Source organism: Sorangium sp. So ce128, assembly GCF_051525245.1.
In the GTDB taxonomy this organism is placed as follows: Bacteria; Myxococcota_A; Polyangia; order Polyangiales; family Polyangiaceae; genus Sorangium; species Sorangium cellulosum_B.
In genome coordinates, this window is record NZ_CP150313.1 from 8,560,543 (window position 1) to 8,618,213 (window position 57,671).

General features: G+C 71.8%; 40 protein-coding genes (1 of these 40 running past the window's edge). 23 read left to right on the forward strand and 17 right to left on the reverse strand.

Annotated features, from left to right (window positions below; translation table 11 throughout):
• A protein-coding gene (locus WME82_RS32495; protein ID WP_438038463.1) for a cupin domain-containing protein crosses the window boundary here: on the forward strand, window positions 1–178 show its 3' portion. 20 nt of this gene lie to the left of the window's left edge; only the last 178 of its 198 coding nucleotides appear in the window; the start codon falls outside the window, past its left edge; it ends in the stop codon at window positions 176–178.
• On the opposite strand, the gene WME82_RS32500 is transcribed toward WME82_RS32495, so the two are convergent.
• Window positions 160–1,083 carry an undecaprenyl-diphosphate phosphatase gene (locus WME82_RS32500; RefSeq protein WP_438038464.1) on the reverse strand — a complete coding sequence of 308 codons (924 nt, stop codon included), beginning with the start codon at window positions 1,081–1,083 and terminating at the stop codon, window positions 160–162. The genes WME82_RS32495 and WME82_RS32500 overlap by 19 nt on opposite strands.
• A 1,071-nt stretch (window positions 1,084–2,154) precedes the next feature.
• Here WME82_RS32500 and WME82_RS32505 point away from each other — a divergent pair.
• Entirely contained in the window at window positions 2,155–2,823 is a 669-nt protein-coding gene (locus WME82_RS32505) for a response regulator (RefSeq protein WP_438038465.1), read from the forward strand.
• Between the two features lie 66 nt (window positions 2,824–2,889).
• Here WME82_RS32505 and WME82_RS32510 read toward each other — a convergent pair whose 3' ends face one another.
• From WME82_RS32510 to WME82_RS32535, 6 genes are all read right to left on the reverse strand, one after another.
• The gene (locus tag WME82_RS32510) at window positions 2,890–3,384 is read right to left on the reverse strand and encodes a VOC family protein (RefSeq protein WP_438038466.1); all 495 of its coding nucleotides are present in this window, start codon (window positions 3,382–3,384) and stop codon (window positions 2,890–2,892) included.
• An 81-nt stretch (window positions 3,385–3,465) separates the two neighbouring features.
• A complete protein-coding gene (locus WME82_RS32515; protein WP_438038467.1) occupies window positions 3,466–4,371 on the reverse strand; it encodes a helix-turn-helix domain-containing protein in 906 nt (301 codons plus the stop codon).
• 132 nt (window positions 4,372–4,503) lie between these two features.
• Window positions 4,504–5,625, reverse strand: coding sequence for an ADP-ribosylglycohydrolase family protein (locus WME82_RS32520; RefSeq protein ID WP_438038468.1), 1,122 nt, complete (start codon window positions 5,623–5,625; stop codon window positions 4,504–4,506).
• A gap of 195 nt (window positions 5,626–5,820) precedes the next feature.
• Window positions 5,821–7,482, reverse strand: a complete 1,662-nt coding sequence (locus WME82_RS32525) for an MYXO-CTERM sorting domain-containing protein (RefSeq protein ID WP_438038469.1) — start codon at window positions 7,480–7,482, stop codon at window positions 5,821–5,823.
• Between the two features lie 258 nt (window positions 7,483–7,740).
• Window positions 7,741–8,436, reverse strand: coding sequence for a hypothetical protein (locus tag WME82_RS32530; protein ID WP_438038470.1), 696 nt, complete (start codon window positions 8,434–8,436; stop codon window positions 7,741–7,743).
• A gap of 198 nt (window positions 8,437–8,634) precedes the next feature.
• Window positions 8,635–10,131: an amidase gene (locus WME82_RS32535; RefSeq protein ID WP_438038471.1), complete on the reverse strand. Its 1,497-nt coding sequence runs from the start codon at window positions 10,129–10,131 to the stop codon at window positions 8,635–8,637.
• 1,511 nt (window positions 10,132–11,642) lie between these two features.
• Between WME82_RS32535 and WME82_RS32540 the strand changes: the two genes are divergently transcribed.
• A complete protein-coding gene (locus tag WME82_RS32540; protein ID WP_438038472.1) occupies window positions 11,643–15,587 on the forward strand; it encodes a serine/threonine-protein kinase in 3,945 nt (1,314 codons plus the stop codon).
• Here the strand turns inward: WME82_RS32540 and WME82_RS32545 are convergent.
• Window positions 15,534–16,661, reverse strand: coding sequence for a sterol desaturase family protein (locus WME82_RS32545; protein WP_438038473.1), 1,128 nt, complete (start codon window positions 16,659–16,661; stop codon window positions 15,534–15,536). The two genes, WME82_RS32540 and WME82_RS32545, sit on opposite strands and share 54 nt — an antisense overlap.
• Before the next feature lie 364 nt (window positions 16,662–17,025).
• Here WME82_RS32545 and WME82_RS32550 point away from each other — a divergent pair, with 364 nt between their 5' ends.
• From WME82_RS32550 to WME82_RS32580, 7 genes are all read left to right on the forward strand, one after another.
• Window positions 17,026–18,699, forward strand: a complete 1,674-nt coding sequence (locus WME82_RS32550; protein ID WP_438038474.1) for a glycoside hydrolase 5 family protein — start codon at window positions 17,026–17,028, stop codon at window positions 18,697–18,699.
• A gap of 77 nt (window positions 18,700–18,776) precedes the next feature.
• On the forward strand, window positions 18,777–19,868 hold the full coding sequence (xylF, locus tag WME82_RS32555) for a D-xylose ABC transporter substrate-binding protein (RefSeq protein WP_438038475.1): 1,092 nt from the start codon (window positions 18,777–18,779) through the stop codon (window positions 19,866–19,868).
• 306 nt (window positions 19,869–20,174) lie between these two features.
• Window positions 20,175–21,290 carry an aminoglycoside phosphotransferase family protein gene (locus tag WME82_RS32560; protein ID WP_438038476.1) on the forward strand — a complete coding sequence of 372 codons (1,116 nt, stop codon included), beginning with the start codon at window positions 20,175–20,177 and terminating at the stop codon, window positions 21,288–21,290.
• Complete coding sequence (locus tag WME82_RS32565; RefSeq protein WP_438038477.1) at window positions 21,287–21,817, forward strand: adenylyl-sulfate kinase; 531 nt, start codon at window positions 21,287–21,289, stop codon at window positions 21,815–21,817. The genes WME82_RS32560 and WME82_RS32565 overlap by 4 nt, the downstream gene beginning before the upstream one ends.
• Window positions 21,818–21,825: 8 nt before the next feature.
• Window positions 21,826–23,433, forward strand: coding sequence for a protoglobin domain-containing protein (locus tag WME82_RS32570; protein WP_438038478.1), 1,608 nt, complete (start codon window positions 21,826–21,828; stop codon window positions 23,431–23,433).
• A gap of 71 nt (window positions 23,434–23,504) precedes the next feature.
• Window positions 23,505–23,945 (forward strand): response regulator, encoded by a 441-nt coding sequence (locus WME82_RS32575; RefSeq protein WP_437851369.1) that lies wholly within the window; start codon window positions 23,505–23,507, stop codon window positions 23,943–23,945.
• A 182-nt stretch (window positions 23,946–24,127) separates the two neighbouring features.
• A complete protein-coding gene (locus WME82_RS32580; protein WP_438038479.1) occupies window positions 24,128–25,522 on the forward strand; it encodes a sigma-54-dependent transcriptional regulator in 1,395 nt (464 codons plus the stop codon).
• Between the two features lie 24 nt (window positions 25,523–25,546).
• Here the strand turns inward: WME82_RS32580 and WME82_RS32585 are convergent, their stop codons facing one another.
• The 3 genes from WME82_RS32585 to WME82_RS32595 form a co-directional block, all read right to left on the reverse strand.
• Complete coding sequence (locus WME82_RS32585) at window positions 25,547–26,665, reverse strand: branched-chain amino acid aminotransferase (protein WP_437740386.1); 1,119 nt, start codon at window positions 26,663–26,665, stop codon at window positions 25,547–25,549.
• Window positions 26,666–26,854: 189 nt separating this feature from the next.
• Entirely contained in the window at window positions 26,855–27,508 is a 654-nt protein-coding gene (locus WME82_RS32590; RefSeq protein ID WP_437903369.1) for an MBL fold metallo-hydrolase, read from the reverse strand.
• A 168-nt stretch (window positions 27,509–27,676) separates the two neighbouring features.
• A complete protein-coding gene (locus WME82_RS32595; protein WP_438038480.1) occupies window positions 27,677–28,717 on the reverse strand; it encodes a hypothetical protein in 1,041 nt (346 codons plus the stop codon).
• 1,096 nt (window positions 28,718–29,813) lie between these two features.
• Between WME82_RS32595 and WME82_RS32600 the strand changes: the two genes are divergently transcribed.
• Complete coding sequence (locus WME82_RS32600; RefSeq protein WP_438038481.1) at window positions 29,814–30,902, forward strand: serine/threonine-protein kinase; 1,089 nt, start codon at window positions 29,814–29,816, stop codon at window positions 30,900–30,902.
• A gap of 40 nt (window positions 30,903–30,942) precedes the next feature.
• On the opposite strand, the gene WME82_RS32605 is transcribed toward WME82_RS32600, so the two are convergent.
• Window positions 30,943–32,820, reverse strand: a complete 1,878-nt coding sequence (locus tag WME82_RS32605) for an amidohydrolase family protein (RefSeq protein WP_438038482.1) — start codon at window positions 32,818–32,820, stop codon at window positions 30,943–30,945.
• A 1,114-nt stretch (window positions 32,821–33,934) separates the two neighbouring features.
• On the opposite strand from WME82_RS32605, the gene WME82_RS32610 reads away from it, so the two are divergent.
• The 5 genes from WME82_RS32610 to WME82_RS32630 all read left to right on the forward strand — a co-directional run bounded on the left by WME82_RS32610 (window position 33,935) and on the right by WME82_RS32630 (window position 40,670).
• Window positions 33,935–36,082: a TOMM precursor leader peptide-binding protein gene (locus WME82_RS32610; protein ID WP_438038483.1), complete on the forward strand. Its 2,148-nt coding sequence runs from the start codon at window positions 33,935–33,937 to the stop codon at window positions 36,080–36,082.
• 11 nt (window positions 36,083–36,093) lie between these two features.
• On the forward strand, window positions 36,094–36,867 hold the full coding sequence (locus tag WME82_RS32615) for a SagB/ThcOx family dehydrogenase (protein ID WP_438038484.1): 774 nt from the start codon (window positions 36,094–36,096) through the stop codon (window positions 36,865–36,867).
• 31 nt (window positions 36,868–36,898) lie between these two features.
• Complete coding sequence (locus WME82_RS32620; RefSeq protein WP_438038485.1) at window positions 36,899–37,936, forward strand: TOMM precursor leader peptide-binding protein; 1,038 nt, start codon at window positions 36,899–36,901, stop codon at window positions 37,934–37,936.
• A gap of 189 nt (window positions 37,937–38,125) precedes the next feature.
• Window positions 38,126–39,655, forward strand: a complete 1,530-nt coding sequence (locus tag WME82_RS32625) for a protein kinase domain-containing protein (protein ID WP_438038486.1) — start codon at window positions 38,126–38,128, stop codon at window positions 39,653–39,655.
• Entirely contained in the window at window positions 39,633–40,670 is a 1,038-nt protein-coding gene (locus tag WME82_RS32630) for a hypothetical protein (RefSeq protein ID WP_438038487.1), read from the forward strand. Before WME82_RS32625 ends, WME82_RS32630 begins: the two co-directional genes overlap by 23 nt.
• A 109-nt stretch (window positions 40,671–40,779) precedes the next feature.
• Here WME82_RS32630 and WME82_RS32635 read toward each other — a convergent pair whose 3' ends face one another.
• Window positions 40,780–42,246 carry an OmpA family protein gene (locus WME82_RS32635; protein ID WP_438038488.1) on the reverse strand — a complete coding sequence of 489 codons (1,467 nt, stop codon included), beginning with the start codon at window positions 42,244–42,246 and terminating at the stop codon, window positions 40,780–40,782.
• 20 nt (window positions 42,247–42,266) lie between these two features.
• On the reverse strand, window positions 42,267–43,529 hold the full coding sequence (locus tag WME82_RS32640; protein WP_438038489.1) for an EB domain-containing protein: 1,263 nt from the start codon (window positions 43,527–43,529) through the stop codon (window positions 42,267–42,269).
• A gap of 513 nt (window positions 43,530–44,042) precedes the next feature.
• On the opposite strand from WME82_RS32640, the gene WME82_RS32645 reads away from it, so the two are divergent.
• Window positions 44,043–46,544, forward strand: coding sequence for a M1 family aminopeptidase (locus tag WME82_RS32645; protein ID WP_438038490.1), 2,502 nt, complete (start codon window positions 44,043–44,045; stop codon window positions 46,542–46,544).
• Between the two features lie 100 nt (window positions 46,545–46,644).
• Window positions 46,645–47,259 (forward strand): hypothetical protein, encoded by a 615-nt coding sequence (locus tag WME82_RS32650; RefSeq protein WP_437740398.1) that lies wholly within the window; start codon window positions 46,645–46,647, stop codon window positions 47,257–47,259.
• 159 nt (window positions 47,260–47,418) lie between these two features.
• Here WME82_RS32650 and WME82_RS32655 read toward each other — a convergent pair whose 3' ends face one another.
• Both WME82_RS32655 and WME82_RS32660 read right to left on the reverse strand, forming a co-directional pair.
• Window positions 47,419–47,544 carry a hypothetical protein gene (locus tag WME82_RS32655; protein ID WP_438038491.1) on the reverse strand — a complete coding sequence of 42 codons (126 nt, stop codon included), beginning with the start codon at window positions 47,542–47,544 and terminating at the stop codon, window positions 47,419–47,421.
• 57 nt (window positions 47,545–47,601) lie between these two features.
• Window positions 47,602–48,264, reverse strand: coding sequence for a hypothetical protein (locus WME82_RS32660; protein WP_438038492.1), 663 nt, complete (start codon window positions 48,262–48,264; stop codon window positions 47,602–47,604).
• 126 nt (window positions 48,265–48,390) lie between these two features.
• Here WME82_RS32660 and WME82_RS32665 point away from each other — a divergent pair, with 126 nt between their 5' ends.
• The 3 genes from WME82_RS32665 (at window position 48,391) to WME82_RS32675 (ending at window position 51,701) form a co-directional block, all read left to right on the forward strand.
• Window positions 48,391–49,569 carry a hypothetical protein gene (locus WME82_RS32665; RefSeq protein ID WP_438038493.1) on the forward strand — a complete coding sequence of 393 codons (1,179 nt, stop codon included), beginning with the start codon at window positions 48,391–48,393 and terminating at the stop codon, window positions 49,567–49,569.
• Window positions 49,570–49,705: 136 nt separating this feature from the next.
• Window positions 49,706–50,848: a hypothetical protein gene (locus WME82_RS32670; protein ID WP_438038494.1), complete on the forward strand. Its 1,143-nt coding sequence runs from the start codon at window positions 49,706–49,708 to the stop codon at window positions 50,846–50,848.
• Window positions 50,849–51,212: 364 nt separating this feature from the next.
• On the forward strand, window positions 51,213–51,701 hold the full coding sequence (locus tag WME82_RS32675) for a hypothetical protein (protein WP_437851398.1): 489 nt from the start codon (window positions 51,213–51,215) through the stop codon (window positions 51,699–51,701).
• Between the two features lie 276 nt (window positions 51,702–51,977).
• Here the strand turns inward: WME82_RS32675 and gndA are convergent, their stop codons facing one another.
• Window positions 51,978–53,510: an NADP-dependent phosphogluconate dehydrogenase gene (gndA, locus tag WME82_RS32680; protein WP_438038495.1), complete on the reverse strand. Its 1,533-nt coding sequence runs from the start codon at window positions 53,508–53,510 to the stop codon at window positions 51,978–51,980.
• 218 nt (window positions 53,511–53,728) lie between these two features.
• On the opposite strand from gndA, the gene WME82_RS32685 reads away from it, so the two are divergent.
• Complete coding sequence (locus WME82_RS32685; RefSeq protein WP_438038496.1) at window positions 53,729–55,780, forward strand: hypothetical protein; 2,052 nt, start codon at window positions 53,729–53,731, stop codon at window positions 55,778–55,780.
• A 371-nt stretch (window positions 55,781–56,151) separates the two neighbouring features.
• Window positions 56,152–57,639 (forward strand): serine/threonine protein kinase, encoded by a 1,488-nt coding sequence (locus tag WME82_RS32690; protein WP_438038497.1) that lies wholly within the window; start codon window positions 56,152–56,154, stop codon window positions 57,637–57,639.
• The last annotated feature ends 32 nt before the right edge of the window (window positions 57,640–57,671 follow it).

The window sequence follows — 57,671 nt, forward strand, 5'->3', positions numbered from 1 at the left end:
CGACGAGGACGAGCTCCTGATGGTCCTCGAAGGCGAGCTCGAGCTCACGCTCGCGGGCAAGACGATCGTGCCCCGCATCGGCGAGGAGATCGAGATCCGCGCCGGCGTGGTGCACACCGTCTGCAACCGGGGCGAGACGACGGCCCGCTGGCTGTACGCTTACGGGCGGCTCGGGTGATCGCCGGTACGGGCGAGGCCGTCCGCTGCGGCCGCGACGTCCCCCCGCGGCGCGGGTGAGGCCGCGGCGGCGCCGGCCTCGGCGGGGGCGGAGCGGCTGGCGACCCAGAGCCAGAGGACGAGGGCGCCGAGCGCGACGCGGTACCAGCCGAACGGCGCGAGGCCATAACGCTTCAGGTAACGCAGGAAGACCGCGATCACGAGCAGGGCGACGGCGAACGAGACGGCGAGCCCGACCACGAGCGCCACGATCCCGCCGGGGGCGTCGAGCAAGGCGCGGCCGTTCTTGACGAGATCGAAGACCGTCGCGGCGCCGAGCGTGGGGATGGCGAGGAGGAACGAGAACTCGGCGGCCGCGGCGGTGCTGAGGCCGGAGAGCTGCCCGCCGACGATGGTGGTCATCGAGCGCGACGCGCCGGGCCAGAGCGAGAAGCACTGCGCGAAGCCGATCGCGAGCGCGCGCTGGAGCGTGACGTCCTCGACGCGCGGGGCGCCCTGATCCGGCCGGCGGCGGCGGACCGACTCGACGCCGATCATCAGGAAGCCGCCGACGATGAGCGCCGCCGCGACGGGCCCCGGGCCGAACAGGTGCGCCTTGATGGCCTTGTGGAAGAGCAGGCCGACCACGGCTGCGGGGAGAAACGCGAACGCGAGGGCGAGCGCGAGGCGGAGGCTGTCCGGATCCCGCCGGATCATGCCGCGCACGGTGGTCGAGAGGCGCTCGCGGAAATAGACGACGACGGCGAGCACCGCGCCGAGCTGGATCACGATATCGAGCGTCTTCGCCGCCTCGCTCTGGTGACCGAGCCACGCGCCGAGCAGGATGAGATGACCGGTGGACGAGACGGGAAGGAACTCGGTCAGGCCCTCGAGGACCCCGAGCAGGACGGCATCGAACCAGAACATTGCGCCGAGTCTACCCTCACGCGGGCGAGAGGTGCTCGAGAGCGCGCACGGGATCGGGCTGCGTGGCGGGATCGCGGCGCGGCCGCGGCGGCGCGACGGAGAGCGCCGGCCGTCGGCGCGAGATCCCGTGGAGGCTGGGCCTCCGAGCGCCGCGCCGCCAGTCGCGTGGGCGATCGGCGCCGGCGGCAGGGCGCGCCAGCGGGGAACGCTCGACCGCGACGCGCGTCGTCCTCGCGGGGACGATCTCGCGGCGATGGCCGCGCAAGGCGCGAAGAGCCGCGCGTCCCGGAGCCGCGCGCCGGGGTGCTCGCGGCCGCGCATGGACGACGCGGAAGGAAGCGTCGTAGTCGGCGCTCACCTGGGCCAACGAGCGGAGAGGGCGCCAGCAGCACAGCGGTAATCGCCGCAGCCCCCGTCCGCCTCGATCACGAGCCGTTTCACGGACCGTCGCTTGGCGGACTCAACAGGAGTGATCGAGGCACCTGCCCGTCGCTACCGCAGTTCGCCCCACGGCTCGATGCGGGCGATCGCACGGGCTGACGCAAGCTGCAGAGCACGAAAACGCCAGCTCCCCGCGAACAGGGCACCTGGGGCAGGGGGAAGTCCCGACAGAAGCAGGGAAGTCCCGAACAGCCCGTAAGTGCCAGCCGCGCGAAGCCGTGCGAAGAAGAGAAGAAGGGCACCGCGAGTACCGCAGCTCACACGCTGGCCATGTGAAGATTCGAACAAGTCGCAGTTGTTTCCGCCGTGCATCGCGACCGTGAACCAAAGCGCGCGCCCGCAGCTGCGCTGAACTGGGCCGTTCGCGTTGCATCTTCCACGTCCCGAGTGCCTCCACGACACCGTCCAAGCAGGTCGAACGGAACTCGAGATCTTCGTGCTGGTCTGTCGAGAGAGCATGTTGCGCGGTTGACTCGAACAAACATCGTCGTGTACACCTCGATAGAAGAGGCCGTCGGCGCCGGGGGGTGCCGCCGTGCAGGCCATCGACACCACGCAAGCGCGCTCGCGCACTTCCGCGGCACAGCGGCAGGCGATGCGGGCCCGCGATCGTCGCAGGGAGGCAGCACTGTGTCATCGATCGTAAGAGCCCATCGCACCTCTTCGCAGGGTCAGCACAGGGACGCCACGATCTCGTCTTCCCGGCGAAAGTATTGCGTCCTCGTCGTCGACGACGACGAAAGGGCGCTGAGGTCCATTTCCGCGGTCCTCTCCGGGGACGTTGACGTCGTGGAATGTACGTCGGCGGAGCAGGCGCTCGTATTACTCGAGACCAGGGAGTTTCACCTGGTCTGCTCCGACGTGGTGATGCCTGGGATGAAAGGAGACGAGCTGCTCCGGAGGGTGGCGAACATGCCCGTGTACACGAGCTGTCTCCTCATCACCGGCGCCGAGGAGTACACGCGCTCGAAGGAGGCCGTGTATCACCACGTCCTGCTCAAGCCGTTCAATCCGGCCCGGCTCACGGCGCTCGTCCTTCAGCTGGCGCGCCTCACCGAGATGAAGCGCTCGGTCCACTCGATGGCGGACTCGCTCACGCCGACGGACGCCGGGAGCGAGCTCGTGTCGTGCGGCTGGCCCCACGCCGGCATGGCGCCGGAGTCGTCGCCCGCGCCGAGATCCACGAGGCTGGAGGCCTGCGTGACGTGCGGCGCCACGCCGCACGATCTGCCGCACGAGCCGGAGCCGGCGAGGGCCGCCGCGTCCACGCTCCGGGCCCGGAAGCGATGGGCCCGGTGAGCCTGCTGTCGTGCCGCCGCGCCGGCCGCGGGGCGGCGCGGCGGCGCGCGGCCGTCGCGGCGCGGGTCAGGCGCCGCTCGGGCCCTGCTCTTCCCACCACCTCGCCATGCGCACCTGCATCTCCTCGACCGAGACGTCCTCGATGACGGCCGACAGGATCCACTGGTGCCCGAACGGGTCCTCGATCCTGCCCTCTCGCCGGCCGTAGAACTGGTCCGCGATCGGGTAGATGATCTTGGCCCCCGCCTCGACGGCGCGCGCGGCGACCGCGTCGGGGTCCTCGACGTTCAGCGTGAGGACGATCGGCGAGCCGCCGAGCGCCTTCGGGCCGCGCGCGTTCCACTGGGGGGCCTCGTCGGCGATGCTGATGACGGAGTCGCCGATCACGAGCTCGGCGCAGACGATGGCGCCGCCGAGCTTCGGGTCGGCGAGGCGCAGCTTCTCGGTCGCGCCGAACGCCTTCTTGTAGAACGCGATGGCGTCGGGCGCGCCGGCAACGACGACGTGCGGCACGACGGCGTGGTACGGGGGCGGGGCGATGGGGTGTGGTCGCTGGGTCATGGGCGAAGGATGCCCACGCGGCCGGAGCGGGTATTGTAAAAACATGCCGGCCTGCCGAGCCGGCTCGTCCAGCGCCGGTGGTCAGCCGTCGAGCGGGACATGGTTCCGCTCGCGGCGCCTGGTCACGTACTCGGTGGGCGTGAGGCCGGCGAACGCGCGGAAGTCGTGGATGAAGTGCGCCTGGTCGTAATAGCCACACGCGGCCGCGACGCCCGCCCAGGAGACGCGCTCGCCGCGCTCGATCGCGGAGACCGCCTGCTGGAAGCGCTGCACACGGCAATAACGCTTCGGGGTGAGGCCGACCCGCTCGGTGAAGCTCCGGATGAACCGCTTCGAGCTCATCCCGAGCTGCCCTGTCACGTCAGCCACGGTCCACGCGCGGGACGGGTCCGCGAACGCGGCGAGCGCGAAATCGACCGAGGGATCGCGCTCGAGCGGCGCACGCGGGCGGAGGAGCCGCGACGCGAGCGCGGACTCGAGCGCGCGGAGCCTTTCCTCGGGGGTCTTCGCCTCGAGCACGCGCTCGCGGACGAGGGCGGCCTCGCGCCCCCACAGCGCGTCGAGCGAGACATGGGCGCCGCCGAGCGCCGCCGCGTCCGGGCCGAAGAACGGGGCCGCGCCGCCCGGGGAGAGCTCCGCGCCCACGATCGCGCGCTGCTCCGCCGTGTCGATGGCGAAGTGCTCGGCGTGGGCGCCGCAGACGGCGATGCCGGAGAGGCGGTGGCAGCGGGCGGCGCCGCCCTCGGCAGCGCCGTGCTCGGCAGCGCCGTGCTCGGCAGCGCCGTGCTCGGCAGCGCCGTCGTACCAGCGCAGCTCGTCCTCGGCGAGGTTGATGAGGAGGCTCATGGCGCCGCTGGGGAGCACGCGCTCGAGCAGGTCGGGGAGCTCAGGGGCGGCGTAGTACCAGAGCAGGCGGACGAAGCGGCCGAGTGGGGGAGGCGGGGTGTAGGTGACGAAGAGCATGGGGCGGCCCGGGAGAGGCAGCATGCCATGGCCGAGGACGCGCGGCGCGCAAAGGCCGCTCCGATCGAGCCGTACCGCGGTCGAGCAGACGCCCCGCTCCATCGAGCCAGCGCGCGAACGGCTTCGGGAGCGGTCCAGTGGAGGGGCGCTCGGAGCTCAGTAAGGCGGCAGCATCCTCCGGAATCCGTGGCCCAGCGCCAGCGCCAGGAAGACCAGGTTGCGCAACGGCAATACCGGCCAGAAGAGGCCGAGAGGCCCTTCCGCGCGGGCGTTTCGCTCCTCCCCCGCCGCGGCGCCCTCCCCTTGTTCGCCCCGGAACACCCGCGCGAGCCGCGCGCCGAGCCGCCGCATCCACGCGATCGACCGCGGGAAATCGGCGATCCCGTCGAGCCACGCTCCCGGGATCCCGCGCGCCCCCAGCGTCGCGCCCGCGAGGCCGCCGACGATCGCGCCCGTGCTGTCGGCGTCGCCGCCGAGCAGGATCACGTCCTCCACCGCGCGGCGGAAATCGCCCGGGTGCGCGAGCCAGCAGAACAGGGCCGCTGGAACGGTGTCCACGATGAAGCCGCTCACGCCCTGATGGAGGCCTATCGCCGCGGCGAAGTCCTCCGCCGAGGCGCGCCGGCCGAGCAGCTCCGCCGCGCGGTCGAGCCTGCGGCGGAGCTCCTCGTCCGCGACGCGCTCGCGGAGCAGCGCGAGCAGCTCGGCCGGACTCACCTGCTCGGGCGTGCGCACCGCGGCATACGCGGCCGCGAGCGCGATGATCCGCGCGCCCTCCTCGGCGCGTGGATCGGTGTGCGTGAGGCGCGTGGACGCGCGCACCATGGCCTCGATGCGCGACGGCGTGAGCGCGAGGGCCGCGCCCAGGATCGGCGCGCGCATCGCGGCGCCGTTGCCCGCGGAGAAGACGCCGCTCCGCTCCGGAGAGAACCCGAGCCACAGCTTGAGGATCGCCCGCAAGGTGGCGTAACCGACGCCCGCCGGCAGCGATGCGAGCCAGCCGCGGAGCTGCCACGCGAGCGCGCGCGCGAACCGCGCCGCGTCCCCCGGCGCGGCCAGGAGCGCCTGGGCCGTCATGCACGCGTGCTCGGCGTCGTCGCTGATCATCCCGCGGCCGAGCACGAAGCGGTGCTCGATCGGCGACGCGCCGAAGAGGCGAGCGGCGCGGCGGCGCGACAGGCCCTCTCTGGGCAGGCCGAGCGCGTCGCCGACCGCCGTCCCAAGGAGGACGCCGGCGAGGCGGTCCTCGCGATCGATGGGTATCGTCTCGATGGCCATGTGAACACGCGCTTCACGTTCCGTGCCCGGAGAGCGCGGCGGAGATCCGCGCTTTCACCCGCCCTGGCCAGGGCGGCGGCATGTCAGGATGGCAGTCCCTCGACAGGCTGATCGACACCGTGTCGCGAGAGCCGCGGTAACCCGCTCCGGAACAGGCCCTTCTCGGCGTCTTCGGCGCTCCGCGCGCGTGGCTGGCTACGCCCGCCGGCGCCGCCGCGCGAGCGCGAGGCCCGCGAGCGCAGCGAACGCAGCGGCGCCTCCGCCCGGGCCCGCCGAACCGCCAGCGCTGCACCCGGCCGCCGCCCGCGCACCGTCGGGCGCGTCGCCGGCGAGATCGCTCGCCTCTTCGAGGTCGGACAGCTCCGGCAAAGCGTCGGACTCGTGGCTCCTCAGCAGCGCCGGCTCGTCCTCCAGCGCGTTGTCGGCGATCGGCCGGACGACGACCTCCTCGTAGTAGCCCTCCAGGCCCTTCGAGCCGGCTCGCAGCGCCGCGACCGGCGGCGGTGCGGCGCCGGCCGCCTCGACCCGGAACAGCGTGTTGCCGAGCGTCACATACCAGCCCCCGTCGAACCAGCGCGCGTGGCCGAGCGCGCTGCTGATCTCCTCGGGCGCGGCGCCCGGGCGGCCGATGTAACGCTTGCCCTCGTTGAGGAACACCACCTCGCCAGAATCGCTGATGCCGTCGTGGCCGACACGGAGCTTCTGCTGATCGAGCTGGCTCGAGGTCGCGAAGGAGCTGAGCTGGTGCAGCTCGCCGTCCGGGGTCCGCAGCCACACCTGGTTCACGTCCCCGTCGCTCCTCAGGAACCCGGCGTGCCCCGCGTGCAGGAGCAACCCCGCGGGATCGCCCGCGATCGAGTCGCCGAGAGCGACCTCTGCGCCATCCGCCGTGTACAGGAAGCTCGAGCTCGTGCTCCCGTCCGACCACCGGCCAGCGACGTTCGTCCCATCGGTGATGGGCCGCTCCAGGTTGCCCGGGTGGTCTCCGAGGGTGCCCACGAGCAGGTGGCGGATGAACGGCTCTTCGTGCGTCGCGTAATAGATGTCACCGGTGGCCGCGATGTCGGACTGGAACGGCGAGTCGCTGCCGGTCCGGCTCCAGATGCCCCGGCTGTGCCCCGTCGACAGCGTGTGCGCGTAGGCCCTGCCCCCGTCCTCCGTGACCCACACCAGCGAGTCGCCGTTCACCGCGTCCAGCCGGCCCGTCGTGATCCTGGTCCACACGCCGTCGACCGACGTGAAGATGCGGCCGTACCCTGACTGGATGGCGGCGCCCGACGGCGTGAGCGCGCCGTAGGTGGGAGTGCTCCCGGGCGGATCCTGCGGCAGCGTCGCGAGCCAGCTCACCTGCTGCGAGGCGCGGTCGAGGACGCCGAGCGACTGGAACTGATTCAGGAACAGGACACGGGCAGCGTCGAAGTCGAGGATCGCCCCCGGGGCGCGATGCACGGCGACGAGCTTCGGGCTCCGCTCGATAAGGAGGGGCCCGAAGGTCGCCGTGGCCTCGGAGCCGGCGCCCGCATTGCCCGAGAGCGTGACGGTGAGCTCTTCCCCCGATTCGAACGCCGGGAAGGGGCGAGTGAGGAGCATCAGCGTCCCCGGAGGTGAGCTCGGGGTGCGGTCGATGCAAGCGCTCGCCGTCTGCGTCCGGCCTCGGACCTCCACGCAAAGGCGCTGGCACGCCTGGGTCGATGTCGCGAAACACCTCACGTCGAGCGGCACGTTCCCCGAGATGACGCTGTGCGGGCGCGGGCTCGAGAGGTAAAGAAGCGGCGTCTCCTGGGCCAGCGCGGCCGCGGCCGTGAGCGACAGGAGCGATGCGGCGGCGATGCTGATCAGCGTACGAGAATCGCGCATGGGACCTCCAGTTGATGGACACTTGGATGCTGCCCCGTGGCGCCGTGTTCACGGCATCCCTCGCCAGGGGCAGCGCGCGCGGCTCCTTGGAGCAACGCGAGCGCGAACGGAAGCGGCTTCGCCCCCGCTCGCACGCTGTCATCGGATCACCCCGGTCACTCAAGCGCTCGAGCCTGCCAGCTCCAATGTGCTCCGAGCACCGACGGCGAGCTCAGCGAAGGGGTCATCGCCGAGCCCGCCCCCCAGGACGCCTGCGCCTCAGGGGCAGCGCGGAGCTGTGTACTCGCCGCTGGGATCGGTTTCCCAGAGCGAGCCCACGCTGAGACGGAAGCGCACTTCGGCCTCGTCGATGGAGAGGATCTCGAGCGTGCCCGGTCCAAACGACCCACCGCCCCACGGGCAGTCGTCCGGCTGCGGAGAGTACGGCTCGCCCGTCTCGCTCATGTGGCTATAGCTGACGAGCGCGGGATCCTCGAGATCGTAGACGCCGACCTGCTGGTAGGCGCTGGGCAGCACGATGCTCAGCGCCCAGTGCCCGCCGCAGGTGAGATGCGTGGTCGGGGAGCCGCACGAGACACCGAGATCCGATGCACGAAGGAAGAGGTCATTGGGATCGAGCGCGGGGCCGCCGCCCGACCCGCTGCTGCCGCCGACGTCACCCTGGCTCTCCCAGTATTGATCCCAGAGCACCTCCATCTGAGCGCGCGTCAAGGCGACAGCCGGCAACGCATCACCTGGCTCAGCGTCGCCCCCGGAGCTGCCGCTGCCCGCAGTGTCGATCGAGCCGCTCTCGCCCGGCGGATCGGCGGGGTCGTTCGAGCCGCTCTCGCCCGGCGGATCGGCGGGGTCGTTCGCCCCGCCGTCGTTCATCGCGCCCTCGATGAAGCTCACGTCACAGGCGGCCAGCAGGAGGGGCGCCAGGACCAACAGCATGGAAGCGTTCTTCGTCGTCATGGCGTCCACCATTGCACGACCAGCGCCAACCTGACGGCAGACCAAAATCACGGCCAAACGACGGTGCAACACGCAACCTGTGCCGCGGGTGTGCCAGCGTGCGCCTTGGCGCCCTTGGCCGGCTGCGGCCCGCGAGGGCCGCGCCGCCCACGCTCGTCCCTCGCACCCCCGACAGCGCCGGAGGTGCGAGGCGCGAGCTCACCACGAGGTCAGCTGAGCTTCGATCCTGTGTTGAGTCGCCTGCTCGTAATCGTAGGCGAACCCCAGCAGCTCAGCCTCGCTCCAGCGAGGGCCGACGAAGATCAGGCTGAAGGGAGCCCCGTCGCTGTATTGACCAGCGGGCACGACCACCCCGGGCAAGCCCGCGATGTTGATCGCGGACTCCGTCGTCGCGGGATAGGTGTCCGAGCCAGAGAGCTCCGGCAGCGTGTCATAGGTCTGCGGAAACGCGAGGCCGTCCAGATCGTGCGCCGCCATCACGGAATCGAAGACGTTCACGTACTGGTCCCGCAGGGCCCAGAAGCCAGACAGATCGGGCGCGTCCTCGGGGAAGAGCAGCGAGGCGGCCAGCACGGGGAGCTTGTCGACGTACCAGGACAGCGGCCCGCCGACGGGATCGAACGGAGATATCCCCGTGTAGGCCGCCAGTCCGTCGATCGAGCCGACGATAGTCCCGCCGACCTTGACCCCCTTGAGGTAGCGCTGGAAGTCGTAGGCCACAGACTCCGTCCCTCGCATGTCATAGGGCTCATCGGGCAAGGCCAGATCGGCGAAGCCGCTCCCGGCGAAGGGATCTTCGACGACGATCGCGCCTTGCTCCTCCAGCTCCTCGATCGTTTGCTCGTACAGCGCTTGCGTCTCGGGAGACAGGCCGCCGTTGCGCCACCCTGAGCCGTACAGGCCGATTCGCTTTCCGCAGAGGGCGGTCTTGCTCAGCTGGCTCGTGTAGCCCCCCACGGGCAGGTGTCCATTGGACAGGCTCGTCTTGGGGTCCTCCGGGGAGTAGCCCGCGAGGATATCCATCATCATGGCGGCGTCGCGGACAGTCCGCGCGATGGGGCCCACCACGTCTCTCGTGCTGGCGGCCAGGGGCACGACGCCGGCCGTGGGGACGAGGGCGAACGTCGGCTTGATGCCGACGAGGCTCTGCGCGGCCGCAGGGTTCTGGATGGATCCCCCCGTCTCCTCCGCGAGGCCAAGCACGGCGAAGTTGCCGGCCACCGCAGTGGCTGTGCCGCTGCTGCTCGCCCCGGGCACCAGGGTCGGGTCCACGGCGTTGTAGGTGGGCCCCGCCCAGCTGCTGTTCGCCCGGGTGCCGTCGTCGCTGAAGGCCGGGATGTTCGTCTTCCCGAGGATGATGGCCCCGGCGGCTATCAACCGATCGACGACGACGGAGTTCTTGACGGGGAGCAGATCGACACCGCCGGCGACCTGCGAGCTGAGCGGAGCCCAGCCCGCCGTCGACGGCAAGCCGACGTGATCCATCGACTCCTTGATGACAACGGGGATCCCGGCCAGGGGGCCGAGGGCCACGCCGTTCCTCCGCTTCCTGTCGATCTCGCGCGCCTGCGCGACGGCGTCCGGGTTCAACGAGGTGAACGCGTTGTAGGACGACTCGTACTGCGCGATCCTCGAGAGATAGGCGTTCGTCAGCGCCTCCGCCGTGTAACGGCGCATCAGGTACGCCCACTGCACCTTCGAGATCGTGAGCTCAGATACGTCGATAGCGGGAACGCCAACGGAGGCGGTCGCACCATAGGTGGTGCTGGGAGCCCCTGCGGCAATACCAACGAAAATGGCTGCTACCAAGGCAGCGCCAGACAGAATGTTCTTGTTCACGATGGACTGCTCCCTCTCACTTCAGAACATCGACCCTATGCCGAATGAACCTCCGCCGTCGGGTGCCGATTCGGAGCCTCGAGCTCGAATCACACGAGTACAGCGGACCAGAGCTCGACGAGGCATGGAATCGTCGCGCTCCGCTCGTTCAAGGCCATGTGATGGCGCCCATCGCTCCGGACGAATCGCCATAGCGTGACAATGACAACACCAACCACTTCCGCGAACCCATTGGCTCGCGCCATCTCGACGGTTCGTCGAGAGCAATTTCAGCTAGGATGTACAGCGGCCTTGAGCAGGAGATTCTTCGTGGCTTTTTACCAGCCAAGCAGGTGACACAGAGACAGAAGAAGCGCGCCTCGAATGCGGTTGCTCTGCTACAAAGATGAAGAATATGCGAGAGCTAGGCGCATCATACTTCATGTAAGATATAGCAAGTCGGGGTTCGGTGGCAAGTTGATGTTCGGATTTTTTGAATAGCTTGGGATTCTCGCTGCCTCCCTTGTGCTCCACGTCTAGCCCTAGCCGCGCTGGCCCCCTCTGGCCCCCTCTGGCCCCCTCTGGCCGCTGCAGCGCGGCTTGCTGGCACGCACCGTGCACCGTGCAGCCGACGGGGCGGCGCCTCGCCGGCTGCGACGGAGCAGCCTTGTGACCGGTTGTCATCGGCATGGCGCAAACCGCTCGGGGCGCGAGCTGGTACCGCCGGGGGCGGGGCGGCGTCGGTCCTGTCCATCTGACACGGGGCGTTGCCCGTTGCCCAGCGGCCCAGCGATGCGCGGCGGGCACGCTCGTCGAGGTGGCCGCTGCCCGGGGCGGGCCCCCGTCGTTCAAGGCGCTTCGGCCAACCGACGGTCAGCGGAGGCCTGCCCCCGGGGTGGGAGAGCATTCTTTGGAACCATGTGTTCCGCTCTCCTTGAAAAAAGTGACACCCAATCAACAACTCAAGCACCCATCGAAGGGGCCTCCTTATACATACTCCGCAGCCTGCGGACGCTCGTCCACGTCGGCCCGGCTTCGCCCCCGGCGGGGCGATGCCGCAAAGCCAAGCGCGGCGCGGCGCGGCGCGCCGGCGCACGCTGGCACACGTCGTCCCCCCCATGTCAGAGAAGTCGTCACTTGATCTGAGCCGCTTACGGAGGATCAGAACACCGGTCTCGGGGAACAGAGACAGGCCTTGAGGGGAGAGAGGACTCAGGATCCTTCACAAGAAATCGTCCAGTGGCGCCTCGCCCCTGCTGGACGGACTGCGGTGCGGCTGGCCACGGACACGGGGGCGACGATCCGCACCTGCCCCAATGTCGGCCTCGGCGGCCAGCCCCGGCGCTCGCCGTGGACTTTCACGGCCGAGGACGCCGATACTCGAGGGGATGCAACCAGGGGAAGTGCTCGGAGGCCGCTTCGAGATCGTGGGCCGGGCGTGCGCCGGCGGCATGGGGGCGGTCTTCCAGGCGGTCGATCGGCGCTCGGGCGAGGTCGTGGCCGTGAAAGTGTGCCTCGACGAACAGAAATCCGGCGACGAATCGCGCCTCTCTCGCGAGTCCAGGGTGCTCGCAGAGCTCTCCTGCCCAGGTATCGTGCGCTACGTCGCGCACGGGCTCGGCGCCTCGGGCGCGCCGTGGCTCGCCATGGAGTGGCTCGATGGGGAGGATCTCGAGCAGCGGCTCCAGCGCCGGGTGCTCACCGTGGACGAGACGATCGCGCTCACGGTCGGCGCCGCCGCCGCGCTCGCGGCGGTCCACGCGCGCGGCATCGTTCACCGCGATCTCAAGCCGAGCAACCTGTTCCTGGTGGACGGCGACGCCGCGCGCGTGAAGCTGCTCGACTTCGGCATCGCCGGGATCCCCGACGCCACGCGGCTCACGCGGACGGGCGCCTTCGTCGGAACCCCGGCGTACATGGCGCCAGAGCAGGCCCGGAGCGGGCAGGACGTCGACACGCGCGCCGACGTCTTCGCGCTCGGCTGCGTGCTGTTCGAGTGCCTCACCGGCCAGCCGGCCTTCTGCGGGGCTCACCTGATGGCCGTCCTCGCGAAGATCCTCCTCGACGAGGTGCCGCGGATAAGCTCCCTCTGCCCCGGCGTCCCCCCCGCCCTCGACGCGCTCTGCGCCCGGATGCTCGCCAAGAACCCGGACGACCGCCCCCGCGACGGCGCGGAGATCGCCGCGGCGCTCGAGGCCATGGGCGTCTCGCCGCTGGCGCGCGCGCCGTCGGAGCCGCCTCGTTCGAACCGGCGCCGCCAGTCCTCGCTGACCCACAAGGAGCGGCGGGTGCTCTCGGTGGCGCTGATGGGGCCCGGGCCGCGGCTCGCCGCTTCCCCGGGGCGGGCCGACTCCGAGACGGTGGTCGCTGTCGTGTCGCCGGAGCTGCGCCGGGAGATCGAGGCGCTCGGCGCGTGCCTGGAGCTCCTGGCGGACGGGTCGCTCCTGGTGATCCTCCTGGGGGCAGGCGTGGCGACGGATCAGGCCGCGCAGGCGGCCCGCTGCGCGCTCCTGCTCCGCGCCGCCGGCGGGGACCGGCCGGTGGTCCTCACGACCGGCCGCGTGGAGGTCACGGGCGGCCGGCCCGTCGGCGACGTGATCGACCGCGCCGTCCGGATGCTGGCGCAGCCCACGGCGGCGCTTCCGGGCGCGCCGGCGGCAGGGCGCGGGACGCCCATCGCCATCGACGAGGTGACCGCCGCGCTGCTCGACGCCCGCTTCGAGGTCGTCGAGACCGAGGCGGGCCTGTGGCTCCGGGGAGAGGAGCCGCTCGCCCGCGGCGCGCGCATGCTCCTCGGCAAGCCCACGGCCTGCGTGGGGCGCGACTGGGAGGTGGCCACCCTCGAGGCCCTCCTCGCCGGGTGCATCGAGGAGTCGCGGGCGCGCGCCGTGCTCGTCACCGCGCCCGCGGGGCTCGGCAAGTCGCGCCTCGCCTACGAGATCATCCGCCGCGTCCGGCAGCGCGACGAGCCCGTCGCGGTCTGGATCGGCCGCGGCGACCCGCTCCGCAAGGGCGCCCCGTTCGGGATGCTGCGGCAGGCCCTCCAGGGCGCGTTCGGGATCCGCGACCGAGAGCCGATCGAGGCGCGCCGGGAGAAGCTGCTCGCGCGGGTGACCGAGCGCGTCCGCGCGGCCGACGCGCAGCGCGTGGCGGAGTTCCTCGGCGAGCTCCTGGGCACGCCGTTCCCCGACGAGGACAGCGCGCCCCTCCGCGCCGCCCGCAAGGACGCCCCGCTGATGGGCGATCAGATGCGCAGGGCCTGGCTCGATTTCGCCTCGGCCGCGTGCGCCGCGCAGCCGCTCCTCCTCGTGCTGGAGGACCTGCACTGGGGCGACCTGCCCACCGTCCAGTTCATCAACGACGCCCTGCGCCGGCTCGCGGACCAGCCCCTCCTCGTGCTCGCCCTGGCGCGACCCGAGGTGTACACGCTGTTCCCAGGGCTCTGGGCCCACAGGGATCTCCAGGAGCTCCGGCTCAAGGAGCTGAGCTCCCGGGCGGGCGCGCGGCTCGTGCGGCACGTGCTCGGCGATGGGGTGAGCGCCGAGACCGTGGCGCAGCTCGTGGCGCAGGCCGACGGCAACGCGTTTTACCTGGAGGAGCTCATCCGGGCGACGTCCGAGGGGAACCAGGGCGCGCTTCCGGAGACCGTGCTGGCGATGGTGCAGTCCCGGCTGGAGCGCCTCGACAGCGCGGCGCGGCAGGTGCTGCGCGCGGCGAGCATCTTCGGGCGGGTGTTCTGGCGGGGCGCGGTGGAGGCGCTGCTCGGCGGCCCCGGCGGCGTCTCCGGGCTCGCGGATCACCTCGATCGCCTCGAGCGGCTGGAATGGATCGGCGCGCGCGACGAGGCGAGGTTCGAGGGAGAGCGGGAGCTCGTCTTCCGCCACGCGCTCGTGCGCGAGGCGGCTTACGGGATGCTCACCGACCAGGATCGCGCGCTCGGCCACCGGCTCGCCGGCGAGTGGCTCCAGCGCGCGGCCGAGCCCTCGGCCGCGGTGATCGCGGAGCACTTCGATCGGGGCGGCGAGCCGCTGCGCGCCGCCGCGTTCTATCATCAGGCCGCGGCGCAGGCGCTCGCCGCGAACGACCTCGTCGTGGTGCTCTCGTGGACCGGGCGCGCCATCGAGCTCGGCATCAGCGGCGAGGCGCGCGGCGAGGTCCTCCTGCACCGGGCCGAGGCGCACCACTGGCGCGGCGAGCTCGTCGAGGCCGCGCGCTGGGCGACGATGGCGGTGGAGGAGCTGCCCCGGCGCAGCGCGCCCTGGTACGCCGCCGTGCGCGAGGCCGCGGTCGTGCTGGCCCGGCTGGGGCAGCACGATCGCCTCGCCAGCCTCAGCGGCGATCTCGCGGACGCCTGGACCGGAGAGGGCGCGACGGGCCCGCTCCTGGCGGCGTCCGCTGGGACGGCGCTCTACCTGACGATCAGCGGCCTCTACGCGCACGCCACGCCGCTCCAGGCGCTCATCGACGCCGCGGCCGAGCGCTTCTGCGACGACCCGGCCGTGAGCGGGGTCGTCCTCCGCGAGCGCGCCTGGCGCGAGCTGTACGCGGGCCGACACGGCTCGGGCCGGGCGCTGTTCGCGCGCTCGGTCGCCTCCCACGAGCGCGCGGGGAACCTGCGCCTGGCGTGCTTCTGCCGGCTCGATCTCGGCTTCCAGGAGCACCAGCTCGGCGCGTACGCCGAGGCGGAGACCATCCTCCGCGGCGCGCTCGCGGACGCCGAGCGCATGGGCCTCGACGGCTGCATGGCGGTCGCGTGGAGCACCCTCGGCGCGCCCCTCTGCCGCCTGGGCGCGCTCGACGAGGCGCGCGAGGCCCTGAGGAAGGCCATCGCGTTCCTGGAGGCGCAGGGGGATCGCCGGCTCGCGGGCGCGTCGCGCACCTACCTCGCCGGGTGCCTGATGCGCGCGGGCGATCTCGCCGGCGCCGAGGCCGAGGCCCGGCGCGCCGTGGCGCAGCTGGAGCGGATAGGTCCGCTCGTCGTGCTGGCGCGGGCGACGCTGGCGGCCGTCCTGCTCGCGCGCGGCGAGACCTCCGAGGCGCTCGCCGAGGCGCGCGCGGCGATCGCGTTGCTCGATCGGCTGGGCATGGTCGAGGAGGGCTCGGCGTTCGCCCGCCTGGTCCACGCCGAGGCGCTGTTCGCGGCGGGCGATCTCCCGGCGGCCCGGACCGCCATCGCGCACGCCCGGACGAGGCTCCTCGACGTCGCCGCCCAGCTCGACGATGCCGCGCTGCGCGAGCAGTTCCTCCAGCGCGTCGAGGAGAACGCACGCACGCTCGAGCTAGCGCGCGCGTGGGTCGACGAGGGGAGCTCCGCAGGACGACGACCGCTCTAGCGCCGCCGCGCCCGGCGCCGGCAGGCTCGGCCCGTCGAGCAGCGCTCCGACCGCCGCGAGCGCCGCGAGGAGGACGGCCGCCCCCGCCCACAGGGGGCCCGCGGCCATGCCCGGCGACGCGTGGAGGTACGCGATCGCGCCGAGCAGCGCCGCGAGGAAGAGCGCCGCGGCGAGCGCGCGCGCCCGGCGGGGGCGCGCCACGTCGTGAAGGGCGTAATCCGGGTCGGTGCGCAGCGGGCCGCCGTCGGGCGAAGCCGCGGTGGACCGCCACTCCGGCGGCCGGAACCAGACAAGCAGCTTGCCGGAGAGGCGCGGCTCCGCCGCCGCCATGCGCGCGAGCCTCCGCCACGGGTCGACGTTGGCGCGCAGCGCGCTGAAGCTGGCCAGCGGCTGGACCACGCCGTACCGCGGGGGCGCCCCCTCGGCGCAGAAGGTGCCGAACAGCCGATCCCAGACGATGAGCACGCCGCCGTGGTTCCTGTCGAGATACGCGGAGTCGACGCCGTGGTGCACGCGGTGATGAGATGGCGTGTTCAGCACCCACTCCAGCGGACCGAGGCGGCCGACGAGCTGCGTGTGAATCCAGAACTGATAGAGGATGTTCAGCGTATACGTCGTGACGACCATCCCCGTGGGGAAGCCGAGCACGGCGAGCGGCCAGAAGAACGGCCAGTACAAGGCCCGCTGGAGCCAGCTCTGGCGCAGCGCGACCGAGAGGTTGTAGTCCTCGCTCTGGTGGTGGACCGCGTGCGCGGCCCACATGAAGTTCACCCGATGGCTCGCGCGGTGCGCCCAGTAGTAGCAGAAGTCGACCGCGACGAAGCAGGCCGCCCAGCTCCACAAGGCGCCCTCCGGCAGCCGCGCGAGCGCGGCGCGCTCGAACAGGAAGAGATAGACGAGGACTCCGCCGCTCACGACGGAGACGATGACCTGCTGCCCGACCCCGCACGAGAGGTTGGCGAGCGCGTCGGAGAAGCGGTAGTCGCGGCGCCCGCGGCGGCGACAGAGCCAGAGCTCGACGCCGATGAGCGCGAAGAAGGCCGGCACCGCGAACAGGATCAAGCTCGGCGACATCCCCCGTCCTCCATGGAGCCGCCGCGCGGCGGATCGGCTCACGCCCGCCCAGTCTAGCCTGGAACCCCACCGGCGCGCCCGGAGACGCACCACGCGAAAGGCGCCACACCAGACGACCTCTTCCCTGTTGACGCTGAACCGTTTAAGTGGTCTGCCACGAGCCACGCCGGCGCGCGAGCGACCACCCGGAGCGGAGATTTGTATCGTCGCGGAATCAGGGGGAGCTCACCGGTGCCGCCGGCGATGCCACCCCGCGACGGTGGCGCAGCAGCTCGGCAGATCCCTGCGAACCGGACGAGCGCTCCGGGCGGCAGGGCTCAGCGATCCGTGAGGAACGACACTCGAACCACATAAGGAACCGACCATGAAGAAGACCTTCTTGCTCGCTTTGGGTTTGCTCTCCCTCGCCGCGTGCTCCTCCTCCGACCCGGCGGACCCCGCGCCCTCCGGCGGCACGGGCGGGTCCGGCAACACCGGCGGCGGCGGAAGCGGCGGAAGCGGCGCCACCGGCGGGAGCGACGCCACCGGCGGCGGCGGAAGCGGCGCCACCGGCGGGAGCGACGCCACCGGCGGCGGCGGGGACGGAACCGGCGGCGGCCAGGAGCTCGACTGCGCCCAGCAACCGGAAAAGTGCTACGTCCGCGCCGAAGGTAGTAAGCTCACGCTCGACGGGAAACCGTACAGGTATATGGGCACGAACTTCTGGTCGGCTCCCTACATCAGCCGCGAGCGCCTGCGCACCGAGCTCGACATCCTCGAGGCCCACGGCGCCCTGAACCTCAGGATCATGGCGCTCAGCGAGGGCGACATCCCCGCGGCGCAGCAGAACGATCAGCAGTACGGCCCACAACGGATCTTTCCGGCATCGTCCGACAAACCGTGCGCCGATGCGCAGCTCGAGGCGTTCGCCGACAACCTGGTGACGGTGCTCGACGAGATGCACAGCCGCGGGATGAAGGCGGTGATGACCCTGAACGACTTCTGGCACTGGTCCGGCGGTATGCCCCAGTACATGAAGTGGGCTCACGAGCAGCCGACCCTCTCCTGCGGAGAGGACTTCAGCGCGTACCAGGTCGGCCTGACCCACCCCACGACGGGCGCTGCCCTGCTCGCGGCGGACCACCACGTGCCGTTCGCCGGCTCGATCCGGTTCCAGGAGGGCACAGGCCAGGACTGCCAGGCCGTGGCCATCGGCGAGTGGGCCATCCCTCACTCGGGCACGCTCGATCCGAACACGAACCCGTGGCCCGACCAGATGGATCTCTCGTCGCTGTTCTTCTGCAACAAGAAGGCCCAGGAGTTCTACTTCAGCCGGGCCAAGGTCCTGATCGAGAAGCTCAAGGACCATCCGGGGATCATGGCGTGGCAGCTCGGGAACGAGCCGCGATCGTTCAAGGGCTGGGGCCCGCTCTTCAAGCTCTGGGTCGAGAGGAACGCGAAGTTCATCAAGGACATCGACCCGAACCACCTCGTCTCCATCGGCTCGGAGGGCGACCTGTCCTATAACTGGGGCGACTACGCCAACAGCGATTACAGGGCGTTCCACGACGTGCCCGGCATCGATTACCTCACCTTCCACGTGTGGCCCGAGAACTGGGAGTGGTACGACCCGTCGCTGCCGATGGACAGCGCCGCCGACAAGGGGCTCCTGGCCGCCATCACCAAGAGCAACGGGTACATCGACGCGCAGCTCGCGCACGCCAGGGCGCTGGACAAGCCGATCGTCGTGGAGGAGTTCGGGCTCGCCCGGGACGACAAGTCCGAGCCGGTCTCGTCGCCCGTCGCCAAGCGGAACGAGTATTACGCTTCCATGTTCGACGCCGTCGTCGAGAACCCGGAGCTCGCCGGCGTCAACTTCTGGGCCTGGGCCGGGATCGGGAGGCCGTCGGACGACGGCAACGACTACTGGCTCCTCGGGAACGACTACATCGGCGATCCGCCCCATGAGCTCCAGGGGTGGTACTCGGTGTACGATGACGATACGGAAACCTTGAATCTTATCATGAGCTACGCCGACCAGCTCAACTCGACGCAGTAGCGCCGGCGGCCATAACAGAGCCCCTATCCCATTCATCTCACGCGGAGGTCACCTTGATTCGTCGCTCCACCTTTCTCATGGCGTTGTTCTCTCTCGCGTTCTCGGCCGGCTGCTCGAAGCCAGAGTCTGAAGGCGGCGCGAGCGCGAACAAGCCCGAGGCAACAGCCGCCAAGGGTGCGGAAACCAAGGGTCCGGAGAAGAAGAAAGACAAGATCACGATCGGCTTCTCCATGGATACCCTCAAGGAGGAGCGGTGGCAGCGCGACCGCGACCTGTTCAAGGCGAAGGCCGAGGCGCTCGGCGCCCAGGTGCTCGTGCAGTCCGCGAACAGCGACGACGCCCTCCAGAACTCGCAGGCGGAGAACCTGCTCACGCAGGGCGTCGACGTGCTCGTGGTCGTGCCCCACAACGCCAAGACGACCGCCACCATCGTCGAGTCGGCGCACAAGCAGAAGGTGCCCGTCATCGCGTACGATCGGCTGATCCTCGACTCCGACCTGGACCTCTACGTGTCCTTCGACAACGTCAAGGTGGGTGAGCTCCAGGCCGAGGCCCTCGTGAAGAAGTTCCCGAAGGGGAACTACATCCTCATCGGCGGCTCCCCGACCGACAACAACGCGAAGCTCTTCCGCGAAGGGCAGATGAACATCCTGAAGCCGCTCATCGACAAGGGCGACGTCAAGACGGTGGCGGACCAGTGGGCCAAGGACTGGCAGCCGGTCGAGGGGCTCAAGATCACCGAGAACGCCCTCACCAAGAACAACAACAACGTCACCGCGGTCGTGGCGTCGAACGACGGGCTCGCGGGCGCGGCCGTCCAGGCCCTCGGCGAGCAGAAGCTCGCCGGCAAGGTCGGCGTCTCGGGACAGGACGCCGAGCTCGCCGCCTGCCAGCGGATCGCGGCCGGCACCCAGAGCATGACCGTCTACAAGCCGCTCAAGCTGCTCGCCGAGAAGGCCGCCGAGCTCGCCGTCAAGCTGGCGAAGAAGGAGCCCGTCGGCGAGAAGACGCAGACGGTCAACAACGGCAAGAAGGACGTCCCGAGCGTGCTCATCACGCCGGTCGCCGTCGACAAGGACAACCTCGCCGCGACGGTGATCGCGGACGGCTTCCACAAGGTCGAGGACGTCTACAAGGACCTCCCCAAGGACCAGTGGCCGGCCAAGTAGGCCCCTAGCTGGACATCCAGGGCCCGGCGAGCGACCCCACCAGGAACACGTCGCTCGCCGAGAGACTACGCCGCTCCACACATCGACGATCGACACGGGACGGCGCACGCCTCGCGCGGTGACGCAGGTCCTGCGAGCACGCCCGGCGCTGCCAGCGCCCACCGCCGCCGGCCCCGGCCGACGAGGTGCGCCGGCCATGGCCCCCGCGCGGTAGGGCCCGGCGCATCGGCGGGGCGGCCTGCTTCTTGCCGCTCTCGCGGATCCGACGACCCCGTCGGGATCTCACCCCGCCCCCTCGAGGAGACCATGCGCGCGCAGGCAGCCCTGTCCGAGACCGATCTCTCGCGCCCGATACGCCAGCTCGTCGAGGCCGTCGTGCCGGGCGCGCAGGTCGTCGAGATCGCCACGCTGGGGCCGGATGCCGGCTCGAACCACGATCGGACCGAGAAGTCCGCCGGCTACGGCGTCCCCCGCCGGATCACGGTGATGAGGCCGGATGGCTCGAAGCAGCGGCTGGTCCTGCACACGTCGACGGCGGACCCGTTCGGACACGACCGGCGATCGGATCGGGCGGCGGAGGCGCTGCTCGCCTTCGACACCGCAGGATCGATCCCGGCGCACGTCGAGGTCGTCGACGTCGGCGCGCTGACCCACGACCATCGCCTCGTGTCGCTGCGCGACGCCGGCGAGTTCTATCTCCTCACCACGTACGCGGAAGGGCAGGTCTACGCGACGGATCTGCGCCGGATCGCCAGCGAGCGCCGCGCGGGCCCCGAGGATCTGGCGCGCTGCGAGGCGCTCGCCAGGTACCTGATCGCGCTCCACGCGGCGCCCGGCGCCCAGCCGGGCAACTACCGCCGCGCGGTGCGCGATCTCGTGGGCCACGGCGAAGGCATCTTCGGCATCATCGACGGCTATCCGGACGACGTGCCCGGCGCGCCGCCCGAGCGGCTCCAGGCCATCGAGCGGCGCTGCGTGGCGTGGCGATGGAAGCTCCGCGGCATGGACCGCCGGCTCGCGCGCACGCACGGGGACTTCCACCCGTTCAACATCGTGTTCGACGAGGCGTCGCGGCTCGCGCTGCTCGACACGAGCCGCGGATCCCAGGGCGATCCCGCGGACGACGTCACCTGCCTCGCCATCAATTACGTCTTCTTCGCGCTGGACGCGCCTGGTGCGTGGGAGGGCGGCTTCCGCGCGCTGTGGCGGCGGCTCTGGGAGGTCTACCTCGGCTGGAGCGGCGCCGCGGGGCTGCTCGACGTGGCGGCGCCGTTCCTCGCGTGGCGCGCGCTCGTGCTGGCCAACCCCGGGTGGTACCCCGCTGTCACGGCGCGGGCGAGGGACGCGCTGCTCTCCTTCGTGGAGCGCGCCCTCGACGCCCCGCGCTTCGATCCGGACGACGCCGAGGGGCTCTTCGCGTGAGCGGCGGGGTCGTCTGGATCACGGGGCTCCCGTCGTCGGGCAAATCCACGCTGGCCGCGCGGGCGCACCGGGCGCTGCTCGGCGAGGGGCGGGCGAGCTGCCTCCTCGACGGGGACGAGGTGCGCGACGCGCTGGTCCCGCGGCCCGGCTACGACCCGCGCGCTCGCGACGATTTCTACGAGACGCTCGCGCGCCTCGCGGCGCTGCTCGCGCGCCAGGGGCCGATCGTGATCGTGGCGGCGACGGCGCACCGCCGCGCCTACCGGGAGCGCGCCCGCGCGCTCGCGCCGCGGCTCATCGAGGTCTACGTGGACGTCGCGCCGGCGATCTGCAGGGAGCGCGACCCGAAGGGCCTCTACCACGCGGCCGGCGCCGGGGAGATCGGCGCGCTCCCGGGCGCGGGCGCCGACTACGAGGCGCCGCTCGCGCCGGAGCTCGTCGCGCGCGGCGGAGAGGACGAGGCGGCGCTCGCGGCGCTGCTCGAGCGCGCGAGATCCTGGTCCGCCTCGGCGGGGGCGGGGCCGTGATAGACACGGTGACCGTGCCCGCGCAGGAGACGCTCTTCGACGAGATCAAGCGGTACGTCCGCTTTAGCGAGCAGGACGAGCGCTGGCTCGCCGTGCTCCGCGCACACGCGGAGCCGCACTTCCCCCGCATCGCCGACGAGTTCTACGATCGCATCCGCGAGCACGAGGGCGCGCACGACGTCTTCACCGGCGAGGAGCAGGTGGAGCGGCTCAAGCGATCGCTCGTCCGCTGGATGACGCGCATCTGCACGGGGCCCTACGACGGCGCGTACTTCGACGAGAGCGCGAAGATCGGGCGGATCCACGTCCGGGTGGGCCTCCCCCAGCGGTACATGTTCACGGCGATGACGCTCATCCGGCTCGCGTTCCACGAGATCGCCCAGGGCGCGCTCGGCGCGGAGGTGATCCCGGTCAGGGCGGCGGTGAGCAAGGTGCTCGATCTCGAGCTCGCCATCATGCTCGAGACGTACCGCGACGACTTCCTCGCGCGCGCGCAGCGCACCGAGCGCCTGGACCGCGAGGAGGTCGGCCGCACGCTCGCGCGCACGGAGCACCGGTACAAGAGCGCGGTCGAGCTGGCCCGCGTCCTCGTCGTGGGCCTCGACGCGCAGGCGATCGTGCGGCTCTTCAACCGGGAAGCGGAGCGGATCACGGGGCTCGCGCGCGAGGACGTGCTCGGGGTGCCGTTCGTCGAGGCGCTCCTCCCCGAGGAGATCCGCGCGGATCACGGCGCGCTCGTGGAGGACGTCGCCGCGGGCCGCCGCCCCAGCGTCGATCTGCTGGAGAGCATCGTGCGCACGCGCGCCGGCAAGATCCGCGATCTGCGCTGGCAGCTCGCGTACGCCCCTTCCGCGGCCGACGACGAGGTGGTGCTGTTCGCGATCGGGCAGGACACGACCGACGAGAACGCGCTCGCCGCGCGCGTGCGCCAGAGCGAGAAGCTCGCCGCGGTGGGGACCCTCGCGGCGGGCCTCGCGCACGAGATCAGGAACCCGCTGAACGGCGCGCAGCTCCACGTGACCTTCCTCGAGCGGGGGCTCGCGCGCGCTGGCCTGAAGGACCCGGACACGCTGGAGGCGATCCAGGTCGTCCGCGACGAGATCCGCCGCCTCTCGGCGCTCGTCAGCGAGTTCCTGGACTTCGCCCGGCCGCAGCCGCTGTACCTCCGGCCGACGCCCGTCGTCCCGCTCTGCGAGCGGGCGGCGCGCGTCGCGGCGTCGTCGGACGGCGCCGGCGCGCAGGCCGCGGTGAAGGTCGACTTGCCCTCGACCGACATCGTGCTCGACCTCGATCCCGCGAAGATCGAGCAGGTCCTGCTGAACCTGCTCCGCAACGCGATCGAGGCGGTGGACGCGGCCGGAGGCGGCACGGTCACCCTCCGCGCGCGGCGGCAGCCGCGCCACGCCGTCGTCGAGGTAGAGGACGACGGCCCCGGGATCGCGAGCCCGGACGCGCCGATCTTCGATCCGTTCTTCTCGACGAAGCCGAACGGCACCGGGCTCGGGCTGGCGATCGCTCACCGCATCGTCACCGATCACGAGGGGACCATCGAGTTCCAGAGCCGCCCGGGGAAGACGCTCTTCCGCGTGACGCTCCCGCTGCGCCGCTCCGGCTGACCTCCGCCGCTCTCCTGGCCGCGCGCGACTGCGGCTCCAGGGCTGGCACGCAACTTGGTAGAGATCCGGGCGTGGAACCGCGCAGCACCGAACAACCGCTGATCCTGCTCGTGGACGACGACGTGCAGAGCGCTCGCCTCCTCGAGCGCCTGCTCGAAGAGGACGGCTTCCGGGTGGAGCTGGCCACGAACGGCGCGCTCGCCATCGCGCGGCTGGCCCGCCGTCCGATCCCGGACATCCTGGTGACCGATTTCCGGATGCCCCACGCCGATGGAATCGCGGTCGCGCGCTACGCGAGATCGCTCCGGCCGGATCTCCCGCTGTTCTTCTTCACCGGGTATCCCGACCTCGTGGCGCGCCTCGGGCGAGGGCTGGAGCCCGCGGCGGTTGTGCACACGAAGCCGATCGACTACATCGCCCTGAGCGATGAGCTCCGCGCCACCGCGGACGCGGCGCTCTCCGACGCCTCGCGCGCCACGCGGCCGAGCTCCCCCTTCCCTCCCCCGGCCTGAACAGGGGGCGCGCCAGGCCCGGCGAACGGCTTGCGCCCGCGTGCAACGGCTGCGGCGCCCGTCGGCTGCCCCGGCGCGGCCCTCCGACCGGCATCCTCGAGCCGCGCGCGGCCGCGCCGCCGCGCGGCCGCCGAACGGGTGTCGCAGCGCCTCGCGGACACGGTATGTTCGGAAGGAACGATATGAACGCTGAGAAGAGGCAGAGCTCGAGGGTGCTCGTCGTGGACGACGAGGCGAGCGCGCGCTCGGGGCTGGAGAAGCTGTTGCGCCAGGAGGGTTATACCGTCGACGCGGCGGCGGACGGCGTCGAGGCGGTCGAGGTCGCGGCGGAGCGGCCGCCGGACGTCGTCATCACGGATCTGAAGATGCCGAGGATGGATGGGGTGGCGCTGCTCGGGAAGCTGCGCGAGCAGGATCCGGCGCTGCCGGTGATCGTCGTCACCGCGTTCGGGGACGTGACCTCGGCGGTGCTGGCGATGCGGGCGGGGGCCGAGGATTACCTGACGAAGCCGGTCGACTTCGACGCGCTCCTCCTCACGCTGGAGCGCGCCCTCGAGCGGAGCGCGCTCCGGGTCGAGGCGGAGAACCTCCGCCGGCAGCTGCGAGAGCGCCAGGGCGAGGGCGTGGAGGGGCTCATCGGGACGAGCCCGGCGATGCAGAAGGTCTACCGGATGGCCCGGCAGGTGGCCGGCGCGCGGGCGACGGTGCTCATCACCGGCGAGAGCGGCACGGGCAAGGGCGAGCTCGCGCGCGCGATCCACGCGAAGGGCTCGCGCGCCAAAGGGCCCTTCGTGACCCTGCACTGCGCGGCGCTCGCGGAGTCCCTGCTCGAGAGCGAGCTGTTCGGCCACGAGCGCGGCGCGTTCACCGGCGCCGACAAGCGGCGCATCGGGCGGTTCGAGCAGGCGCACGGCGGGACGCTCTTCCTCGACGAGGTCGGCGAGATCGCCCCCTCGACGCAGGTGAAGCTGCTCCGCGTCCTCCAGGAGAGGACGTTCGAGCGCGTCGGCGGGAACGACGCCGTGACCATCGACGTGCGGCTCGTCGCGGCCACGAACCGCGATCTCGCGGCGGCGGTGCAGGAGGGCCACTTCCGGGAGGACCTCTATTACCGGCTCAACGTCGTCCACATCGACATGCCGCCGCTGCGCATCCGCGACACCGACGTGCTGCTCCTGGCGAATCACTTCCTGCGCCGGTTCGCGGCGGAGAACCACCGCAAGATCGAGGGGTTCACCGACGAGGCCCGGGCGAAGCTCATCGCGCACCGGTGGCCGGGGAACGTGCGGGAGCTCGAGAACGCGATCGAGCGGGCGGTCGTCCTGTGCGACGACGCGCGCATCGACGCGGAGCACCTCCCCATCGACGCGGCGCCGGTCGCCAAGGGGGCCCTGCGGATCCCGGGCGCCACCATGGCGGAGATAGAGCGCTATGCCATCCTGTCGACGCTCGAGGCGACGAACGGCTCGACGACGCGCGCGGCCGAGCTCCTGGACATCAGCATACGCACCATCCAGTACCGCCTGCACGAATATGGGCTGACGGCGAAGTCCAAGCGCCCACAGGCGGCGCAGTAGAGCGGGACGCGCCCGGTCAGCTGGTCAGACCACGTCGTGCATCCAGCCGTGGCGATCGGGCGCGAGGCCGTGCTGGATGTCGAGCAGCGCCTCGCGGAAGCGTGCCGCCACGGGGCCCGTCTCGTTGTCGTGGATGGAGAAGGTCCCCTCGCGGGACTTCACGGCGCCGATGGGCGTGATGACCGCGGCCGTCCCGCACGCGAACGCCTCGGTCATGCGGCCCTCGCGCACCGCCGCGCGCCACTCGTCGAAGGTGACCCTGCGCTCCTCCGCGGCATAGCCGAAATCCCGGGCCAGCTGGATGATGCTGTCGCGGGTGATGCCCGGCAGGAGGGTGCCTGTCAGCTCGGGGGTCACGATCACGGGGCGCCCCCGCTCCTCGTAGACGAAGAAGATGTTCATTCCCCCCATCTCCTCGACGACGCTGCGCTGGACGGCATCGAGCCAGACCACCTGCGCGCAGCCCTCGGCCGCGGCGTTCATCTGCGCGAGCAGGCTCGCGGCGTAGTTGCCCGCAAACTTGGCTGCGCCCGTGCCGCCCGGCGCCGCCCGGACGAAATCCTCCGAGATCCAGACCGTCACCGGCTTGACGCCCTGAGGGAAATACGCGGCCGCAGGCGACGCGATCACCAGGAAATCGTAGTCGCGGGACGCCCTCACCCCGAGCGCCACCTCGGTGGCGAACATCAACGGTCGGATATACAGGCTCTCGCCCACGGGCGAGGGGACCCATGCGCGATCCTGGCGGATCAGGGCGTCGACCGCGCCGACGAACAGATCAACCGGCATCTCCGGCATCGCCAATCGGCGGGCAGAGCTATTGAAGCGGCGCGCGTTCGCCTCCGGCCGGAACGTCTTGATGCGCCCGTCCGGCTGCCGATAGGCCTTGAAGCCCTCGAAGATCGCCTGACCGTAATGCAGCACCATCGCCGCAGGATCGAGCGTGATCGGCGCGTACGGCCGGATCTGCCCCCGGAGCCAGCCCCTGTCCGCCGCGTACGGGATCACGACCATGTGCTCCGTGAACACGCGCCCGAAGCCAGGGTTCTGCATGCGCTGCGCGCGCTCCGCGTCGCCGAGGGGATGCGGCGTGGCTAGGATCTCGAGATCGACCTTCGTGGCAGGCGCGCTTTCGGTGCTCATCGTGCTCGACTTCTGCGGCGGACAGCGGTCGACCCGGCTCGAGTGGGCCGACGCGCGTCATCGTCGCGCGGCATTTTTCGAAAGAATCCTGGCGGGATGCAAGCACTTTCTCGCGAGAAAGCACCGCGGCGACGTGGATTTGCGGGCGCGCAAGCGAGCGCGCGAGCGCGCGAGCAGGCGGGCGGCGCGTCACGACCGCAAAAAGGGATTTCTGTCGCGCTCCTCGCCGATCGTCGTGGAGGGGCCGTGTCCGGTGACGACCCGGGTCGACGGATCGAGCGTGAGCAGCTTGCCCCGGATGGATGAGACGATCGCCTGCGAGTCGCCACCCCACAGATCGGTCCGGCCGATGCTGCGCCGGAACAGGGTGTCGCCCGTGAACGCGACGGCGCCCGTCTCCGCGAGCACCAGGAACGAGACGCTGCCCGGCGTGTGCCCCGGCGTGTGGAGCACGTGCAGATCGAGCCCGCCCGCCTTCACGACCGCGCCGTCGTTCAGGTCGCCGTCGACCTCGCACCGCTCCGGCAGCGCAATGCCCAGCATCGCCGCCTGGACGGGGAGCATGTCGTAGAGGAAGCGGTCGGCCTCGTGAATGCGGGCCGCGGCGCCGGACCAGCGCTGGAGTGGCGCCGTGGCGCCCACGTGATCGATATGGGTGTGCGTGTGCACGATGGCCGCGACCTTCGCCCCGGCCTGCTCGACGCGCGCGCGGATCTTGTCGAAATCGCCCCCGGGGTCGATGACCACGGCGCCCTTGCTCACAGGGTCGACGAGGATCGAGCAGTTGCACCCCAGCGGACCGACGGAGAACGTCTCGAGCAGCACAGGGCGAGCTTGTAGCACGCGGAGCCCCGACCTCCACGCGCGACATCGTCGCCGAGGCGGCGCCGCGAGCTCCGATCGACCACCGCCCGGAGCGCGCGGCGCTGCGGCGCTGGAGGACGCGCGGAGACCTCGGATCCTCGCGGACCTCGGGTGCTCGATCCCGCGCGCGCTGGCCGCCCGAGACCGCTACTTCGGGGCGCTCACGATGGTGCCGTTCGTTCCGAGTCCGTTGGTCCAGTAGACGCGGGTCGCGTCGAGGGCGATGCCGTAGGGCGACGGCTCGCCGGCCGCCACGGCCCCGATGATGCCGTTCGGCAGCATCCTCATGACGTTCGGTGAGGTGGGGTCCGTCCAGTAAACGCCCGTCGCGTCGGCGGCGATGCCCCTCGGGTTCTCCCGGCCGCTCGCGATCACCGTCGGCTCTCCGCCGGTCTTGGCCACCCGCATCACGTTGCCGGTCCTGCTGGTCGTCCAGTAGACGTGCGTCGCGTCGACGGCGATCTCGCGCACCTGGCCTTGATCGGCCGCCAGCGTGGTGAACGGGCCTTCGCCCGTGGAGTCCTTGGGCGCGGACATCACCATGCCGCGCTCGTCGCGCACGGTCCAGTAGACGTGCGTCTCGTCGACCGCGAGGGCGTGGGTCGTCCCGCCCCCGTCCGAGATGATGGTGAACGGCCCGTTGCCGTCCGAGTCCTTCCGCGCGCGGACCACGGAGCCGCCGTCCTCGCGGTTCGTCCAGTAGACGAACTCCTCGTCGATCGCCACGCCGAACGGATCGGGCTGCCCTGCGGCGATCGCCACCGGCGCCTCCTGGCCGCCGACCCGCGCCCTCATCACCTGACCGTCGCTCTCGCCCGCCACGCCCTGGTTGGCCCAGAAGACGTGGGTGGCGTCGGCCTTGATATCGGCCGGCTGGACCTGCGCGGTGGCGATGTTGATCGCGACAGCTTCGCCTTGCGTCCACTGCCTGACCACGCCCTGCTCCCCGTTGGTCCAGAACACGACGCCGTTGGCAACAGCGAGGTACAGCGGATCCTGCTGGCCCGAGATGTGGATCGAGGTGCGGACGCACGTGCCGTCCCGGCAGGTGCCATCGCAGTCGACGGGGCAAGTGCCGCAATGGAGGGCGTCGTTCGTCACGTTGACCTCACAGCTGTTCTCGGCATCCGCGTCGCAATCGACGTAAACGTCCCCGCAGACCGGCGGCTCGTCGATGATGGGCCCCACGCCCCCGCTCCCCCCGCTCCCCGCGGTCGCTCCGCCCACGCCCGGCTCGCCCCCGGTGCCCTGGCCGCCGACGCCCGCCGCGCCCCCCGTGCCCGGCGCGCCGCCCTCGCCTCCTCCGGCGGAAGCCGTGGTCCCGGGACCGGACCCGCCGGTAGCAAAGAGATTCGACGCCTCAGACGTGGAGCAAGCTGCTACGGCGAGTCCGGAAACGAGCCCGAGGAGAACGGTGCGACGCATTGTGCTGTGCATGGAAACCTCCACCCATACAGGCTACACGAGCCTGTCGAAGAAACGCATCTGTGAACTTGATGTGTTTTCAAACCTAATTCGTCCGCGCACGACCGGGCACGCCTCGTGCGGATCCGGAGGAGGATGACGCCGATGCGGCGAGCGAGGGCGCTCGTGGCAGGACAGCAGGCTCGGCCCCGGCGCGCGCGGGCGTGCGGACGCGCTGGTTCGGCCGCCCCGCGCAGGCGCACGCGGCTGGAGCTCCGGCAATGTCGCTGGATCTACCGACAAGTGGTCGCGCTCCGCCGGCGACGGGCGAGCGCCGCCCAGCGCGCAACGGGCTCTCGCCACGTCGGGGCCGCGGGCGCGACTCTGCACCTCGTGCGGCCGGCGCTCCCCGTCGCGCGGCCGTGAGGCACAGGCGATGAGGGGTCTCCGCACGCCCCGGCCGGAGACACGATGAGGCAGCGCCATCAGCGCAGGAGACGGCGCAGCCTGGCGACTCACGATCACGGCGGAGCGGTGGAATCTCGAGAGAGCGCGCGCGGCCGCGGCGGTGGGTGCGATCTCTCGAAGGCCGCTCGGGAGGCTCGGCTCACGCGCGCTTCGTGAGCTCCATCCTCGGCGCCGCCCGCCCGCTCCCTCGCGAGCGCCTCGCCCTCGCGCCCAACCGGGAAGATGGCGCAGGGCGCGCAGGGGCGCTACCCTCCGGACGCCGCGTGTGTGAACGTACGATGTCATCCAGGGTGGATCCGCTGTTCCGCCGCGTGGCGCGCGGTCACGGGGGAGCGCGCGGCGCGGCTGTGCGTGCCCTGAGCTGCGGCCTCCTCGACGCCGCGCGCGAGGCTCGGCCTGGAGGCGCGAACGCATGAGCGGGTCCGTGTTCATCGCGGGAGGCCAGGCGAGCTCCGCGGCGCGAGAGCGCGCGATGACGTTCGTCGGGCGCACGCTCGTCCACCGCTATCGCCTCGAGGAGCTCGTCGCGATGGGCGGCATCGCCGCCGTCTTCAGGGCGAAGAAGCTCGCGACCGGCGAGGACGTGGCCGTCAAGGTGCTCCACCCGGACGCCGAGGAGCTGCCGGAGCTCATCGAGCGCTTCGAGCGCGAGGCGCTCGCCGGTCGCCACATCTTCCACCCGAACGTCGCGGCGGTCTACGAGATCAACCAGCTCGACGACGGCGCGTGGTTCATGGTGATGGAGTTCATCCGCGGCATCACGCTGCGGAAGCTCATCGACCAGGGCCCCGTCCCCCCGCTGCGCGCGGCGAACATCGCGCGCCAGCTCGCGAGCGCGCTCAACGCGGCGCACGACTTCGGGATCGTGCACAGGGACGTGAAGCCGCTCAACGTCATGGTCCTCGACGGGCCGGAGGAGCGCGTCCTGCTCATCGACTTCGGCCTCGCCAAGGTGCCGATCGAGCAGTTCTCCATCACCGACGACGGCTCGCGCCGCTCGCTGACGAACGCCGGCGTGCTGCTCGGCACGGTGGCGTACATGGCGCCCGAGGCGGCGCTCGGCATGCGCTCTGTCGACCGGCGGGCCGATCTCTACGCGCTCGGGGTCATCCTCTACGAGATGCTCGCGGGCAAGCACCCCTTCACGGCGGTCGAGCCGTCGGCGCTGTTCGCGCAGCACCGGTCGGCCGTGCCGCCGCCGATCGCCGAGCGCTCCCCCGGCGTCGTCGTCCCCCCCGCGCTGGAGGCGGTCGTGATGCGCCTGCTCGCCAAGGACCCGGACGACCGCTTCCCCCACGCGCGCGCCGTGCTCGTGGCGCTCGACGCCGCCGTCCAGAAGATGAGCGCGCCGGACAGCGGCATCGCCCTCGCCGCCCCGTCCAGCCTCCGGGCCGCGGCCAGCTTCATCGAGCGGCGGACCTCGCGGGCCGTGATCGCCGGCGCGGGCATCGTGTTCTTCATGATCGGGAGCGTGATCGCCTGGCTGCTCGCGTCGCGCTGAGCGCGCGCGGCGTCATCGCGCGCCCGGCGTCGTCGCGCGCTCAGCGGCGCCCGGCCGGCTCGCAGGTTCCCACGGGGAGCCCTGCGAGCGCGGTGTGATCCACGCACCGCTCGCCGCGCGGGCACGGCGCGGCGCGCTCACCGCGCGGATCGCAGAGCGCTCTGCAGGTGTTCGAGGGGTCGCAGATGCTGCCGGGCGCGCACGCGAACGACGCGTCGCACGGCCGCCCGTCCGAGCCCGCGCCCGCGTTCCAGCACGACGTCGAGCCGTTGCCCCAGAACACGCAGGCAGCGCCGTTGTCGCAGTCCTGCGCGAAGAGATCGCAGCCGTCGCCGTCGATGCAGGCCCCCCCTGTGAACGAGCCGCCATCGAGGAAACACGCGCTCCCCGGCGCGCAGTCCGAGGCGGCCCTGCAGGTCGCGGCGCAGACCTGGGCCGGGTTGCACGACTGCGCGGGCGCGCACTCCGACGCGGCGAGGCACGTCTCGCCGGGGCCGGCGCCCGTCCTGGGCTCCCGCGCGAGGCTCGTCTTGCGCGGCAACGCGAGCGCCTCGCGATCGAGGAGGACGCCCGACTTGTAGACGCGCGACACGCGCTCGAGCGCGCGGACGTCGGCGAGCGGATCGCCGTCGACCACGAGCACGTCCGCGAGCGCCCCTCGCTCGAGGCGCCCGAGATCGGGCCGCCCGAGCACGTCCGCGGCGCGGCGCGTGGCGGCGGCGAGCGCCTCGAGGGGCGGCATCCCGACCTCGACGAGGAGCGCGACCTCGCGGCGCAGGCTCAGCCCGTGAAAGACGCCCGGGTTGCCGGCGTCGGTGCCGGCGGCGATCGTGACCCCGGCCTGGTAGCAGGTGACGAGGTTCGCGATCGCATGGTCGCGCCGCCGCTTCACGAGCTCCAGGAAATGCGCCGTCCTGAGCTCCGCGAGCAACGAGGGATCACGCAGGGCCGCGATCACGCCGACCGGCACGTCATCGACGAGGGCGGGGTCGTCGAGCTCGGTCAGCGCTCCGTGGGCCGTGCGGTACAGGCCGTCCGCCACCGCGAGCGTGGGGACGACGACGGCCCCGGCAGCGGCCATCCTCCGCGCGAGCTCTGGTGAGATTCGGTCCTCGTCCGGGACGTGCGCGAAGAGCGTCACGCCGCCGTCGAGCGCGGCCTCGATGTCCGACGCCGCCGTCGCGTGGGCGATCACCCGGACACCCGCGGCCGCGGCGGCCTCCTGGATCGCCGCCACGGACGGGCGCGTCAGGCGCGGCAGCGGCAGCGATCCGCCCCCCTCGAGCACGATCTTGATGAAATCGGGTGCCCTCGGGAGGAGCGCCTCGAAGGCCTTGTCGACGTCGGCGGGCGAGTCGATGAAGACGCAGTAGTCGCCGGGCGGGCTGCCTTGATAGCAGGGGTGCCCTCCGGTCGGCGTGAGCAGGGGCCCGGCGGCGAAGAGCTGCGGCGCGAGGAGGTCGCCGGCGTCGATGCGCGATCGCTGCTCGAAGATGACGTGCTGGGATGAGCCGAGGTCGAGGTACGAGGTCACGCCCGCCCGGAGCATCGCCTTCATGTGGTCCTCGAGGTGGAGGTCGCCGTCATAATAAGCATAGGGCCCGGCGACGCTGAGCGAGTGGACGTGGAGATCGATGAGCCCGGGGAGGACCGTCTTGCCAGCGACGTCCACGACCTCGCCGCCCCCGGCCTCGACGTGGGGCTCGGCGTCGCCGAAGACGACCTGCTTCACCCTGTCGCCCTCGATCACCACCGTTGCCCTGGCCGCGCGCGTGCCGTCGAACACCATGCCTCCCTTCAGCACGGTGCAGCCAGCACACCCCACCTCCGTCGCGCTGGGCGTCGAGGGGCTCTCCGCGACGCCGCAGCCTACGAGCCACGTTGACGCAGCGACGATATACAAAGCGAGACGACCCATCGCCAGTCCGAGCGAAGTACGACGCATGACACTCCGTTATCGATGGGCGCCAGGAGCACCCGAGAAGCGGCAGACCGCGTACCGGACACAGCGCACAAAAGCAATCGAATGAAGCGGCGCGCACGGCGCGGTGCACGCGCGCATGCAGCGTGCCGCCTTATCCAGGATTGTTCGTATCGAGGCGGGCGGCTCGAGGGAGGCGCTTTGTCCCCGACGGCCCTTGGGCATCTCCCGCCCGAGCGGAGGACGGCTCCAGATCGCAGGCGAGCTTGACAGAAGGGCCTATCCCGGAAGTCCAGCCGCCCGGGCACACGGAGGGAGCGCAGGGAGGAACGCTCGATGTTGTTCCGGCCTTCTCTGCTGCTCCGGCGGCGATCCGGGCCACCCGGAAGAGCCGCCGGTGTGGGGCGAGCGATAGAAAAGAGCCCGTGAACGCCCTCCTTTGGCGGCGGCATCTCTCGTACTGTCCACGGATCGGGGCGCCCTGGAATGATAGGGAGTTTAACCGAGCTTCCGTCGCGCGGCGACGAGCCACCGTATTGACGAAGACCCTTTGCGTGCCTCACCTACTTGTGGGAGGCTCTGCGATGAGTGATTCGAAGATCGAAAACAATTCTCCGAAAGATCTGGACGTGACTGTGAAGGAGCTGCGCAACGCCATCGACGATTTGTCGACCAGACTGGACAACATGGCAACAGCGGCTCCGGCCAGTTATAACTGCCGTTGCGGCGGCTGCGGCGGCTGCGGCGGTTGCGGCGGTTGCGGCGGTTGTCGTTGCGGCGGTTGTCGTTGCGGCGGTTGTCGTTGCGGCGGCTGCGGCGGTTGCGGCGGTTGTCGTTGCGGCCACTGTAGCTAGCCCTGAGGCCGGCGAGGCCGAGCGATAGAGCCCTGGAGGGAGACGAGGAGCGCGAGAGATCGAAAAAGCACCTTCCCGTCTCCCCCGGCTCACCACGATCGCGCGACGGCGCGCGGTCTGGTGAGATCGCGAGTTTCTTCTCTCCTTCGCTTGTCGGGGCACAGCTCCCCGAGCACCAGGATTGGACCTCTTTACCGAAGGTGCAGGACGGCCGCTCGTCGAAGCGCCGCCGCGCTGCGCTTTCCTGGAGATCTCGCGTGGCCACTCAACTGCCCAGCTCAGCGACCACCGCTCCCTCGCTCGAGGGGACCGCCCCGCCAGCGCCGGCCGAGGCGCGCGAGAAGCTCGCGCGATCGCGCGTCCTCATGGTCGGGCTCGAACCGTGGGGCGTCATCGCGGCCACCGAGCTCGCGTGTCTGGGCGTCGGCGCGCTCCACGTCCTCGACGACAGGGAGGTCACGGCCGACGATCTCGGCCCCTTCGCCGAGGCGGATCTCGGAAAGGATCGAGCGCGCTCGCTCTCCACGGCGCTGTCGCGGCTCGCCCCCGGCTGCGCGGTCACGCCCGGGACGCTGCTCGCCGCCGCGGAGCGCCCGATCGTCCAGGAGGACACCGGCTGGGACCTGATCCTCGCCTGCGTCTCCGGCGATGATCTCCTCGTCCTTCAGGGCGTCGCCCGCTTCGCTCACGCGGCGTCCGTCCTGTCGCTCAGCGCGCACCTCGAGGGGCTCGAGGCGGTGATCGGACCGGCCGTCGTGCCGGGCGAGACCGCATGCTGGGACTGCTGCCGCCTGCGGAGGCTCGCTCTCAGCAATCAGCCAGAGGCGGATCACGCGCTCCACGCGTCGCTCCTCGCCGCGCGCCCGGAGCGCCGCGGGCGCACCTACCTCGCCCCGATGCCGGCGTTCCTGGGCCACGCCGTTGCGCTTGCGGCCGTCGATCTGCTGGTGAACCGAGCCGCGTCGCGGCTCGCGGGACGGTTCATGGTCCAGGGCCTTGTTGACCCGGAGGCGTCGCTCCACGCCGTCCTGCAGATGCCCTGGTGCGCGGTCTGCGGCGGCGCCGCCGAAGCCCTCCGCACCGGAAGCGCACGTCGGGGCGCGAGCGCACACCTACGCGACGCACCCGACCCCGCGGCGCTCCGGCGGATGCTCGCCGGCGTCGTCGACGCGCGGGCGGGCATCGTCCACCGCCTCACGCTGGACGCGGCGAGCCCGGCGCTCGCCCCTGAGGCGTGCGTCACGGCCACGGCGTTCCTCGGCGAGTACAGCGACGGCTCGCCGCACGCCCGCCGCTCGCGCGAGCCGCAGGCCGGCATCGGAAAGGGCGTCACAGCCGTCGAGGCCCTGATCGGAGCGACCGGCGAGGCGGTCGAGCGCTACTCTGCCGAGCTCGTCGACCGAAAGCAGCTCCTTCGCTCCTCGGTCGCCGGCATGAAGGGCGACTTCATCGCGCCGGAGCAGCTCTGTCTCTATAGCGAGGAGCAGTATGCAAAGCCCGGATTCCCCTACGCGCGGGTCGATCCGGCCGCGCCCATCGACTGGGCCCTCGGGCGCTGGATGGACACCGGCGCGCCCGTGTACGTTCCGGCGCTCCCGACCTACTACGGCTACTGCGCAGGACACCACGCCCACTTCTGCCAGGTGACCTCGAACGGGCTCGCCGCGGGCGCGACGCTCGAGGGCGCGTCGATGGGGGCCGCGCTCGAGCTCATCGAGCGCGACGCGTTCATGATCTCGTGGCTCGCTCGCCGGCCCGGGCGGCGGATCTTGCCCGACGACTCGCTCGACCCCGAGCTGCACGAGATAGCGAGGCAGCTCGAGGAGCGCGGCGCCCGGATCGAGCTGTACCTGCTCGACGCGGGCGTCTCGGTCCCCGTGGTGATGTGCGTCGGTTACGGCGACGGCAAGCGGTGGCCCGGCGCGGTGGTCTCGATCTCCGCCCACCTGAACCCCCTCACCGCGATCCGGAAAGCCATCCTCGAGCAGGGCCAGATAGGCAATTACGCCTTCCGCCTGATGACGGGCGAACACGTCGCCATCCCCGAGCGGCCGGAGGACGTGCTCACGCTCGAGGATCACGCGGTCTACTACCTCCCCCCGAGCCGCGCCGCGGCCTTCGCCTTCCTCCGCGGGGGGAGCACGGTGACCGCCGCCGAGCTCGAGGAGCCCGAGGAGGTTTCGCTGTCCGAGCTCACCCGGCGCGTGCAGGCCGCGGGGCTGCGCATCGCGATCGTGGACGTGACGTCGCCCGACCTCGCGGTGACCCCGTTCCGTGTCGCCCGGGCCCTCGGGCCCGCTTTCCAGCAGATCCACTTCGGCCACCAGCTCGCTCAGCTCGGTAATCCGCGTCTCCGTTCGATGACCCCCCACGGCATCAACCCTGACCCTCACCCGATGGCCTGAGAGAGGACACCATGGCAAGGAGCAAAGAGGCGGACATTGCGCGGCTCTATCATCTCCAGTCCTCCCACGTGAGGTCGCGACCGCTGGAGCCGCCGTTCGACGGGGATCTCCAGCCGCTCAACTTCCGCACCTACGTCGGCTCGGCGCGCACGCCGCTGCCCGGGCACGATTTCGCGATCGACGCCCCGCTCGGCGCGGTGATGGAGCAGCGGCGGTCGCATCGCGAGTTCGCCCTCAGGCCGATGTCCATCGAGGCGCTCGGGCGGCTCCTCCACGCGAGCTACGGCGTCCGTGGCACGCGAAACGTCGAAGGGGCGTGGACCTGCGATCGCCCGGCGCCCTCGGCCGGCGGCCGGTATCCGCTCGAGATCTATGTCGCGACGCAGGCCGTCGACGGGGTCCCGGACGGCCTGTACCACTACGACCCCCGTGCGCACGAGCTCGAGCTCCGCCGGGAAGGCCTCGCGCACGCCACGCTCGTGGATCTCACGGCGGGTCAGGACATGATCCTGAACACCAATGTCGTGGTCATCATCACGGCGGTGCCGTTCCGCACGATGTGGAAATACGGCCAGCGCGGATATCGCTTCTTGTGGCTGGACGCCGGGCACCTGGGCCAGAACCTCTATCTCGTCGCGACGGCCATGGGCCTCGGCCCGGTGGCGATCGGCGGATTTTACGACGAGGAGCTCAAGACCTTCCTGGCGCTGCCGGCGGAGGAAGACACCCTGTACATCGTCTGCATCGGTCAGCCCGCGCCGGCCGAGGGCCGGAACGGCCCTTAGCGTGCCTGAACCAGAAGCGTCGGAGAGCACCATGCCCAGCATTCGACTCAGTCGCTCGGCCAGCATCACGCCCACCGACGTGGGCGTCATCCTCCGCTCCGATCTCGGCACCTTCCAGCTCACCGGCCTGGACGTGAGCGCGTTCGTCGAGCGGATGGTGCCGCTGCTCGACGGGTCGCGCGACCGGGAGGCGCTCGTCGAGGCCCTCGCGGACTACTCGCGGCAGAGCGTGACGGCGTTCCTCGACCTGCTCGAGGCGCGCGGGCTGGTCGAGCCGGTGCCCGCAGAGGCGCCGTCCGCCGACGGCGAGCGGCTCCGCGGGCAGCGCGAGTTCCTCCGCAAGTGGTCGTCGGCCCCGGAGCAGGCGGCGCAGCGGATCGCGAACGCGCGCGTGCTCGTGGTGGGCCTCGAGCCCTGGGGGGCCTCGGCCGCCCTGGCGCTCGCGGGGGCGGGCGTCTCCGCGCTCCGCCTGATCGACGGCGGCGCCGTCGGCCCGCGCGACGTCGCGGTGGTCCGCGCGCGGGGGGAGGCGGCGCTCGGCGCGCCCCGCCGCGGCGCCGTGGCCGCGCTGATCCGCGACCACGCGCCGCTCTGCCGGGTGGACGAGAGCTCCTCCGCAGCGCTGGAGGGCGACGACCTCCTCTCGCCGGAGGGGCGCCCTCACCTCCTCGTCGCGGCGGTGCGCGGCGACGACGCGGAGCTCCTGGAGCGCGTCGCGCGGTTCGGCCATCGCGCAGGGATCGCCTCGCTCTTCTCGCACCTCGCGGGGACGACGGCCGTCCTGGGCCCCCTCGTCTTCCCGGGGAAGACGGCGTGCCGGATCTGCGCGACGACCGAGGCGCTGAGCCCCTCGCCCGCGGCGCGCTCGCTGGCCGATCCCGCGCCGCACGCCGGCACGATGGGTCAGCTGCTCGGCCACCTCGTGGCGATGGAGGCCCTCAAGGTGCTCTCGGCGTACACGCCCTCCAGGCTCGGGGGCAGGTTCCTGATCCAGGACCTCGCGACGCTCGAGACATCGCACCACACGCTCGTGAGGTTGCCCTGGTGCAAGGTTTGCGGCGAGGGATGACGCGGGGCTGGAGGTGCTCTAGCCTGCGGCCGTGAAGAGGCCTCCCCTTCCAGCCGCCTCCCGCATCGCCGACGCGCCCGCCGCCGGCGCCCCCAGGCAGCCGGACCGCCGGTCGGTCCTCGACCGGACGGACGTCTCGCGCGCGCGGCCGCGGTCGACGCCGCGCGCCCATGGCCCGGGCCTCGCGCCATGATCGGTCGAACCCTCGACGACCGCTACACGATGCTCCGGCTGCTCGGCCAGGGCGGGATGGGCGCCGTCTACGAGGCCCGGCACGCGGGCACCGGCCGCCGCGTCGCGGTGAAGGTCATCCTCGGGCAGGCCGCGGACGACGAGCTCGTCCGCCGCTTCCAGCGCGAGGCGCGCGCGGTCGGCGCGGTCGAGTCGGAGCACATCGCGCAGGTGTTCGACACCGGGCGCGACCGCGAGACCGGCGCGCCGTACATCGCGATGGAGTTCCTCGAGGGCGAGGACGTGCAGGCCCTCATCGAGCGGCTCGGCCCGCTCCCTGTCGATCTCGCGCTCCGCATCGGGCTGCAGGCGTGCCTGGGGCTCGAGCGCGCGCACGAGGCCGGCATCGTCCACCGCGACATCAAGCCGGCCAACCTGTTCCTCGCCAGGAAGCAGGGCGGCCAGCGCGTGATCAAGGTGCTCGACTTCGGCGTCGCCAAGGTGACGGACAACAGCCTCGGCAACGGGGGGATGACGAAGAGCGGCGCGCTCCTCGGCTCTCCCCTCTACATGTCGCCCGAGCAGGCGCGCGGCAACGGCGCCATCGACGCGCGCTCGGACGTCTGGTCGCTCGGCATCAGCCTGTACCACGCCCTCTCGGGCCATCGGCCCAACGAGCACCTGACCGGCCTCGGAGAGCTCGTCCTGGCCATCTGCACGACCCCGGTGCGCTGGATCCAGGAGATCGCGCCCTGGGTGCCGCCGGAGGTCGCCCACGTGGTGCACCGGGCGCTGGTGATCGATCCGGCGGGCCGCACCGCGAGCGCCGGCGAGCTCGCGGCGGCGCTGCGCGCGTTCCTGCCGGGCGGCGAGGCGATCGTCGAGGCGATGCTCGTGCCGCTCGACGCCGCCACGCGCGCGTCGCGCGCGTCGCGCGCGTCGTTCGGCGCCATCTCGGCCCCCCCGCACGCCTCGAGCGCGCCGTTCCGCGCTGCGCTGACCCCGCCGCGCGCGTCGGCCGCGCCATTCGAGGCCGCGGGGCGCTCGTCAGGCGGGCAATCCGGACCGTATGCGCTGTCGGCCACGGCGCCCGCCACGAGCGTGCGGCTGTCGAACCGCCCCGAGCGTCCGGCGTCGCGCCCGCCCGTCGCCCTGATCGCCGGCGGCGTGCTGGCCGCTGCGCTCGCGGGCGGGGCGGGCGTCTACCTCGCGGTGCGCAGCGCGCCGCCGGCCGCGCCCGCGCCCTCGGCCGAGCCGGCCCCGCCTGCGCGCGCCGAGACCGAGCCGCCGCCTCCGTCCGCCGGCGTCGAGGCCAGGCCGACGCCGTCCGCCAGCGCCGAGCCGCCGCGCGCCGATACGCCCGTGGATCCGCCGGCCGCGGCCTCGTCGACGCCCGCGGCGCTGCCCTCCGCTGCGACGACCGCGCGCGCCGCCGCGTCGGCGCCGGCGAGCGCCGTCGCTCGCCCGCCCGCGCCGAGGCCGTCTGCGGCCAGGCCGCCGCCCCAAAGGCCCCCGAGGAATGACGATGACGAGACATCGAGGAAATAGCCGCGTCGCGTGGTGTGTCGCCGCGCTCCTGTCGCTCTCCGCGGGGGTCGCCCGCGCGGAGCCGTCCGCGGATCAGGCGGCCGCGGCCGAGGCGCTCTTCCGCGAGGGGCGCGATCTCGTCGCGCAGGGCAAGCTCGCCGAGGCGTGCCCCAAGTTCGCGGCGAGCCAGCGGCTCGACCCGGGCTACGGCACCCAGTGGAACCTGGCGGACTGCCTCGAGCGGCTCGGCCGCACCGCGAGCGCCTGGGCGGCGTTCCGCGAGGCGGCGGACATGGCGAGCCGGGCCGGCCAGGCGGACCGCGAGGCGAAGGCGACCCGCCGCGCGGCCGATCTGGAGAAGAAGCTCGAGCGCCTCGCGATCACGGTGACCACGCCGGCGGACGGACTCGTCGTGAGGCGCAACGGCGCGGTCCTCGACGTCGGCGCGTGGGGCGCGCCGCTCCCCGTCGATCCGGGCAAGCACCGCGTCGAGGCGACCGCGCCCGGCAAGAAGCCGTTCTCGGTCGAGGCGCAGACCGCCGGCCCCGGCCAGGTCGTCACCGTGGAGGTCCCGCCGCTCGAGGACGACCCCGCGGCGACCGCGGCGACCCAGCCGCCCGGCGCGCAGCCCGGGCCACTCGCTGCGCCGCTCCAGCCGGCCGCGGGCGGCGACGGAGACAGCGGCGCGGGCACCCGCCGCACCCTCTCCTTCGTGGCAGGCGGCGTCGGCGTCGCCGGCGTCGTGACCGGCTCGATCTTCGGGCTGCTCGCCAGCTCGCGGTGGAACCGGGCCCAGGACGATCACTGCCGGACCGAGACGCTCTGCGACGCCCGCGGCGTGGCGCTGGTCGAGGACGCCAAGAGCGCCGCGAAGCTGTCCACCGCCGGCTTCATCGTCGGCGGGGTTGGGCTCGCGGCCGGCGTCGCGCTGTTCGTGACGTCGCTCGGCGACACGGAGCCCGCGGCGGCGCGGATCGTGGTCGCGCCTGCCGTCGGCACGACCGGCGGCGGGCTGGCGATCCACGGCCGCTTCTGACGCCCGCCAGCGCCCAGCGCTACGGCGCGCCGCCGCGGCGGCCGGGCCCGCCGCGGGCCAGCCGCCGTGCCCGGGAGGGCGCGACGCGCCGCTCCCGGGCGAGCGCGCCTCACTCGTCGATCACGAACTCCACGCGGCGGTTCTTCGCGAGGCTCGCCGGGTCGGTGCCCTCGGCCACCGGCCTGTCCGACCCGAAGCCCTCGGCCGTGAGCCGGCCCGGGCTGACGCCCTTCTGGATCAGGTACTTCCGGACCGCCTCGGCGCGCTGCTCGCTCAGCTCCTGGTTCAGCTCGGCCGTGCCGGTCTCGTCGGTGTGCCCCTCCACCCGCAGCCGCTCGATCTCGGGGTTCGCCTTCATGACGAGCGCCACCTGGTCCAGGGTCCTGTACGAGTCCGGCTCGAGCTCGGCCGAACCGGTCCGGAAGCGAATGGTGTCCCGGATCACGAACTCGCCCTGCTCGTACGCGACCCGCGGCTCGCCCTTGTCGGGGCAGCCGTCGTCATCCTCGACGCCGTTGATCGTCTCCTTCTCGTCCGGGCACTCGTCGTCCGCGTTCGGCACGCCGTCCTTATCGTCGTCGGCGTCCTCCTCGGGGCAGCCGTCGCTGTCGTAATCGGCGTCACGATCCTCCGGGACGTCGGGGCACTGGTCGCGCTCGTCGTCGACGCCGTCGTGGTCCCTGTCGTGCGAGGTCGGCGTGTACTTCACGCCCGCGAACACGCGGAAGATCGGCACGCCGTAGCCGGCCAGCGCGCCGATCCCCGGGCCCGCGGTGATCTCCCACTCCTCGCTCGGGTTGATCTTCACGTAACCGAGCGCCTCGAGCGGCGTCTCCTCCTCGTTGAGGTTGTCCGCGGCGATGCCGATGCCGCCGTTCGCCTCGGCGCCGATCTCGACCTTGCCGTCGATGCCGCCGAAGCGGTAGCCGAGCGCCGCGGCGTACGTCAGCTCGCTCGCCGCCTCGACGTTCGCGTACGTCGTCCCCTCGCGGATCGCGACGCCCGCGTTGACGCCGAACCTGAGGCCGGGCGCGAACCGGTGATCGAGCACGATGCGCGGCCAGAACACGACGTTGCGCGCGCCGCCCGCGAAATCTCCTGTGTGCGTCGGGACGCGCAGCTCGGCCACGAGGGCGAGGCCGATGGAGTCGCGGTCGTCGAGCAGGCGCAGCTTCGGCACGAGCCGGATGTCGCCGAGGCCCGCGAACGACGGAGAGCCCTCGCCCGACTGCGCGAGGAAGAACGGGATGTCGAGGCCGAGCGCGAACGGCTCGGCGATCGTGACCGACGCCATGAGATCGGCGCCCAGACGGCCGCTCACGATCTGGCTGCGCACCTCGCCGTCGCCCGTCGCGACGATCAGCGGGTTGCGCGCGTAGTTCAGGAACAGCCCGAACGCCCATGGATCGCCGGGCTCGCGGACGCCGGAGCCCTCCGTGACGACGAAGGCGTCGTGGGTGACGGCCGGCTTGAAGCGCTCGACGTCGATGTCCGTGCTCTGCGCCGACGCGGGCGTCGCGGCGGCGAGGACCGCGCAGGCAGCGCAGGTGATGGCGGCGAGGATCGGTGCGCGCATGGTTCTCCTCTTCATCGGCTTCATCGGCCGGCTCCGGGTCCGCGGCGCGGGCGCCTCCGCAACCGGAGCGCGAGCCCGCCGGCGGCGAGCAGCGACAGGGCTCCCCCTCCGTACGGCGCGGGCCCCGCGGCGCAGGCGCAGGCGCCGCCCTGGACCGCATCACCCGGCAGGAGATCCGGTTCGCCCGGGCCGCCCGCGCCGCTCGACGCCCCGCCGTCGACGCAGCGCCCGGTCGGCGCGCAGCGCAGGTCCGCGCCGCACTCGGACGAGCCCGGCGAGCACGGGCCGCACTGCCCGCTGACACACACGAGGTCGCCGCACTGGGCGTTCGACGTGCAGGTCTCCCCGGGCGTGGGGACGCACCGGTGGTCCGCGGAGCAGTCCTCGTCCGCGTCGCAGTCGACATCGTCGACGCACGACACCGGCAGGATGCAGTCGCCGTCCACGCAGATGCCCCTGCCGGCGCAGTCCGCGTCGCGCGTGCAGCCGGAGGGCGGGACGATCACGTCGGGCACGCGGTCGCCGTCCGCATCGCCGGCCACGCACGGCGCGGAGAGGCCGATGTCGAGATCGCCCGGCCCGAGCGCCGCCGCGTCGTTCACCGACCGGAAGTACAGGTTCGCCTCGCACGACACGCCGACGCCCACGATGTCGAGCGCGATGGATGCCTGCGCGTACCCCCGCGTCGCGTCGTTGATCAGCAGGGGGTCCATGTCCGTCCCTGCCTCGGTCGCGACCTGCGCGTCCGTCACGTCGACGGGCTCGTACCGCCCCGACGCCCCGGAGAAGGACCAGACCCTCACGAGCGTGCCGTCGCCCTTCACGCCGAGCACGACCTCGTAGCCGCCCGGCGACCCGTCGTTCGTGAACCGGTCGTCGATCCCCGCCGTCGCGGCGGTGCCGCCGGTCTGCCGGTTCCTGTCGGTGTCGATGAACACGAAGAGCGTCGCCTCCCCGCTGATCGCGGCCGTCTCCGACACGTACCCGCGCACCCAGAACCGCCCGTCGGCGGCGACCGCGTACGCGGAGCGGAAGTCGATCGATCGCTCCGGCGCGTCGAAGGTCTCGCCGTCGCCCGCGACGTCCTCTTCGCCGTAGGGCCACCGCGGCTCCCCGGTCCTGTCGATCGCGACGATCTCGTCGAGCACCGGCGTCGTCCGCCCGCCCGTCCACGTCTGAGCGGACGAGCTCCTCGGAAGGAGCGCGACGCCGAGCGCCGCGCCTACAGCCAGCGGCGCGGCCCACGAGCGCCCCCGCGCGCACCCATCTTTGTGTTGTGCCATGGCGGGGAGCATCCTCGCACAGGTCGCCGCAACCCTTACAAATGAAAGGCGATTCGCGCCCAGAGTGCGCGAGGGTGCGCGCCTGCAATACCATGCATCCACACCTTCGTTCGCGCGCGAGCGGGAAGCGGGAGAAGCGCTCACCGTCGGTGCGATGTCGATGCGCTCACCCTTCGTGCCGATTGGGCAGCTGATCATCGCTCCTCCCTCCCCGCGCGCACGAGGCGCGGAGAGCACGGTAGAGGGCGATCGCGCGCGCCGGAGGCGCGGCCTCCACGCGCGGCGGCCCGGAGCGCCGAGCGACCGTGACGCGGGCGACCGAGCGCCCCTTCTTTTCATCACCGAGCGGCTCGCCGGGGCCTCCGGCGCGATCACCTGGCTTGGCCACGCGCCCTGGTTCTGTAACTGTCCCGCGGTCAGTTACGCGTCGCTGCGCCGCCGTGGGCTCGGGGGGTCCGAGCGCTGGCGCCTGGCCTCGCGAGATGAATCCCTCTTCCGATCGAAGGAACCGCGATGCACTGCACACTCCAGAAACACCGCCCCGGAGCGCTCCGTGTGGCTTGCCTGCTGCTTGGGTCGCTCGCCGCCGCGTGCTCGGGCGAGGGCCCGGCGCCGCTCGAGGGGAGCGCGTTCGACGTCGAGCGTTACGACCTCCGGGGCGAGTTCGACTGGGAGCGGAGCCGCCTCGTGGCGACGCTGGGCCTCACGCTGTCGCTCACCGGAGACGGCCCGAGGACGGTGGTCCTCGACAGCGCCGTCGCCGAGGTGAAGGAGGTCCGGCGGAAGGGCGGCGGGGCGCTCCCGCACGCGCTCGATCCGCAGCGCCAGGCGCTCGCGATCGACCTCTCGAGCGAGCCCGAGGCGATGAGCGGCGCGCCGATCGCGCTCGAGATCGACTACGAGGCGCTCTCCGGCGACGCCCTCCGCGCGGTGCCGGCGCGCATGGGCGATCCGGTCGCCGTGCGCGCCGTCTACACGGTGTCGGAGCCGCTCGGCGCGTCGCGGTGGATGCCGTGCCACAACGCGCCCTCGGACCGGGCCATCTTCTCGATCGCCATGCGCGTCGACGGCGGCGAGGCGCTGATCGCCAACGGCGATCTCGTCGGCGACGAGGATCTCGGGGCGTCGGGCCACCTCGTCCGGTACGAGACCGCCTACACGCTGCCGCCCTACCTCATGGCGTTCGCGATCGGCGACTTCGAGGTCGAGCGCGGCACGAAGGGCGATCTCCCCGTCGCGGTCTGGCACCGCCGCGGGTTGCCGGGCGATCACGGCAGGATGGTGGACGAGCTCGCGCGCGCCATCGGCCGCTTCGAGGAGCTGCTCGTGCCGTACCCCTTCGAGAAGTACGCGCTCGTGCTCCTGCCGGACTTCTCCGTGGGCGGGATCGAGCACGCGAGCATCAGCTTCCAGCGCGAGGAGCGGAGCACGCAGCCCGCGCTCGCCTCGGATCTCCTGCTCACGACGCACGAGCTCTCGCACCAGTGGTTCGGCGACCTCGTGACGGTGGAGACCTGGGACGACCTCTGGATCAAGGAGGGCATGGCGACGTTGCTCGAGCAGGAGGGCGTCCGCGTCTACACGGACGAGAGCGGCGCGGGGACGCTGAACGGCGACGAGCTCGGCCCCCGGGACGGCGACGCCGTCCGCGATCCGTCGCTCGCGCCGGGCGAGAAGTACACGAGCGGCCCCTACGGCCGCGCCGCCTGGCTGCTCACCCAGATCCGCAGCCTGGCCGGCGAGGAGGCGTTCTGGTCGGCGCTCCGCGGGGTGCTCGAGGAGCGCCGGTTCGGGACCATCGGCACGGACGATTTCCTCGACGCCTTCGCGCCGGCGCTCGGCCCGGAGGCGGCTGCGCGCGCGCGGCGAGCGGTCGTGGCCAAGGCGCTCCCGTGGCTCACGGTCGACCCCGCGCCCTCCGGCGGGGCGTTCGTGACGGTGCACGATCCGGAGGGCGCGCTCGTCGCGCCCCTGGAGCTCGCGTGGGTGGCCGGCGACGGCCCGACCCGCGTGCAGACGCTCACGCCCGGCGAGCGCGTCGAGGTCGCGCCCGCGCGCCCGGGCGAGCTCCTCGTCGTCGATCCGCAGGACCGCCACCCCGAGTGGGCCTTCCTGAGCACCGACCGCGATCTCGAGGCCTACGCCGCGACGCTCGCCCCGCGCCGCGTCCCCGCGGACCCCGAGGGCGTCTCGTGCTTCCTCGACGTGGGCGGCGCGCACCAGCTCGCCGCGCTCCAGGACGGCCTGCCCGAGGGGCTCGCGCCCGAGGAGTTCGAGGCGTTCGTCGAGGGCCTCGACGGCGAGGCGGCCCGGGCGGTATCGCTCGCCGCGGCGTGCGACGTCGCGTGCGCGCCGGGCCTCGACGCCGACGTCCGCGGCGCGTGGTCGAGCGTGCTCACCGACCTCTTCGCTGGAGCGCCTTACAGCTACGGCCTCGACTACGTCGGAAGCTACGCGTCGTGCAGCGCCGTCGTGTCCCCCGAAGCGCTCTTCGCCGAGGACTGGTCCGCGCTCGAGACCGGGCTCGCCTCGGGCGGCGTCTCCGACGTGCGGCTCCAGTACCTGTCCAAGTTCAAGCTGCCGCCCGAGGCGGCGCTCCGCACGTGGGGCAGGGTCGCGCAGATGGCGAGCTCGGTGCGCGCGCGCGTGCTCGCGATCCGGCACCTCGCGACGTACGTGGACGGGCTCGACCCGGCTGTCCTGTCGGTCTTTCGTGCCTTCTTCGCCGGCGTGCTCGGCGCGACCGATGTCGCCGACGTCCTCGCCGCGGATCTCCGCGCCGTGGTGGCCTCCGCCGCGCCCACGGCGGCCGGCAACCAGGGAGCGCTGGACGGCCTCGCCCGGGTGCTCCGCTCGCCCGCGGCCCGCTCGGCCCACCCCGCCGCCGTCTGCGCGGCGTTCGCGTTGACGAGGGGTGACGAGCAGGCTTTCCGCCGCTTCGCCGCGGGGGTCGAGGGCGCCGACGTGACGGACACCACCGCCGAGCTGCTGCGCTCTCCCGTCCATTGCCTCTGACGCTCGCTCGCCACGACATCGCCTCTCTCCCCGCCGGCCTCGCTCCATGGCGAGGCCGGCCCTCTACGCTGCAACCGAACGCTGCTATGCTCCGCTGCCCATGTCGGAGCTCGTCCAACTTCTTCGCCAGAACGCCCCGATTGCTCGCATCGCCGAGCACCTCGATGGTCTGACGCACGAGGAGCGCCGCAGCGCCCTGTCGACCACGACGCGCGCGGATCAGCGGGCGCTCTATGCCGCCGCGAGCCACGCCCCCCCGCTCACGCTCGACTTCTTCGTCCCGGACGGCACACCGCGCCGCGTGGCGGTTCATCACGAGGGCAGGAACAGCCTTCCTCTCCCGTCCACATTCCGCTTCTTCGAGAAGCGTTTTGCCTTGCCCGAGGACGGCAGCGCGCGGCTCTTCGGTTACAACGAGGGGCTCACGCGTCCCTGGATTGGCCCGGGCTTCTTCGTCGCGGTCCCGACGGCCGGCAATCCTGCGTGGCAGGAGCGTGGCGCCATCGTGATCGACTACTTCCAGGTCCCTGACGGCCCCGTACCTGACGGTTGGCCCCGGGTCGTCCCCAACACCAAAGGACTCCAGTTCTTCGTCTACAACGGAACCCGTGATTTCATGCGTCGGGTCTCGAAGGACGTGTCCATCGGCGCGGCGTTCAAGGGCGAGCGTTCGCTCGACCATTACTTCACGCTCTGCCGCTCGCCGTCCGCCTAGCCGATCCCTGTCGGATCGTATTCCCCCGTCCCCCATCGACACGGCGATAGGCCCCTCCCCCTCCCAGGCGTTAACCAAGCTCGTTCGGTCACGCTAAGGGCGCGAAGCCGCCCCTCCTCCACCGGTCACCAACGTGAACGTGAACGTGAACGTGAACGTTTACGTGGTCGTGGTCGTGGTCGTGGTCGTGGTCGTCAACGATAGGTCGTGAACGACCACGACCACGACCACGTAAACGACCACGACCACGTAAACGACCACGACCACGACCACGACCACGACCACGTAAACGTTCGGATGTAGGAGAACGCGGCGCGAAGCTTGGTGAACGCCTATGACCCGCTAGTTTGGCTGGGTTCCCCCTCCCAGCCGCGCCAGCATCCCCTTTCGCAGGAGCCCCACCTTGTTCCGCATCGCGGTCACCTGTTGCCGCATCCCGTCCGCCTGCTCGGCGAGGTCGACGATCCCCGCGGCCGTCGCCGCCTGGGCGAGGGCGCGCGCCTCGTCGGCGAGGCGCCCCATGCGCCCTTCCACCTCGTCCATCGCTGCCACTACCTCGTGGATCTGCTCCGGCGTCGTCGCCTCCCGCTGGCGCGCCGCGGTCTCCTGCACCAGCTGGTTGATGCTCCGCCCCTCCTCCCCGAGCGCCGCGAAGCGCTGGAACAGCTCCCCGAGCTGCTCCGCCCGCCGCTTGATCTCCTCGCCGCGCGCCGCGAGCGCCGTGGCGGTCGCCTCGTGGCGATCCCGCGCCGCCGCGATCGCCGCGATGAGCGACCCGAGCGCCATGCTCACGCGCTGCTGCGCCTCGGCCGCCTCGGTCGTCGACTTCGCCGCGCGCTCGATCCCCTTGCGTGTATCGAGGGAAAGCCGCCGCGCCGACTCCGCGAGCTCCTCGAAGCGCACGAGCTCGCGCTCGAGCGCGCACGCCGCTTCCGCGAGCTCGCCCCCGCCCTTGCCGTGATCGTCCTTCCCACCCCCGCGGCCGTTCTTCTCGCGCTTGTTCACGTCACACTCCCTGCGCTGCCTGTCCACCTCCTGGGAGGCCCCGCCGTTTCGCCTGCAAGCGATGTTCGGACCGGTGTACTGTATCAAAACAGCGGCTCGTACGTCGAACGCACCTCGGAGGAACGGATGCGAAGCGCGTGGCTCGTCCTCGTCGGAGTTCATGCCCTGCTGGGCTGCGGGGCTGCGCCGCGGAGAGAGCCGGCCGCCGACGCCGACCCCACGCACGCCCGGGTCGCCGCCCCGAGCGCTGTCCCGGAGGGCTCGACCCGCGAGGCGCGCGCCGCCCTGCGCTCGCCCGAGCAGAAGGAGCGCGCCGCCCTGCGCCCGCCGAGGAGCACGCGCGCCCGCGACACCGCGCCCGAGGCCCCCAAGCCGCGCACCCCGATCCCACTGTCCGACAAGGCGAGCTCGCCTGTCCGCTCCGCCGGAAACAACCGTCCGCCCGCCCGCTCGCCCGTGAAGGAGCGCGCCCCGATCTCCCGCCCCACCCCCATCCCCCTCCCCGGGAAAGGCAGCGCCGCGCGCTCGATCGAGGCCGACTGCAAGGCGCTCGGCCCGGAGGTCCAGAAAGCCTCGAGGATGATCGAGGTGCTCCGGCAATCCGACCTGAACACGCCGCCCGACGTGCTCGGGAGGATCGCGGATCGGCTCGACCTCTGGGCCCGCGCGGCCGCGGTCCAGGCCTCCGATCCGGATCTCGCCCAGGGCGCCAAGGACATCCGGGAGAGCTTCGCCCGGACCGGCGCCGCGGCCCGCAAGCTCCAGGCGTCGCTCGGCGCTCACGACCGCAAGAAGGCCGGTGTCGCCCGCGCCGGCCTGGAGAGGGAGCTCGACCAGGACGCCAAGGCCGTGAGGGGCATTGCCGCCCGTTGCAAGAGCAACCCCTATGACCCGATCAAGGGCAAAGCCCACATCCCGCCTCACGTCGTGCGGAGCGTCGTCCAGGAGCGCTTCGGCGAGATGCGCGCTTGCTTTGAAAAGGGCCTTCGCCAGAACCCCAAGCTCCAAGGGCGCCTGCCCGTACACCTCGTCGTCGATGGCGAAGGGAAGGTCACCTACGCGGGTGACGCCGACCGCCCGCCCGAGGACGCGCCGCTCCTCATTGCGCTGCCCTCGCCCGGCGCGACGCCGCCGTCGTCGCCCGCTCCCCCGCTCCGCGACGCCAAGGTCGTCGGCTGCGTGCTCGACGTCTTCCGGGGCCTCCGATTCCCCTCCGCCGCAGACCGCAAGAGCGTTGCCACGGTGGTCTATCCCGTCGTCTTCGGTGTGGACGACAACCGCTCTCCAGCGACCTCCTCCAGGTGACGCACAGCGCAATCGCGGCAGCGGGGCGCTGGCCCCTTGCCGTCCGAGCGAGGCCGACGCCAAGCACGCTCAGCCTCACTTGCGCCACTTGCAAAGTTATTTCCTTCTCAGGGGCCTAAGGGTAAGCATTCCGCCGATGAAGCTCTCGCTCACCGAGCTCCAGGACATCCGCCGCACGCTCGCGGCGCGCATCGTCTTCGGCCTCTCCACGCCCGGCACCGAGATCGCCGCGCTCCCTGCCTATCTCGCGCCGCCGCCGGGAGGGATGATGGGCCGCGCCGTGGTGGTCGACGCTGGCGGCACGAACCTGCGCGCCGCCATCGTGGAGCTCTTGCCGGGCGGCGAGTCGCGCATCGTCGCCGGGCCCGTGCCTGCGAAGTTCCCGGGCGGGCCGGAGATCACGGGCGACGCCTTCTTCGACGTGCAGGCGGAGCTGGTCGAGCGCCTGGGCGCCGTGCACGGCTTGCCGGTGGGGTACTGCTTCTCGTATCCGTCGGAGACGCTGCCGTCGCTCGACGCGCGGCTGCTCCGCTGGACCAAGGGCGTCCAGGTCGCCGGGGTCGAGGGCACCAGCGTGGGCGAGCGGCTCGGCCGGGCGCTCGGCGCGCGGAGGCTCCGGCCCGGTCCGGTCCGGGTGCTGAACGACACGGTGGCGAGCCTGCTCGGGGGTGCCTTCGCGCACGGCGGGTCGCAGCCCGCGGCGTTCATCGGGCTCATCGTGGGGACGGGGACCAACATGGCCACGTTCCTCCCCGCCGGCCGGATCCCGAAGCTCAAGACGGGTCACTTCGTCGCGCCGATGGCGGTCAACCTCGAAAACGGGAATTTCAACCCTCCGCACCTCCAGCCGTTCGACGCGGAGCTCGACGCGACCTCGGAGAACCCCGGCGCGCAGCGGTTCGAGAAGGCGGTGTCCGGGGCCTACCTGCCCCGGCTCTTCGGGCGGCTGTGTCCGGATCATGCCCCGCTGACGAGCTCCGCGGATCTCGTGCGGCTCCGCGACGAGGGCGCGGACGAGGCGCGGCGGGTCGCTGGCGACCTGCTCCAGCGCTCGGCCGACCTCGTGGCGGCGGGGCTCGCGGCCGTCACCGACGTGCTCGACAGCCCTCCTGGGGTCGGCATCCTCGCGGAGGGCAGCCTCTTCTGGGGCGATCCCCGCTATGCGCCGCGGGTGCAGGAGACGCTGCGCGCCCTCGTCGGCTCCCAGGTCGAGCCCCGGATCGCCCGGCTCGAGCACGTCAACCTCATCGGGTCGGCCTGCGCCGCGCTGTTCGCCTGAACGGCTGCGCGCCGCTTCCCTGCGCCGCGCGGGAGGCGCCGGGCCTTTCGGCGCGCAAGCTGCTCGGCCAGGGGGGAGCACAGGGATGCCCGGGGATCTTCGCCATGGCCTGCCTTCGCGGGACCGGTCGAGCGCGGCCGCGCCCGCGTCCGCCTGGCTGTGCGGCGTCCCCGTGGGGGGTCCGAGGCGGCAGGATCACACATTTCTGGCCGAATCCGTTTTTTGCGACCACCATGACGCAGCGTTGACCCCCTGGGAGGAGCTCGGCCGGTGATGTGTGAAACAACAGCGCGCTTCGGCTCGACCGGACCGGTCGGGCGGGTGGGGCGCTTCCGGTCGTCGCGGGCGGGCCCCGGTAGCCGGAATGGCTATTGTCTTTAGAGAGATGCTCCCGTCGAACCGCAGACTCGCGTTCCGCAGGCAGCCGCACCTGCTCGACGACACCGGGAGCGTCGGCGTGTGGATCACGCAGCCGGCGGGCATGGTCGTTCAGCTCTTGCGGGAGACGGTGGCGACCGGTGAGGCCGCGCGGTTCATCTCGGTCGACGCGTACCAGAAGCTCGTGGGCGTCATGCGCCCGGGGGAGCGGGCGTTCTTCATCTACGACATGGCGCTCATGGTGCGGTACGAGAGCGAGGCGCGCATGATCCTGACCCAGTGGGGGCTCAACGTGCGCGACAAGATCGAGCACATCGTCGTCCGCCCGCCCCCGGAGATGAACAAGCTCGGGCGCATGGGGATCCAGACGATCGCGGCGGCGATGAGCCTGGCGGGGGTGCAGCTCGACATCGTGGACGACATCGAGCCGTTCCTGCGCGAGCAGAACCTGCGGCCGCGGATCAGCCTCACCTGAGGGGAGTCCTCGCGGGAGCCCGGCCCGAGGAGAGGCCAAGCCTCGCGCCGCGTTCTCCCACATCCGAACGTTTACGTGGTCGTGGTCGTAGACGTTTACGTGGTCGTGGTCGTGGTCGTTTACGTGGTCGTGGTCGTGGTCGTCAACGATAGGCCGTGAACGACCACGACCACGACCACGACCACGTAAACGTTCACGTTCACGTTCACGTTGGTGGCCGAGGGTGAGGGGGAGGAAGACGGGCTTCGTGCCCTGAGGACGGGAATCGCGCGGGCGTCAGTGCCCGCCGCCGGTGCCCTTGATGTCCAGCTGAGGACGGGAGGGGTCCGGCCAGTCGAGGTGGAAGAACTTGCCGCGCGGCTGATCCGTGCGCTCGTAGGTGTGCGCCCCGAAGTAGTCTCGCTGCGCCTGCAGGAGGTTCGCAGGCAGGTGGGCCGCACGGTACCCGTCGTAATACGACAGGGCCGACATGAACGCAGGCGCCCAGACGCCGTTCTGCGCTGCGATCGACACCACCTTGCGCCAGTTCGCCTGCCCCTGCTTGATCTGATCGTTGAAGTACGGATCGAGCAGCAGGTTCGTCAGGCCAGGATTGCGCGTGTACGCCTCCGTGATCTTCTGGAGGAAGCGGGCGCGAATGATGCAGCCGCCGCGCCAGATGCTCGCGATCGTGCCGAAATCAAGCGTCCACTTGTACTCCGCCTGCGCCGCCGCCATGAGCTGGAAGCCCTGCGCGTAGGCGCAGATCTTCGAGCAATACAGCGCGTCACGGATCGCCGTGATCGTCCCCTGCCGGTCCGCGACCGGGGTCGGGGTCGGGCCAGAGAGGTGCTTCGAGGCCTCGACGCGCTCGTCCTTCAGCGCAGAGAGGCAACGGGCGAACACCGCCTCCGCAATGGCGTTCGCGGGGATGCCCATGTCGAGCGCGTTGCTGCTCGTCCACTTGCCCGTGCCCTTCTGCCCCGCCGTGTCGAGGACGAAATCGACGAACGGCTTGTCCTTCTGGACAGGGTCCTTCTGCTGGAGGATATCCGCGGTGATCTGGATGAGGTACGAGTCGAGATCTCCGCTGTTCCACTCGGAGAAGACCCGCGACATCTCGTCCTTCGACATCCCGAGCAGCCCGTCGAGGAGCGTGTACGCCTCGCAGATGAGCTGCATGTCGATGTACTCGATGCCGTTGTGGACCATCTTCACGTAATGGCCCGCGCCGTTCGGCCCGATGTACGCCGTGCAGGGGACCCCGCCCTCCACCGGCTTGCCGGGGGACGCGCCCTCGATCGGCTTGCCGGTCGCCGGATCGACCTTGGCGGCGATCGCGCGCCAGATCGGCTCCAGGTGCTGCCAGGACACGGGATCGCCGCCGGGCATCAGCGAGGGGCCGAAGCGCGCCCCCACCTCGCCGCCGGAGACGCCCGAGCCGAAGAACTTGCACTGCTTCGCGTACTCCTGCTCCCGGCGGATCGTGTCGGTCCAGAGCGAGTTGCCCAGATCGACGACGATATCGTCCGGCTCGACGCCCGCCTCGATGAGCTGCTTGACCACCATGTCCACCGGCGGACCGGCCTTGACCAGGATCACCGCCTTGCGCGGCTTCTTCAGCGCGCGGACGAAGTCCTTCAGCGTCTCGCAGCAGACCAGGCCGCCGGGCGTGCTCGGGTTCCTCGCGACGAAGTCCTTCGCGACCTGCACCGTGCGGTTGTACACGGCCACCTTGAACCCGTGGTCGGCCATGTTGAGCGCGACGTTCTCGCCCATGACGGCCAGCCCGATCATGCCGATGTCGCAGCTGGATGTGGCATCATTCATCCCGGTTCTTCTCCTTCACACGTGGCTCTTTCGCCGCCAGCGACCGCAGTGCTGCGCGGCCAGGACGACGGGTCAGCAAGCCGCGAGCCGCGAATCGCAGGCCGCAGGCCCGCGCGCCGTCGATCTCGCTGGGTCGGCTGGGAGCCACGGCCGCGCATTCTGAGCAGGCCGGCGGCGCGGCGTCCAGTGCGCTCGCACGCCATGGTAGGCTCTCGCCGATGCGACCGGGCCCGGCGCTCGCAGGCCTCCTGCTCCTCGCCTCCGCGGCAGCCTCGGCCTGCGGGCCAACCACGTACAACGCCCGCGCCGCCCGCGCCTTCGCGAACGAGGACGCCCGCCGCGCCATCATCGACGATCGCGCCGCGGATCTGGAGCGAGCGGCCTGGCTTGCCGACGAGGTCCTCTCGAGCACCCCGTACTCCCCGGGTGACGCGTGGATCGCGGCGCTCCGCCTCGACGACGACGAGGGCGAGCGGCTCCGCGCGCGCCTCGAGAAGACGCCCCCCTACGACGGAGAGCACGAGGTCCCGCTCGCCAAGCTCTACCGCGCGAAGCTCGACGAGGCGCTCGCCCGCGCGGCGGCGCGCGGTGAGCGCGGCGCGCCGCCCGCGTTCGCGCGCCTCTTCGACGCGCTCGCGGAGCTCGCGGCGCCGTCGCGCGAGGCGAGCGCCGCGAGCCGCCTGCCGGCCGCGTGGCAGGCGCTCGCCGAGCACGCGCGGGCGCTCTCCGCCGAGGAGCGGAGCGTCGAGCGGCTCTCGGCCGGGAGGCCCCTCGGCGCCCCCGACACGCCCGAGATCGCCGCCGCGAAGGCGAGGGCCGGCGCGCGGCGGCGGGCGCTCGCCGGAGCGCACCGGGACGTCGCTGTCGCCGCCGCCGCGCTCCGCGCAGCGAGCGCAGGGCAGGAGCCCGCCCGGACGATCGCGCGCGACGCCCTCCATGTGCTGTCGTTCGTCCTGCGAATGCACATCGAGGCGCTCGCCGTGGCGCCGTACGTCGTGAAGCAGGCCCGGCGGGTGGCGCGGGACGAGCCCGGCTACAGGGCCGCCGTGGCGCGCGCGGAGGCGATCTCCAGGGTGCTCGAGGAGCAGCGCGCGGCGCTCTCCGCCTGCGCCGAGGCGCTCTCCGCGCCGGCGCAGACGCCGCTCGAGGACACGGCGGGCTTCGAGGCGCAGGAGGGCCTGCTCGAGCAGGGCCGGGCGATCAGCCTCGACGCCGTCCACCTGAAGCTGAAGGGCGACGTCGAGCTCCTGTTCTTCCACCAGCTCGCGAGCGCGGGCTCCTCCGGCGGCGTCAACGATTACCGGGGCAGGACGCGGCGGCTCGCCTACGACGTCGATCCTGTGTTCATGGTCGGCGGCCGGGCGCTGCTCACGTACGACTTCGACCACGCGCGCGACGCCGCGCGCCTCAACGCCGGCTTCAAGACCGACCGGCTGTTCTCGTCGGGCGGCGACATCCAGTACGACGGCTCGCTCGGCAAGCTCCTCGGGCTGAACGGCTTCGCGAGCGACGTCTTCGACATCGGCGCCGACCTCGCCGGCGTGAGCACGAGCCTCAAGATCGCGCGCTTCACCGCCGGGAACGTGACCGAGCTCGCCGTCGATCCGGCGACCGACCGCGACGCCGGCGCCGTCGCCAGCGCGCCCTTCCAGCTCTTGCTCCGCCAGATCGACGTCGGCTTCGACCTGACGAAGCTCTTCCCGGAGGCCGCGGACGACCTCTACCTCGAGGAGCTGCTCGCGGGCTTCAGGTACATCGACTACAAGCTCCCGCGCATCTTCTATGCGCTCCGCGAGCGGGACCCGGGCGAGGGCGACGTCTACGTCTTCGAGCGGCAAAGCCCCGCCCAGAGCGTGACGTCGCGGTTTTACCAGGGCGGCTTCAGCGTGCGGATGGGCAACGGCGAGTGGCCGCGGCTCGCGCCGTTCGGCGATCTCGGCCTCTACGGCGGCGCCGGCCCGGTGCGCTACGCCTTCTCCGCGGATCCCGCGGTCCCCGGCGCCCCGCGCGAGGTCGACGAGGCGACGATGATCGCGCTCTCCGGCAATGTGTCGGTGGGGCTCCGGCTCCGCTTGACTTCGTACCTCAGCCGGCTCCGCCTGCTCACCGAGCTGTCCTACAACGTGGAGGCGATCGGCCAGGGTATCATATCGAGCATCCATGCGACCAGACGCGGAGACGAGACGATCTACACGATCGGTCGCAAGCTCGAACTCGGTGGGTTCGACGTGTTCCACGGGCCCCGGCTGCTGGCGGTGCTCGTGCTCTGACGGGACAGGCGGCGCCCACGCTCCGCCCGTGCATCTGACGATGTCGATGTGTCTGTCGTGAAAAACGATCAGAACGGACGGGCGCCACATCATCGCTGGAGAGCCCCGTAAGCCACGGAATCACGGGATCTTCTCGCGCCGACGAGCGGCGACGAGCGACGACGAGCGACGACGGTCGGGGCTCCGCGCAAGCGGCGCCAATCAGCGCAGGGCGCTTACCTGTTACCTGGTGCGCGCAGATCTAACGAACGCGCCTACATTGGGGAGTTCCATGTGGGGAGTCTTACGGCCCACAAGTTTGTAAGGTCTGCAAGTTAACGAGTGCGGTCGTCCGACCAGGTGGTGTAACCTCGTTCGACGCGGGTGAGACTATGTCGCTGAACTTCAACGAGGGGATGCTGTTCGCTGGTAGGTACCGCGTCGTGCGCAGCATCGCGACGGGTGCGATGGGGGCGGTCTACGAGGTCGTCCACGTCGAGACGGATCGGCGGCGGGCGCTCAAGGTCATGCACCCGCACCTCGCCGAGAACCCCGAGTTCCACGCGCGGTTCAAGCTCGAGGCGCGCATCGCCGCGCGCATAGCGACCGAGCACATCGTCGAGGTGTTCGACGCCGGGATCGACCTGGACACCGGCATGCCGTTCCTCGTGATGGAGCTGCTCCGCGGCGAGGAGCTCAGCAAGCGCATCCGCCGCGGCGGGCGCCTGCCGCCGGAGAACGCCATCGCCTACCTGCGCCAGACCGCGCACGCCCTGGACAAAACGCACGCGGCCGGCGTGGTCCACCGCGATCTGAAGCCCGCGAACCTCTTCCTCGCGGCGAGCGACGACGACGACGAGATCCGGATCAAGGTGCTTGACTTCGGCATCGCAAAGCTGGTCGCCGAGACGGCGATCGAAGGGGCGAACACCGCCGCCCTCGGGACGCCGCTCTACATGGCGCCCGAGCAGTTCAGCGGCGAGACGATCACGCGGGCGGTCGATCTCTTCGCGCTCGGCATGATCGCGTATACGACCCTCGTCGGCAAGGCCTACTGGCTGAACGACATGCGCGAGTACAGTAACTCGCTGGCGTTCGCGGTGATCGCGATGCACGGCCCGCAGGAGCCCCCGTCCGTGCGCGCGGAGAAGGAGGGGGTGAAGCTGCCCCCGGGCTTCGACGCGTGGTTCGCGAAGGCGACGGCGCGCGAGCCCGGGGCGCGCTTCCCGACCGCTTCGTCCACGGTGGAGGCGCTCGCCGAGGTCTTCGACATCGCCCCCATGACGGTCAGGTCGTCGCGCCTGGCCGCGCTGGAGACGCCGATCCCGCGGTATAGCCATGTCAGCCAGGGGCCCGGGTCGTCGATGCCGGTGGCCGCCCAGTCGTCCAGCACGGGCGTGGAGACCCGGGTCGGCACCGGCACCGGCACCACCGCGGCGCCGCGGAGCCGATCCGCGCTCGTCGTCGCGGCCATCGCCCTGGTCGGCGGCAGCGCCCTCGCCTTCGCCGCGTTCAGCAAGGGCAGGTCCCCGGCCCCCGGCCCCACCGAGCACGCGCAGGCGGCGCAGGCGGCGCAGGCTGCGGCCGTCGCGCCGCCCTCCACGCCGCCCGATGCCGCCCCGGGCGCAGCCCGCCCCGAGGAGGCCGGCAAGGAGGCCGGCACGCCCAGGTCGACCGACCTCGCGGCGCCGGCGAGCCCCGCCGCCGCGCCGCCCGCGAACAGCAGCCTGGCGATCGCTCCCGAAGTGTTGGCGAGCGCGAAGGCCTCGCCGGCGCCGCGCACCCCGGCGCCGCCGCCCGGCGCCTGGCGCAAGATCGCGCCGACCGCCTCCGCCGCCCCCGCGGCGAAGCCCCGGGAGTCGCTCTACGGCGCAGACTGAGCGCGGCCCCACAACCCGCTGATTTTTTGCCT

Bases quoted from the DNA above. Each gene is read 5' to 3' on its own strand.
- WME82_RS32500 (WP_438038464.1), bottom strand. From the start codon at position 1,083: ATGTTCTGGTTCGATGCCGTCCTGCTCGGGGTCCTCGAGGGCCTGACC.
- WME82_RS32510 (WP_438038466.1), bottom strand. From the start codon at position 3,384: ATGACCCAGCGACCACACCCCATCGCCCCGCCCCCGTACCACGCCGTC.
- WME82_RS32515 (WP_438038467.1), bottom strand. From the start codon at position 4,371: ATGCTGCCTCTCCCGGGCCGCCCCATGCTCTTCGTCACCTACACCCCG.
- WME82_RS32520 (WP_438038468.1), bottom strand. From the start codon at position 5,625: ATGGCCATCGAGACGATACCCATCGATCGCGAGGACCGCCTCGCCGGC.
- WME82_RS32525 (WP_438038469.1), bottom strand. From the start codon at position 7,482: ATGCGCGATTCTCGTACGCTGATCAGCATCGCCGCCGCATCGCTCCTG.
- WME82_RS32530 (WP_438038470.1), bottom strand. From the start codon at position 8,436: ATGACGACGAAGAACGCTTCCATGCTGTTGGTCCTGGCGCCCCTCCTG.
- WME82_RS32540 (WP_438038472.1), top strand. From the start codon at position 11,643: ATGCAACCAGGGGAAGTGCTCGGAGGCCGCTTCGAGATCGTGGGCCGG.
- WME82_RS32545 (WP_438038473.1), bottom strand. From the start codon at position 16,661: ATGTCGCCGAGCTTGATCCTGTTCGCGGTGCCGGCCTTCTTCGCGCTC.
- WME82_RS32550 (WP_438038474.1), top strand. From the start codon at position 17,026: ATGAAGAAGACCTTCTTGCTCGCTTTGGGTTTGCTCTCCCTCGCCGCG.
- xylF (WP_438038475.1), top strand. From the start codon at position 18,777: ATGGCGTTGTTCTCTCTCGCGTTCTCGGCCGGCTGCTCGAAGCCAGAG.
- WME82_RS32560 (WP_438038476.1), top strand. From the start codon at position 20,175: ATGCGCGCGCAGGCAGCCCTGTCCGAGACCGATCTCTCGCGCCCGATA.
- WME82_RS32580 (WP_438038479.1), top strand. From the start codon at position 24,128: ATGAACGCTGAGAAGAGGCAGAGCTCGAGGGTGCTCGTCGTGGACGAC.
- WME82_RS32585 (WP_437740386.1), bottom strand. From the start codon at position 26,665: ATGAGCACCGAAAGCGCGCCTGCCACGAAGGTCGATCTCGAGATCCTA.
- WME82_RS32600 (WP_438038481.1), top strand. From the start codon at position 29,814: ATGAGCGGGTCCGTGTTCATCGCGGGAGGCCAGGCGAGCTCCGCGGCG.
- WME82_RS32605 (WP_438038482.1), bottom strand. From the start codon at position 32,820: ATGGGTCGTCTCGCTTTGTATATCGTCGCTGCGTCAACGTGGCTCGTA.
- WME82_RS32615 (WP_438038484.1), top strand. From the start codon at position 36,094: ATGGCAAGGAGCAAAGAGGCGGACATTGCGCGGCTCTATCATCTCCAG.
- WME82_RS32620 (WP_438038485.1), top strand. From the start codon at position 36,899: ATGCCCAGCATTCGACTCAGTCGCTCGGCCAGCATCACGCCCACCGAC.
- WME82_RS32625 (WP_438038486.1), top strand. From the start codon at position 38,126: ATGATCGGTCGAACCCTCGACGACCGCTACACGATGCTCCGGCTGCTC.
- WME82_RS32630 (WP_438038487.1), top strand. From the start codon at position 39,633: ATGACGAGACATCGAGGAAATAGCCGCGTCGCGTGGTGTGTCGCCGCG.
- WME82_RS32635 (WP_438038488.1), bottom strand. From the start codon at position 42,246: ATGCGCGCACCGATCCTCGCCGCCATCACCTGCGCTGCCTGCGCGGTC.
- WME82_RS32640 (WP_438038489.1), bottom strand. From the start codon at position 43,529: ATGGCACAACACAAAGATGGGTGCGCGCGGGGGCGCTCGTGGGCCGCG.
- WME82_RS32645 (WP_438038490.1), top strand. From the start codon at position 44,043: ATGCACTGCACACTCCAGAAACACCGCCCCGGAGCGCTCCGTGTGGCT.
- WME82_RS32650 (WP_437740398.1), top strand. From the start codon at position 46,645: ATGTCGGAGCTCGTCCAACTTCTTCGCCAGAACGCCCCGATTGCTCGC.
- WME82_RS32665 (WP_438038493.1), top strand. From the start codon at position 48,391: ATGCGAAGCGCGTGGCTCGTCCTCGTCGGAGTTCATGCCCTGCTGGGC.
- WME82_RS32670 (WP_438038494.1), top strand. From the start codon at position 49,706: ATGAAGCTCTCGCTCACCGAGCTCCAGGACATCCGCCGCACGCTCGCG.
- WME82_RS32675 (WP_437851398.1), top strand. From the start codon at position 51,213: ATGGCTATTGTCTTTAGAGAGATGCTCCCGTCGAACCGCAGACTCGCG.
- gndA (WP_438038495.1), bottom strand. From the start codon at position 53,510: ATGAATGATGCCACATCCAGCTGCGACATCGGCATGATCGGGCTGGCC.
- WME82_RS32685 (WP_438038496.1), top strand. From the start codon at position 53,729: ATGCGACCGGGCCCGGCGCTCGCAGGCCTCCTGCTCCTCGCCTCCGCG.
- WME82_RS32690 (WP_438038497.1), top strand. From the start codon at position 56,152: ATGTCGCTGAACTTCAACGAGGGGATGCTGTTCGCTGGTAGGTACCGC.